Consider the following 40445-nt stretch of genomic DNA (forward strand, 5'->3'; position numbering starts at 1 on the left):
AGCCGGCCGAACCGGCGGTCTTTAACGCGACATCGTGTTAAAACCAACCCGACACGCCTACTGTCACAAGGCCAAACCCCGGTCATAAACACCACGTTTGGTTCCTATAGCCCGTGCGCTACGATGGGCACCGAGTGCGCCCGGACCGATCGCGGGCGGGAAACGAGGTAATGGCATGGCACGGCGGTGGACCCCGCAACGATTCGTGATGTTGCGTCGTATCCGTGTGGCCGTGTGCGTCGTGACGGTGCTCGCGGCGTGTGTGGCGACGTTCGCGTTCTCCGCGCGCAAGTCGGTGGCGCTGACGGTGAACGGCAAGACGACGACCGTCCAGACCTACGCGATGAGCGTCGACCGTCTGCTCGAGGAGCAGGGCGTCAGCGTCAAGACGCATGATCTCGTGCAGTCCTCGTCCGGCAGCACGCTCGCCAACCATGCGGTCGTCACCGTGCGCAGCGCCTATCAGACCACCGTGAACGTGGACGGCGAGGAGATTCCGTTCTGGACGGTGGCGGACAGCGCCGACCAGCTCATCGGATTCTTCAAGGCGAACGAGAAGCAGGCCTCGAAGATCACCGTCGACATCGACAACATCTACAACCAGCTGACCGGCGGACTCGTCATCAACAAGGAGGGCCCGGTCACGGTCATCGCGGACGGCAAGTCGTCCGAAGCGCCGAACGGCAAGCTTCCGGCGGCCTCCATCCTCGATTCCAAGGGCATCAACGTGGGCAAGGAGGATCGCGTCAGCGTCGAAGAGGACGGCGGCGAGACGATCCTGCGCGTCAGGCGCGTGACCCACGGCCAGGAGACGCGCACCAAGTCGGTGCCGTACTCCACGCAGACGATCATCGATTCCTCGCTCGAATCCGGCCAGACGGAAATCCGCCAGCAGGGCCAGAACGGCGAGATCCAGCAGGTCTTCGACGTGACCTATGTGGACGGCGTCGCGGAGAGCGAGACGCTCGCCAGCGAGACGACGACGAAGGCCGCGGTCGACCAGATCATCGCGGTCGGTCCGGAGAAGGTCGAGGAGCCAAAGGAGGACACCGGCAGCGGCAAGGCCGATTCCGGTTCGAACCAGTCCACGAAGCCGAACACGTCGAACAAGAACGACGACAAGGACCAGTCCGACAAGAACGATTCCTCCGACAAGAAGAACGAGTCGAACTCCGGCAGCAACTCGAACAACTCGGGCAACTCGAACTCGGGCAACTCCAACAATTCCGGCTCGAACTCCGGTAACTCGGGCAACAGCGGAAACTCCGGAAACAACAACTCCGGCGGCAACAACTCGGGGAATTCCGGCAACTCCGGGAACAACTCGGGCAACAGCGGAAACTCCGGAAACTCCGGAAATTCCGGCAACAGCGGCAACTCCGGCGGCTCCAGCTCCGGTTCGGGCCGCCTGTGGCACCCGAGCGTCGCCCAGGCGCAGACCTACGCGGCCGCGGCCGCCGCCCAGCGCGGCTGGACCGGCGCCGAATGGGACGCGATCGTCTGGCTGTGGAACAAGGAGTCCGGCTGGCGTTGGAACGCCGCCAACCCGTATTCCTCCGCCTACGGCATCCCGCAGGCGCTGCCCGGCTCGAAGATGGGCACCGGCTGGCAGGACGACGGCGCCGTGCAGATCGACTGGGGTCTGAGCTACATCGCCCAGCGCTACGGCACGCCCACCAACTGCAAGCGCATCTGGGAGCAGCAGGGCTGGTACTGATATCGTGAATCCCATTTCGGAAGGTGTATTGAACGACGTGACGACTGAACCCACCGCAACCGCCGAGGAGACGGCCACGGGCCATCTGCTCGGCGCCGCCGACATCCGCCGCATCGCCGCCGAGGCGGGCGTGAGCCCCACCAAGAAGTTCGGCCAGAACTTCGTCATCGATCCGGGCACCGTGCGCCGCATCGTGCGTGAGGCGCACGTCGGCCCGGAAAGCCACGTGCTCGAGGTCGGCCCCGGTCTCGGCTCGCTCACCTTGGCGATCCTCGAGACCGGCGCGCGCATGACCGCCGTCGAGATCGACCCGCCGCTGGCCGAGCGTCTGCCGGACACGATCGCCGAGTTCATGCCGGAAGCCGTGGACCGGTTCGCCGTCGTCAACCGCGACGCGCTCACCGTCGATCCCGCGAACCTGCCGGACTTCGCCGGCGACGAGCCGTTCACGCTCGTCGCGAACCTGCCGTACAACGTCGCGACGCCGATCATCCTCACGCTGCTGGAACGGTTCGCGAACCTCGAATCGTTCCTCGTGATGGTGCAGAAGGAGGTCGCCGACCGTCTCGCCGCCACGCCCGGCAGCAAGATCTACGGCACGCCGAGCGTGAAGCTCGCCTGGTACGGCGAGGCTTCGCGCGTCGGCACGATCGGCCGCAACGTGTTCTGGCCGGCGCCGAACGTCGACTCCGCGTTGGTCGCGTTCACGCGCACGCGGCACGACGGCGTCGCCGGCGACGAGGTCGCGGCGCACGCCGAGTCCCTGCGCAAGGAGACGTTCCGTCTCATCGACGCGGCCTTCGGCCAGCGTCGCAAGACCCTGCACGCCGCGTTGAAGAAGACGGTTCCCGCCGGCACGTTCGAGGCGGCCGGCATCGATCCGACACGTCGCGGCGAGACCCTCACCATCGACGAGTTCACCGCGTTGGCCGAGGCGGTCATGCGGCTTTCCGGCGATGGCGACGACGCGCATGCCGACGGCGACGCGGCGGAGGCGTCGCGATGAGCACGCCCGTCACGGTGAGCGTCGACTGTCCGGCGAAGACGAATCTCACGCTCGAGGTCGGTCCCTCCCACGCCGAGTGGGGCGGACGCCACGAGCTCGACACGATCTACTGCGCGGTCAGTCTGACCGACACGGTCACTGCCACGGCGAAACCGGCCGGCGCCGGATTCTCGCTCGACCTGGGCGGCGAGCATCTCGGCGACCTCGCGTCATCGTCGGCGGACATGCGCCGCAATCACGCCGTGCTCGCCCTGTTCGCGATGGCCGAGGCGGCGGGCCGCGAACCGGACGTCGCGCTGACGATCGAGAAACGCATTCCGGTCGGCGCGGGTCTCGCCGGCGGATCGGCGGACGCCGCGGCGACGATCCTCGCGCTGAACGCGCTGTGGGAGCTCGACTGGCCGCTCGACCGGCTGCGCGAGGTCGCGGCGACGCTCGGCGCGGACATGCCGTTCTGCGTGGCCGGCGGCTATGCGCGCGGCACCGGATACGGCGAGATCATCGAGACGATTCCCGACGATTCCGATGCGGCGCGCGGACTGCGCGAACAGGGGTATACGGGATCGCTGCTCGTCGGCGCCTACCAGGCGCAGCTGAGCACGCCCGAAGTGTACGGCGAATTCGACGTGGTAGGTGCCGGCGAAGGCGACCGGAACCACCTGCAGAAGGCGGCGGTCAGCCTGCATCCGCGCTCCGGCGCCGCGATCCGCGAGGCGTTGGCGGCGGGCGCGAGCCACGCGTTCGTCTCCGGATCGGGGCCGTCCGTCGTGGCGTTCACGCCCACGCCGTCCATCCGCCGTGACGTGATCGCCGCATGGGAACGGTCGAAGGCGGTGGACCGCATCATCGCGGCCGAAGCGCCCGCCGTCCCGTCGGTCAGCGTCACGGTTGCACGCTAAGGTAAATAGGCACTGCGTAAGTCAGGCAGCGAAGGAAAGGGAACCGAATGGCCGAAGAGTATGACGAGCGCGAGGCACGCAAGGCGTATGTGCTACGCCGTCAGAAGATCGTGTTCTCCATCACCGGCGCGATTCTCGTGGTCGTGCTCATCGTCGCGACGCTGTTCTTCACCGGCGTGATCCAGGTCGATCAGCAGGCCAAGAAGGCCACGAAGCCGAACTACGGCGTGGCCGTGCCGTGCGCCGCGAAGAACGAGGACGGCACCGCGATGAAGTGGGCGGACAACAATTCGGTGATCCTGCGCGTGCGCAACGGCACCGAGTTCACCGGCCTGGGCGCGGCCGTCGGCGAGGCGCTCAAGGACCGCCAGTTCGACGTGCGCACCATCGACTCGTACACGAGCGCCAAGGTGACCCGCACGACCATCTACTTCGGCGTGAACGCGATCAACCCGGCGTACACGGTCAAGGAGTACATCCCGGACGCGGTGCTCGTGATGGATGACCGTCAGGATCGTCTCGTCGACGTGGTGATCGGCGCCACGTTCAACAACCTGAACTCCGAGAAGGAAGTCAAGAAGCACGGCGACACAATCAAGGACTTCGACGGCTGCAAGACCGTCGAGGCCATGCAGCAGGCCGGCCTGAGAAAAGCCGACAAGCACACCGAGATCAACTGATCGATTATCTGCCTCCCTCTGATGAGGGAGGTGGCCGCCGCAGGCGGTCGGAGGGAGAGACTCGAGCGGCCGTAGGCCGCGGGGAAAACGCATCGGCCAAAGGCCGATTCCATGTTTCCCGCGGCCTACGGCCGCTCTTCTTTCTCTCCCCCACCCGGCTCCGCCGGGAGCCCCCTCGTCAGAGGGGGCCGAGTCTACTCACTCGCCCATCTCTTCAGCTCTTCGACGGCGGTGTCGTGGTCTACGGGGCCGTTATCGAGGCGGTATTCGAGCATGTGGCGGTAGGCTTGGCCGACCATCGGGCCGGGCTCGAGACCGAGGATCGACATGATCTCGTTGCCGTCCAGATCCGGGCGGATCGCGTCGAAGTCCTCCTTCTCCTTGAGCTCCTTGACGCGGGCCTCCATCTCGTCCATCGCCTCGGCGAAGATGCGCGCCTTGCGGCGGTTCTGCGTGGTCGCGTCGGCACGGGTCAGACGGTTGAGCCGCTCGTACAGATGGCCGGCGTCCTTCACGTAGCGGCGCACCGCGGAGTCCGTCCACGGCTCGTCCACGTAGCCGTGGAAGCGCAGGTGCAGGTTGACGAGCTCGCTCACGTCGTCGACGATGTGGTGGTCGAAGCGCAGCGCCTTGAGGCGCTTGCGCGTCAGCTTCGCGCCGACGGCGTCGTGATGGTGGAAGCTCACCTTGCCGCCCGGTTCGAACCGGCGCGTCTTCGGCTTGCCGACGTCGTGCATGATCGCGGCGAGACGCAGCGTCAGGTCGGGGCGCGGCACCGGGCCGTCCTCGCCGGTTTCGAGCGCGACGGCGCGGTCGAGCACGATCATCGTGTGCTCGAACACGTCCTTGTGGCGGTGATGCTCGTCGATCTGCAGTTCGAGCGCGGGGATCTCCGGCAGGACGATGTCCGCCAACCCGGATTCGACGAGCGCCTCGATGCCGGCGCGCGGGCGGTCGGAGAGCAGCAGCTTGGTGAGCTCGTCGCGCACGCGTTCGGCGGACACGATCGAGATGCGTTCGGTCATCGCGCTGATTGCCTCGGCGGTCTCCGGTTCGATGGAGAAGCCGAGCTGGGCGACGAAGCGCACGGCGCGCATCATGCGCAACGGATCGTCGTCGAACGACTGGCGCGGGTCGACCGGCGTGCGCAGGACGCCCTTCGCGAGGTCGTTCGCGCCGCCGAACGGGTCGACGAATTCGAGGTCGGGCACGCGCAGCGCCATCGCGTTGACGGTGAAGTCGCGGCGGGACAGGTCGCCTTCCAACGTGTCGCCGTACTGGACCTCCGGCTTGCGCGAATCCGGATCGTAGGTGTCGGAACGGTAGGTGGTGACCTCCACCTTGACCTCGGTGCCGTCGTCGCGTCGGCGCATCGCGCCCAGCGTGCCGAACTTGCGGCCCATGTCCCAGAAGCCGTCGTGGCCGAAGCGGCGCAGGATCGGCTCGAACTGCTCGGGGCGCGCCGACGTGCAGAAGTCGAGGTCGTGGCTGCGGCGATGCAGCAGCAGGTCGCGCACGGGCCCGCCCACCAACGCCAGCTCGTAGCCTTCGGCGGCGAACATGCGACCCAATTCAATGGCTTCAGGCCAAACTTCGAAATCCACGCCAATCCTTTCGGACACGGTTCATACGCCGCGCATCGGTCACGGTGCATCGTCTTGGTATCTGTCGCTACCAGCATACCGTTACTCGACATGCACAGGGACTTGAGTAAGGTGGAAGGCATGATTACGCCCGCGGACCTTGCGCGCATGCTGGAGCATGCCGACGATGCCGCGGTCAACCATACCCAAAACGGCCATGACGACGACGTGCTCATGTACACGTCACAATCCCGTCCGAAGCCCGTTCCCGCGCCCGTCACGCCATCACCGAAACCCGCTTCCGCGACCGCGCGGACCGAACCGGCAGCCGTGCCGGAACCGCCGATGGTGAGCGACATCATCGACACCGCCGGCACGCTCGACACGGCGCAGACGGTCGCGTCGGTGGTCGCGCGGGAGGCGGCGAAGGCGACGCCGATGTCGACGCCAACTCCGGCGACCGTGTTCGCGCGCGTGCGCGTCACCGGTTCCGACACGACGCCCAGCGGCCAGCGCATCACGACGCGCGTCGAGACGTCGGTCACGGCGTCGGTCACGGTCGAGCCGGCGGGCGGCGTCACGGTGACCACCGTGGACGCCGCGACGCCGGACGCGGCCGCGACGAACCCGCGCATCCCGACACCGGCGATGATGCCGCGCAAACGCACGTCCGACGGCCCGACGACGTTCGCCTCGCTCGACGCGCAGGAGCTGCCCGTCGTGCGCGAGTATTCGGCCGGCGGACTCGTGTTCGACGAGCGCGGTCGGGTGGCGATCATCGCCCGCCACTCGCGCAGCGGCCACCTCGAATGGTGCCTGCCGAAGGGCCATATCGAGAAGGGCGAGACGCCGCAGCAGACGGCCGTGCGCGAGGTGCACGAGGAGACGGGCATCCTCGGTGAGGTGGTCGAGTCGATCGCGACGATCGACTACTGGTTCACCGGCACGACGCAGCGCGTGCACAAGCTCGTCCATCATTTCGCGTTGAAGCAGATCGGCGGCGACCTCACCGTGGAAGGCGACCCCGATCATGAGGCGGAGGACGCGATCTGGGTGGATTTCAAGGACTTGGACGATGTGCTCAGCTACCCTAATGAGCGCAAGATTGCATGGCTCTACTCCCGGAAACTGAACAGGCAGGCAAACGAGTGATTCCATACGCCCCCCTACGACGCATCCAGGCATGGCGCATTCTGACGGGTCTGCTGATCGCCGTGGCGGTCGTGGCAGGTGCCGTGGCGGTCGTGGCAGGTGCCGTGCTGCCGCCGGCCACCGCCTTCGCCGCCGACGGCGACAACGGCACCGCCACGCAATCCGCACAGTCGACGAGCACCGGCACGGACAGCACCGGCACGACCGATGACGACTCCGACGCGACCGCCACGCAGACGCTCGCGCTGACCGAGATGACCGCGGTCGTCACCGACACGTCCGGTTTCCATCTCAAGGCGACCGTCACGAACACCGGTGACTCCGCGTGGGCGGCTGGCGAGGTCACGCTCGAGACGAATCCGATGTTCACGTTCACCTCCCGCACCGACATGCAGGAGTGGGCGCAGTCCGACAGTCCGATCCCCGCGCCGGCGAGCCTCGGCTCGGCGTCCGTGCCCGCGCTGCAGCCGAAGCAGAGCGCGACGGTCACGATCGATCAGGACGCCGGCGCGGACGCCCTCACGCAGATGCTCAACTGGGGTCCGAAGCCGCTGCTCGTCACGTACAGCCACGACGACGCGAACGTCGAGGTCCACACGTTCCTGACGCGTTCGGCCGCCGGACTCGACAACGCGAACACGCCGGCGATGAACATCACGATGGCGATGCCGCTGACCAGCGACCATTGGACCGCCGACGCGGACACGCTCACGAAGCTCGTCACCGACGCTGACGCCGACACCGACGGCTCCACGAACTCCTCCGCCACCTCCACCGGCGCGGCCGTGCTGGACGGCGACCACACGCACTTCGACCATGCGCTCGAACAGGCCATCTCGAAGCACTCCTCGCTGCAGACCATCGCCGACCCCACGTATCTGGACGCGCTGGCGATGCCGCCGCAGACGAAGGCGATCATGCAGCCCGCGAGCTTCGACATCACCGCCTACGCGGCGCAGGAGAACGCCGCGGCACGCTACACGAGCGCCGGCATCACCGACGATGCGTGGAACGCGGACGCCGCCCTCGCCGACTACCGTGCGGCGCTCGGCGACCAGAAGGCCACGTCGCAGACGATCGCCTGGCAGGGCCAGGGCCAGTGGACGCTCGACGCGCTCACCGCCGCCCGCCGCCAGGGCTACACGACCGTCATCTCCACGCATGACTTCGAATCGTCCGAAACGGACACCGTGCACACGGGCACCGCGATCGTGCCGACCGACGCCGGCGACGTGACCGTGCTCGTCGAACAGCGCGAACTGAGCAACCTCGCCAAAGGCAAGGCCACGAACGCGAAGGCCACGGCCGAGTCGACGATGGCGGGCCGTCTCGCCCGCTTCGTCGCGCAGAGCGCGTTCTACCAGATGGAGCAGCCGTACAACGAACGCAACCTGCTCGTCTGCTTCTCCGCCGACACGGACGCCTCCACCGTGGACGCGTTCATGAGCGCCGTCGAATCGGCGTCCTGGCTCAAAACCACCGACTTCGACGCTCTGGAGCACGCCGATCCCTACGTGACCGGCGACGACGCGCGCGCGGCCGTGCCCGCAGAATCGGGCATGTCCGCGGCGGACTCCTCGGACGTGACGAACGTGATCGCCTCGCTGTCCGCAGGACGCGGCGACATCACGCGCTTCCGCGACAGCATCCTCGACGGCGGCGACGCGACGGACGACGCACAGGCGCTGGCGCGGCAGGACGCGAAACGCACGGCCTCACGCGCGGCCGCCGGCGGCACGGCGGCCAACGCGTGGGTCGAGCGGCTGCTCGCCGCGCACGCGGAACTCGCGCTGCACGCCCTCTCCATCGACGGCGGCTCGGCAGGCGTCGACACGACCACATCGATGACGGCCGTGGGCGGCGCGCAACAGCTCGCCAACGACGTGCTCGGTGGCGTGAGCCTCACGCCGTCCGAGACGGTGACGATGGTCTCGGAAACCGCGACGATGCCGGTGACCGTCAGCAACGCCACCCCCTACCCGGTCACGATCCGCGTCTTCTCGATCACCGATTCGCCGGAAATCGTCACGTCGCGCCGCAACACGGTGACGATCCCGGCGCGCGGCGAGGCGCAGGTGACGTTCACGCTGCGCGCCGCGACCTCCGGTTCGGCCACCGCGCACGTCTCGCTGCAGGACCGCAACGGCGGCACGTTCGGCGGTTCGCAGGACACGGCGATCAACTGCGTGCTCAAGATCAGCGACAAGACCGGCTTCATCATCATCGGCCTCGCCGTGGCGCTCGGCGCGCTCGGCCTGTGGCGACAGTTCAACCGTAAGAAGGACCCCGACGAATGAGTTCCAACGTCGGCCGCAACTCCCTGATCATGGCATCGGGGACGATGGCCTCACGCATCACCGGCCAGATCCGCACGATCCTGCTCGCCGCGTGCCTCGGCACGACCGGCATCGCCGCGAACGCCTACCAGACGGGCGCGATGATCCCGCAGGTGCTGTTCACCGTGATCTCGGGCGGCATCTTCAACGCGGTGCTCGTGCCGCAGATCGTGCGCACGCTCAAGGAGCATGACGCGCAGGACCGCCTCAACAAGCTCATCACCCTGGCGATCGCGATGCTCGCCGGCATGACCCTGCTGATGATGCTCGCCACCCCGCTGCTCACGATGCTGTACCTCGACAACAGCTGGGGCCCGGCGGAGCGCGCGCTCGTCAACGCGTTCACGCTGTGGTGCATGCCGCAGATCTTCTTCTACGGCCTGTACACGGTGCTCGGCCAGATTCTCGCCGCAAAGGACAACTTCGTCACCTACGCGTGGAGCTCGGTCGGCGCGAACGTGATCAGCTGCGCCGGCTTCACGATGTTCCTGTTCCTGTTCGGCCCCGCCTCACGCGCGCCGCTCGAGTTCTGGACCACCGGCAAGGTGATGCTCACGGCCGGCACGTGGACGCTGGGCGTCGCGTTCCAGGCGGTGATCCTGTTCGTCCCGCTGATGCGCCTCGGCCTGCACTACCGTCCGCAGTGGGGCGTGAGCGGCATCGGCCTCAAGGCGATGGGCCCGGTGGCCGCGTGGAGCGTCGGCGTGATGGGCGTGCAGGAGCTCGCGAACATCGTCAACGCGCGCATCACCAACGGCGCCCCGTTCGCCGGCAACGACCTGTACGGCATCGCCGGCAACGGCTCCTACCAGAACGCGTTCACGCTGTACATCCTGCCGTATTCGCTGATCGCCGTGTCGGTCGGCACCGCGATCTTCCCGAAGATCTCGCGCGCGGTCGCCGCGCACAACCTCGACGAGGCGCGCGAGGACCTGAGCGGGGCCCTGCGCAACGTCGGCGTGATGATGATGTACTTCACGATGGCGATCGTCGTGATGCCGGTGCCGATCACGATCGCGTTGCTGCCCAGCGTCAACGTGCCCGAGGCGAAGCTGATCGCCGGGCCGATGGTCGCGCTGGCGCTCGGCCTGCCGCTCACGAGCGCCTACCTGCTCATCCAGCGCACGTTCTTCGCGTTCGAGGACGGCCGTCACCCGTTCCTGTTCCAGCTGCAGGTGAGCGTCATCCAGGTCGTGTTCGAGATCGCCGTGATGCTGCTCGCGCCCGCCCGCTACTGGACGGCCGGCGTGGGCCTCGCGATGACGGTCGGCTACCTGCTGAGCTTCCCCTCGCTGGTCATGATGCTGCGACGCCGCTTCGCCGGCAGTCTGGACGGCCGCCGCATCGCGGTCACGTATCTGAAGGCGCTGCTGGCGGCGGTCGTCGCCGGTCTGGTCGCGTGGCTGCTCACCGATCCGGCCATGGCGCTGCTGGGCGCGTCGATGCGCGACGACCGTCTCAACTGGTTCCAGGCGTTCGGCTTCTGCGCGCTGACGACGGTGGTCACGGCGGTCGTGTACGCGGTGATGCTCGTCGTGCTACGTTGCGAGGAGTTCACCGCGATCGTGCGGTCGGCGTCCGCGCGCGTGCTGCGCCGCCGGTGATGGTCCGGCGACGGTTCGGCGACGGCGACATGATGCGATGATGCCGTGACGACGCCTTCCTTTTCGACCATCCCCATGATTAGAATGACAGCAGCGCCATCGACTCGTATGGTGGCGTCGAAGCGCTTACGCATTACGGAGTCGAAGAAACTATGAAGCCTCAGCTGGGAGACACGCTTTTCAACCGCTATACCCTGGTCACGCTGCTTCGTGACGAGCCCGGTGTGCAGGCTTGGAGGGCCAACGACCGCGTGCTCGCCCACGATTGCCAGCTGTTCGTGCTCACGGATCCGGGCACGCTGGAGGACGTGTCGTCGCTGGCCACGCAGCTCGGCCGCAAGAGCGGCATCACGCCGGTGCTGCAGTTCCGCCGTTCGGGCGACGCCGCCGTGCTCGTCACGCGCGTGGAAAGCGGCCTGTCCCTCACCGAATATCTGAACGGACCGGCCCGCGGCACGATCAGCTTCGAGGCGATGCGTTCGATCATCGCCGAAACCGCGACCATCGCGACCGCGCTGGAGCAGCCGCGTCTGTCCACCGACACGATCCGCATCTCCGTGCAGGGCATCGAGATCGCCGATGCGCCGCTGGCCGGCCTGCTCGTCGAACCGACGAAGGCCCCCAAGACGATCCAGGGCGAACAGCTCGCCATCCGTCAGCTGGCGTCCGTGCTGTACGCGATGCTGACGCGCCGCCCGACCTCGCTGAACACGACGTACGATCTTGCGTCGATCGGCGACATCCCCGGCGAATTCCACGTGATTCTGTCCCGCGGCCTGGAGCTCACCAAGGAGGACGGCCGCCGCAGCGAGCCGATGCTCACGCTGAGCGAGCTGACCGCGCTGCTGGGCGAGTGCAAGCCGCTCACCGACCTGACCGATCAGGACATCGCGCTGCCGTCCGACGCCGGTGCCGGCTCGATCGCCACCGTGCATGTGCGCGACATGCGCAACGAGCATCTGACCAGCCTGCCGCATCACGTGGTCACGACCGAGAAGCTGCCGGACCTCACCATCCACCGCCCGCTCACCGAGGCGGAGGCCGCGCGTCACGCCGAACAGGTGGTGGCCGAGCAGAACAAGCAGACGTTCGCCGAAATGCAGGCCGCGTTCGACAACTATTCGCCGCGCGTGCTCGGCGACCAGCCGGGCCGTCTGCCCACCGACGCGAAGGGCAAGCCGATGCGCATGCCGGCGCTGCCCGAACGTCCGGCTTCCGACGACTCCGGTTATCAGAACTATCAGGGGTATCAGGGTTATCAGGGTTATCAGGGTTATCAGGGCGACGACCTGTTCCACGAGTTCTCGTTCCAGACGCAGGCGCTGCCGACGATGCCGTCCGGCGCGAATCCCGGCGAGGAAACCACGCGTATCCCCGTGTTCGTCGATCCGAACATGGCCACCGAGGCGATCGACGTGTCGTCGGTGCGTCACGAGATGAAGGCGAAGTCCGCTGCTCCGGCCGCCGGTACCGCTGGCGCGGGCGCGGCGTCCGGTGCGGCGAGTGCGGGAGCCCCGGTTGCGGGCGCTGGTGCGGCCGGTACGGCCGTCGCCGGCGGCCTGGGCGCTGGCGCGCCTGCCGCGGCGGGGACGTCCGGTGCGTCCGGTGCGTCCGGTGCGTCCGGTGCGTCCGGTGCGAACGGAACGATCGGAACACAGGCCGGGAACGGCGTTGCCGGCGCGAACGCCGGTGCCGTTCCGCCGAGCATTCCCGTTCCCGACGCCGACGCGACGATCGTCGACATGGCGCCGATCGGACATGATGGTGCGGCCGGAACGCCGGTGGCGTTCGCGCCTGCGCCGCACGCGCGTGGCGTCGCCATGCCGGACGCGTCGATGCAGCAGCCGCCGAGCTTCACCCCGAAGGAGTCTCCGGTGCAGGCCGATGCCGCCCAGGGCGACGGCGATAATCTCGCGAAGCAGCGTCTGTTCGGCAAGATGACCACGACGGTGGTGGTGGTCATCGTCGCCAGCGTGCTCATCGTCGCGGCACTCGTGTTCGCGGTGCTGACGTTCATGCACAGCAACACCAACCCGGCGGACAGCGGCGTCGACAAGAACAACCAGTGGCCGAGCCAGAAGAACCTGGAGAACGTGCCGTTCGGCGACACGTCCAACAACGAGACGTCCAACGACTCCAACGGCGCCTCCACCAACGGCTCCGCCGAATCCGACATCGAATACATCAACGTCACCGCCGCCTACTACCGCTGAGTGACCCCGTTTTCGGCCCCCTCTGACGAGGGGGCTGTCAGCCGAAGGCTGACTGGGGGAGAGACCGCGCCCGCAGGCCGCGAAAAACTAAATCGGCCTATGGCCGATACTATTTCTCCGCGGCCTGACGCCCGCTCTTCTTCTCTCCCTCCGTCATCGCTTCGCGATGACACCTCCCTCCTCAGAGGGAGGCTTTCTTTATCGGCCCCTCTTGGCCGACTGAGGGAGAGAACCCCCTTGGCTAGGCTGTCAGTATGACTGTGCATAACGTGATCATCATCGGTTCGGGGCCGGCCGGTTACACGGCGGCCATCTATCTGGGTCGCGCCGGCTTGCGCCCGGTGCTCGTCACCGGCGCCCTCGCCCCCGGCGGCCAGCTCGTCAACACCACCGAAGTGGAGAATTTCCCCGGGTTCCCGGACGGTATTCTCGGCCCCGATCTGATGGACGCGATGCGCGCCCAGGCGGAGCGTTTCGGCACCGAGTTCATTCATGAGGACGTCACCTCGATCGCGCTCGATGATGCGACCGGCGGCGAGAACGCCGCCACGGACGGCATCAAGCGCGTCACGTTGGATTCCGGCGACGTGCTGGAATCCCGCGCGGTGATCGTCGCAACCGGATCGTCCTACCGCAAACTGGGCGTGCCCGGCGAGGAGGAGTATTCCGGTCACGGCGTCTCCTATTGCGCCACCTGCGACGGGTTCTTCTTCAGGAACAAGCCGATCGTCGTGGTCGGCGGCGGTGATTCCGCGTTCGAGGAGGCGCTGTATCTGACGCGATTCGGCTCGTCGGTCACGCTGATCCATCGTCGCGACGAGTTCCGCGCCTCCGCGATCATGGTGGAACGCGCCCGCGCAAACGATAAACTCACCCTCCTCACCAACACCGTCGTCACCGCCATCCACGGCGGCACCACGGGAACCGATAGTGCTGGTGCCGCCGGCGCGGGCGCCGCGGCCGTGGACGTCACCGGTGCGAACGCCGCACCCTCCGCGACGTCCTCCCTCCCGACCTCGCTCTCCCTCAAGCCGATCAACGGCATCACCCTGAACGCCGGCAAAACAGGAGGCCTCGGTCTCGCCGGTGGCGCGGACAAGACCGCCGACGCGAACGGCGCTAGCGCGGCAGGTTTCCCGCTCAAGCTGGGCAACGCGCTGGGCGGCGTGACGCTGCCCGCGGCCGCACCGGCGGCCGGCAGCGTCACGTCCGTCGACATCCGCGATACGGTGACCGGCGAGACCGGCACGCTGGACACGGCGGCGGTGTTCGTCGCGATCGGCCACTCCCCCGCGACCGCGTTCACCGGCGATGTGGTGAAGAAGGATGACGACGGCTACATTCTCGTGGACGGCGCGAGCACGCGCACGTACACGCCCGGCATCTTCGCCGCCGGCGACTGCGTCGACCGCACCTACCGCCAGGCCATCAGCGCCGCCGGCATGGGCTGCCGAGCCGCCCTCGACGCCCAAGACTACCTCGCCGACTGAGGCAAGAACCGAACCACTTGGCCCCCTCTGACGAGGGGGCTCCCGGCGAAGCCGGGTGGGGGAGAGACCGCGGCCGTCAGGCCGCGAAAACGGAATCGGCCTACGGCCGATACAATTTCCCCGCGGCCTCACGGCCGCTCCCCTTCTCTCCCTCCGTCATCGCTTCGCGATGACACCTCCCTCATCAGAGGGAGGCATATCGGATTACGCGTGACGGATAATCCTCTTCTACTCGCCGAGGATGACTACGCTGGAATCGTGTGAAGGAATATAATCGCGGCAATGTGGCCAATGCGCGTTCCCTGCGTCGCAATATGACGCCGTGGGAGCGGAAGCTGTGGTACGAATTTCTACGAGGTCAGCCTGTCCGGTGGCAACGTCAGAAGCCTATCGCTGATTTCATCGTCGATTTCTATTGCGCCAAAGCCCAGTTGGCCATCGAATTGGATGGAGGTGGACACTACGCGCAATCCCAACGTAATCAGGATAATCAACGCACGGCATTGCTGAACCAACAGGGAATACAGGTCGTCAGATTCAGCAATCACGATGTGGACACACGATTCTACGAAGTATGCACGGTAATCGACCGCACGACAAAGGAGCGTCTTGCCGCATTAGGAAGATGCTAACCCGATTGCCTCCCTCTGACGGGACATCGCCGTAAAGCAAACGCCGGAGGCGTTTGTAGGCGATGTGCGAGCCGACAGGCGAGCCGATATGAGGCCAGCCGCAGGCTGTCCGTTGTTACGGACGAGGTGGCCGCCGCAGGCGGCCGGAGGGAGAGAAGAAGAGCGGCCGTCAGGCCGCGGAGAAATAGTATCGACCGAAGGCCGATTCAGTTCTTTGCGGCCTACGGCCGCGGGTCTCTCCCCCACCCGGCTCCGCCGGGAGCCCCCTCGTCAGAGGGGGCCAAGAATGCTGTCATGCGTCGTAGGCGCATGTCCGGGGATTAGCGCCAGTCGTCCTTTTTGTTGTCTTTGGGCATGAGGAGGCCTAGGATGCGGTCCATGTCTTCGGGGGACGAGAAGACGATCTCGATGCGGCCGTGCTTCGGGGTGCCCTTGATCGAGACCTTGGTGTCGAAGCGGTCCTCCAGATTGCTCTTGATCGGCGAACCGGCCCACGGATCGTTCTTGCGCGCCTTCGGCTTCTTCGGTTCCTTGTCGTCGAGGTTCGCCATCGCGACGATCTCCTCGGTGCTGCGCACGGACAGGCCTTCCGCGATGATGCGGACGGCGAGCTTGTCCATCGCCTCGGGGTCGTTGAGTCCGAGCAGGGCACGCGCATGGCCGGCGGTGAGGATGCCGGCGGCGACCTTCTTCTGCACACCGGCGGGAAGGTTGAGCAGTCGGAGCGTGTTGGCGATCTGCGGACGCGACTTGGAGACCGACTTGGAGAGCTGCGCCTGCGTCAGACCGAACTCGTCGATCATCTGCTGGTAGGCGGCAGCCTCTTCGAGCGGGTTCAGGGCGACGCGATGCAGGTTCTCCAGCAGGGCGTCGCGCAGCATGTCGTCGTCGGCGGTCGTCTTGACGATGGCGGGGATCGTCTCCAGTCCGGCGAGCTGCGAGGCACGCCAACGGCGTTCGCCCATGATGAGCTCGTACGGGCTGTCCATGCGGCCGTCGAACTGATTGGCGGGCTCATGGCCTTCCTGCGCCTTGCGGGCCGCCTCGATCTGGGCGGCGGGACGCTTCCGCACGACGATCGGCTGGAGGACGCCGACTTCCTTGATGGAGGCGGACAGTTCGTTGAGATCGTCCTCATCGAAGACAGTACGCGGCTGGTGGGTGTTCGGGCCGATGTCGGACAGCTTGAGCTCGGCCAGATAGCCGCCCTCAACCGGCTTCAGCTCCGGCTTCTCGTCGCTTTCCTTCTTCGCGGTTTCACGTGAAACATGCTGTTCGGTCGCCTTCTCCAACGGGGACTGGCGGGAGGTGATCGACGACTGGATCGGCTTCTCCACGACGGCGCCGGTGACGGTGTCGTTGAAGAACATGTCGCTCGGGTGGGCGATGTCGCTCAGCGCCGGCATTGCGGCGCGATGCTGCTTCTTCGGCTTGGAGGAGGACTTCGGCTCGCTCTTCTTCTTGGTTTCACGTGAAACAGAGACGGGCTTCACCTCCAGCTTCCTACGCTGGGGAATGTCGTGCTTGGGCTTCTCCTCCGGAGAGTCCTCCCCCGGCAGTTCAGGGAACAGCGCGCCGAGGCCTTTGCCGAGACGGGATTTCGATGACATATCAGGCCTCCTTCATCCTGGTCGCGATGGCTTCCAATACGTTTTCGGAACGGCGGGTGATCTCCAGCGCGGCCTCGCCGTAGGAGATGGCGCCCATGCCGTGCGGGTCGTAGACGATGACGCTCTTGCTGAAGCTCGGTGCCTCCGAGATCTTCACCGTGCGCGGGATCGTCGTGTCGAGCACGATGGACGGGTAGTGCTTCTTCACCTCGTTGTACACCTCACGGCTCAGCAGCGTGCGGCGGTCGAACATCGTGATGAGCATCGTGGATACGGTCAGGCTCGGGTTGAAGTGGTCCTGGACCAGGCCGATCGTGTTGATGAGCTGGCCGAGACCTTCGAGCGCGTAGTACTCCGCCTGAATCGGGATGAGCATCTCGTGCACGGCGCACATCGCGTTGATGACGAGCAGACCGAGGCTCGGCGGGCAGTCGATGAACACGTAGTCGTAGTGATGCTCGGATTCCCCGAGGAACTTGTCGACGGCCTCCTTGAGCAGGGAGTTGCGGTTCGGCAGGTCGGCGACCTCGAGCTCCGCGCCGGACAGATCGATGGAGGCAGGCACCACGTCGAGGTTGTCGAAGTCGGGGCACGGCTGCATGGCCTCGGCCAGCGTGAGACGGCCTTCGAGCACGTCGTACACGGACGGCTCCCCCGAGGCGTGGCTCACACCCAATGCGGTGGAGGCATTGCCCTGCGGATCCATGTCGATGACCAGGACGCGCATCCCGTGCTCGGCCAGCGCGGCCGCCAGGTTCACCGTCGACGTGGTCTTGCCGACACCGCCCTTCTGGTTCGCGATGGCGATCAGACGCGTCCGGGACGGCTTCGGGAACTTCTGCTGCTGCAGCTTGGCGTAACGATTGGACTCCAATGCGATCTCCGCACCGACCGGCGACTCCCCCTCGGCGAAGATGCGCCTGATGGTCTGTTCGGCGGACTCCATCGGATTCTGATTATCGGCCATGACCTCTCCTTGACAACACAACATGCTGGAATCCGACCCCATTCGGGATCGGATTCCAGCACTGCCCACTTATCCACAAAAATGTGGATAAGTGTGGATAACTCGATTCTCTGGCTGTGGACGGACTGTTTTCGTTGGTTTCAAATCCTCAATATATCAACGTTCTTCGGCACAGCCACCGTTCGGTTGACAATGTGGATAACTTTGTTCGACCTGTGGAAATGTGGAAAACCGCACCCCTATCGCTTATCGACCAGCACCACGTGCGTCGGCTCCAGACCGGGTCCGACCTGGGCCTCGACGACCCTCGGATTCACGCCGCGGCGCTTGCCGATCTCCTTGGCGGCCTTGTCGATCTCCGCCTGGGCGGAACGTCCCTTGAGCGCGACGAGCCTGCCGTGGGGCTTCAGCAGCGGCAGCGTCCACCCAGCGAGCTTGGTCATCGGGGCGACGGCGCGGCAGGTCACCACGGCGTACGGATGCAGGTCGCGGTCATGGCGCATGGCGTCGATGACCTCTTCGGAGCGGGCACGGAACACGCTCACGTTCTTGAGCCCCATCGCGTCACGGCATTCCTTGAGCCATTCCACGCGACGTTCCATCGGCTCGATCAACGTGAACTCATGGTCGGGCAGGCACGCTGCTGCCACCAGACCGGGGAATCCACCGCCACTGCCGACGTCGGCCACGGTCTTGAACCGCTCGCCTTCGGTCGCCTCGCGCACGAACGGCACAATCGCCGCCGAGTTGAGGATATGCCGCTCCCAGATGATGTCGACGTCGCGCGGGCCGATGAGCCCACGCGGCTCCCCTTCCTCGGCGAGTTTCACGTGAAACACGCGCAACGGCTCATAGGCGTCGCCAAGCACATCGCGCAGCACCGGCGAACCGTCCAGCTGGTCGGCCATACCACTCCCCTCTTCTCTCTACGGTTTCCTGCAGTCTCAATCGATCGTCACACGGACCGGACGGGACGTCACTCCTCGTCGGAGTCGTCCGCGTTGGCACGCAGGTAGATGGTGACGTAACGATGCGGCTCCTCGCCGTGGGAGCGGGACTTCAGTCCCTCCTCGCGCACGACGTCGTGAACGACCTTGCGTTCGAAGGAGTTCATCGGCTTGAGGTCGACCGGCTCGCCGGTCTCCTTGACCTCGTCGACGGCGTCGAGCGCGATGTCGTGCAGACGCTGGCGCTTGCGCTTGAGGAATCCGTCGACGTCGACGATGAGCCGGGAACGCTCGCCGGTCTTCTGCTGCACGGCGAGACGGGTGAGCTGCTGGAGCGCGTCGACCACTTCCCCGTTGCGGCCGATGAGATGCTTGATGTCGGTGTCGTCGTCGGCGACGATCTGCACCATCGGGCGGCCGTTGCGCACGCCCATCTCGATGTCGCCCTCGTAGTCGGCGATGTCGAGCAGTCCTTCCAGGTAGTCGGCGGCGATGTCGGCTTCGTCGTTGAGCTGATCCACCGTCTTGTCGTCATTCTGGGCCATGAGGTCCTCCTTCGATCATGGGTCTATGGGAATAGTCTAAACCAGCCATCCGCTCCAGCCACGTAGGCGAGCCGGGATAGCTCGGCCCGGTGCTTCACGGTTTCACGTGAAACACCGGGCCTTACTTACTCATCATTTCTTTTTGTTCTTGTTCTTGCGCTGAGGCTGCTGGCGCTGGTAGCCGCGCGATTCCTTCTGCTGAGCCTCGACCTTGGCCTTCTCCAGTGCCTCATCCTCGAGGGACAGCTGGCCGGCCTTGGCGCGGCGGGCGTTCTCCTTCTCGTGATCGCGGACTTCCTTGGCGTCGGCCGCGGGCGATCCGGGAGTCGGGAAGGCGTACATCTGCCAGAAGGTACGCAGCAGGTTGCACACGTTGTTCGTCAGCCAGTAGACCAACACGGCGAACGGCATCGTGATGCCGGAGAAGATGTACATGACCGGGAAGATCCACAGCATGGTCTTCTGCATCGTGGCCGCCTGGCCCTGCATGGTGGCCGGGTTCATGTTCTTGTTCATGTTGATCCACTGCATGAAGAACATGCAGCCGCACATGAGCGCCACGAACACCACGATGATCGCCTTGGCCGTCATATCGCCGTTGCCGAACGTGCTGGTGGTGTTCACCAGGCCGAGCACCTTGGATTCGGAGAACTGCTTCGCGGTCTCCACGTCGAAGGCGCCGAGCGCCGCACGCTTGCCGCGCGCGATGTACGGGATGGCGGACAGCACGTAGAACATGCACATGAAGACGGGGCCCTGGATGAGCATCGGCAGGCACGAACCGGCCGGGTTCGCGTCGTTGTCCTGATAGAGCTTCATCATCTCGCGGCTCAGGGCCTCTTTACTGGCCTGGTCCGTCTTGCCCTTGTACTTGTTCTGGATCTTCTGCATCTTCGGCTGCAGCGCCTGCATCTTGCGCATCGACAGCATCTGCTTGTAGAAAATCGGGAGGATGCACGCGTGCACGACGAGCACGAGCACGATGATGGACAGCACCCACGAGACGCCGACCGGGTTCATGCCGAGCATGACGAAGAAGTCATGGACGACCTTCATGATCTGCGTCATCAGCCACTCGACCGGGGTCAGGATCTTGTACAGCCAACCCCAGAAGCCGCTGTCCAGCAGGAATTGATTTTGGTTCATGGTAAGGGATTCCCCCATTCGTCAGTCGGCAACGGCGTCAATCGAGGTTCCTCGTGAGCCTTCGACCATCGGAAACGATAGAACAACGAGAAACGTCGGGGCACGTCGTCGATGCCGCCGCGACTCCACGGCCGACACCGCAGCAGGCGCAGCACGGCGAGCGTTCCCCCACGCAGGGCGCCGAACCGCGCCACCGCTTGGATGGCATAGTTCGAGCAGCTCGGATAGTACCGACAACACGGCACCGCACGATGCGCGGAGAACGTGCGCTGATACCAGCGCACCCCGCGGATCATCATGGCGGCCATGCCGTTCATCGCGTCACCGTTCCCGGATATCCCGATCGATCCGTTCGGCGATCTTCGCGAACGCCGAGGCCACCTGCCCGTCCAAGGACTCGAACGGAGCCGAAGCCGCGCTCGGCTTGGCGCGCATCACGATGTCGCACCCCTCGGGCAGCCGGTCCTCATACGCGCGCGCGAGCACGCGGAAACGACGTTTGACCGTATTGCGCGTGACGGCGTTCCCGACCGCTTTTGATACGGCGAGACCCATGCGCCGCGCTTCGGGCGCCACCAGGGTACGCGTATGCGAATCGTCGCGCACCAGATAGTGCACGACGATGTCGTTGCGCGAAACCTTGTGACGGCGTTTCAGCACGGCGACGAATTCGCTGTGGCTTTTCAGCCGTTCCACGACCGTCTTGAAAAGTCTAAGACGCCGACCGTCTGAATCAGGCGGCCAGGGTCTTGCGGCCCTTGGCGCGACGACGGTTGATCAGGGCGCGGCCGGAACGGGTGCGCATGCGCTGACGGAAGCCGTGCTTCATGTGACGACGGCGGTTGTTGGGCTGGAAGGTCCTCTTCATAGTTGTGCTCCTAAGTCTTTCGGCCACGCTGACGCGCGGCTCCCACGTGAGTCAAGCTATACCAAACTACCCTCACCCCTCCCCCAACGTCAACACAGGTGCATTTCATTCACAATTCACCGTTCCGACACGACACGCCGCGACACGCCGAAAGCGCCATATGACGCCGTTCCGAAGCCGCGAGTTATCCACAAATTACAGGAATGTTATTCACAATCCAATGATTGCAACACGCAAGCCTGTGGATAACTTCCAAGCTATGAGTAACAATGGTGTGCGCACTTTATTCGTTCGAGCAGTGGAAGGAGGACCGGCATGGCCGATGAACCCCGCGACCCGGTGACCGAGGCCAACCATATCTGGTCCGACACGCTGACGCTGCTCAAGCACAATTCCTCGCTTTCCCCGCGCGACAAGGGATGGCTGGAAGGCGTGTACCCGGAGGGCGTGTTCGGCACGACCATCGTGCTGTGCGTCGAGAACGCCGGAACCCGCCAGGCGCTGGAGAACGAACTGCGCCGCCCGCTGCTCGAGGCGATGAACATGGTCACCGGTCAGGACATGACGCCGGCGTTCAAGATCGCGCCGCGACGACCGTCCACACCGAAGACGGAGACCGTCGCGCCGTCGCGCCGCGCCTCCGCATCGAAGCGGGGAGGCGCGATGGACGCCGAGAACCCGCCGTCCATCGCCGATCTCGGCAAGGAGCCGTTCGGTTCGCGCGGTCCGGTGCCGAACGTGCCGACCTCGATGCCGGCCACGATTCCGACCCCGGTCGACATGGCGACCGCCGCCGGATACCCGATGAGCCGCAACAAGGTGGCCCGCGATCCGGAGACCCACCTCAACAAGAACGCGACGTTCGACACGTTCGTCCCCGGCGATTCCAACCGTTTCGCCCGCACCGTCGCCCTCGCCGTGGCCGAGGGATCGGGCCGCGACTTCAACCCGCTGTGTATCTACGGCGGTTCCGGTCTGGGCAAGACCCACCTGCTCAACGCGATCGGCAACTACGCGCTCGTCAAGGACCCGAGCCTCAAGGTGCGATACGTGAATTCCGAGGAGTTCACGAACGAGTTCATCGAGGCGCTGCAGAACACGACCCAGAACCAGGGCCAGATCGCCGAATTCAACCGGCGCTACCGCGAAGTCGACGTCCTGCTCATCGACGACATCCAGTTCCTGGGCGGCAAGGAAGCCACCCTGGAGCAGTTCTTCCATACGTTCAACGCGCTGCATCAGGCGAACAAGCGCATCGTCATCGCCTCCGACGTCGCGCCGAAGAACCTCAAGGGCTTCGAGGCGCGACTGATCTCGCGCTTCGATTCGGGTCTGACCGTCGACGTGAAGCCGCCGGACCTCGAGACCCGCATCGCGATCCTGCGCATGATGGCCTCGATGAACCACAGCAACATCCCCAACGATGTGCTCGACCTCATCGCCGAACGCTTCACCGAGAACATCCGCGAGCTGGAAGGCGCGCTGACGCGCGTCACCGCCGTCGCGTCCCTCAGCAACCAGCCGGTCACGCGCACGATGGCCGAGCAGACGCTGCAGGATTTCTTCACCACCGACGTGGAGGTGAAGCCCACCGACATCATCAGCCAGGTGGCGAAGTACTTCCATCTGTCGTTCGACGACATCGTCGGCAAGTCGCGCATGAAGAACATCGCGATCGCGCGGCAGGTGGCCATGTACCTCACGCGCGAGATGACCAGTCTGAGCCTCGTCGACATCGGCAAGGTGTTCGGCGGCAAGGACCACACGACGGTGATGCACGCCTGCGACCGCATCTCCAACGGCATGCAGGACCGTCAGGAGATCTACAACTACGTGATGGAACTGACCGTCAGACTGAAACAGGGAAACACCGACTTCAAGCAGAAGTAGGGGATACCCCCTCAGTCGCGCGAAGCGCGACAGCTCCCCTGCAAGGGGGAGCAAAGCACGAGGGCGCATGCGGTTGTGCGCCCCCTTTAGGGGGAGCTGGCCGCCGCAAGCGGACTGAGGGGGCCGAGGAAGCGGATCGGCCGAAGGCCGATGCCGTGTTCCGACGAAGGTCATCGTCGACCTTTGGCTAGCTCGATCGCGTGTGGCGAACGAATCCGCGCTCCATCGAAACGCGTCCGAAAAATGCATTGAAAACGTTCGCCAGAATCGATTCTCCCGGCCGAAATCACCCCGCGACACTCCGTGGAACAAGAAAAAGTGGGGTAAAGTTATCCACATACTTATTCACAAATGTGGGTAACCTCAGTGGAAAACCGGTGGATGACCGCCCGTTTTCATGTGGATAACCAGTGGATGAACCCGCATCGAATGTGGAAAACCGAAAAGAGACCCGAAGCCTGTGGATAACTCGCCGATTTATCCACAATATCTCGATGAGTTATCCACATTTTTCCACTGCCGCCGAAACGAGACGCCACAAGCCCTCAGCGAGGGTTTTCCACACTATCCACAAGCCTTATTACGACTACTACTTACGTGTTCTCTTGACTCACCATAGTGGGAACGTCACCTTCCGCGCGAGCGAAGCGAAGCGCGGGGCGCAATCGCCTAGAATGAATTCCAGCTCAGGAAAAAGCCGAAAATCGTTCGCCACAACGCATCGTGCGGGATTCGCGCAAGGAACCGTCCGGGAGAATCGCGTGTGACGAACGAAAACGACGAAAAACGAAACGAAAGCAGGCACCATGAAGGTCGAAATCAACTCCTCCGCGCTGGCGGACGCCGTCGCGTGGACCACCAGGGTCATCGACGCCCGCCCGTCGAACCCGATCCTCGCCGGCATCAAGCTCGAAGCGGTCGACGGAACGCTGCAGCTGTCGGCGTTCAACTACGAGATCTCCGCCCGTCACCACATCGAGGCCGGCGTCGACGAGGCCGGTTCGGTGCTCGTGCTCGGCAAGCTGCTCGCCGACATCACCAAGTCGCTGCCCGGCGAGAAGACCTACCTCGCCACCGACGGCTCGACGATGACGATCACCTCCGGCAAGTCGACCTTCACGCTGCAGCTCATGCCCGAGGCCGAATACCCGGATTTGCCCGGAATTCCGGGTAAACTCGGCCAGGTCGACGCCCCGACCTTCGTGCAGGCGGTCGCCCAGGCGTGCGTCGCGGTCTCCCGCGAGGAGAACCGCCCGGTCCTGACCGGCGTGCGCATGCAGTTCGACGGCGACAAGGTGATCATGACCTCGACCGACCGCTTCCGCTTGTCGCGTGCCAGCTTCACCTGGACTCCGAACGACATGGACGTGAACACGACGACGCTGGTGCGCGGTTCGCTGCTGCGCGACATCGCCCGTTCGCTCGACGAGCACCAGAACGTCGTCGTCGATTTCGACGTGGACTCCCCCTCGCTGCTCGGTTTCGAGAACGCCGGCCGCACCTCCACCTCGCAGCTCATCGACGGCGAGTTCCCGGCGGTCGACCGACTGTTCGCCGACGACTACCCGATTCAGGCGGTGGTCGATCGCCAGTCGCTGATCGCCGCGATCAAGCGAGTCGCGCTGGTCGCCGAGCGCAACGCCCCGATCCGCATGGTGTTCTCCGGCCAGGAGGTCACGCTGTCCGCCGGCGCGATCGACGAGGCGCAGGCCACCGAGGTGCTCGACATCGACATGGACGGCGACGATATCACCGTCGCGTTCAACCCGTCCTACCTGATCGAGGGTCTGAGCGCGATCACCGAACCGTTCATCCGCATGAAGATGACGACCGCGGTCAAGCCGGTCGAGTTCAACGGCCAGCAGGAGGCCGACTCCGACGAGTCGATGGACTACCGCTACCTGCTCGTTCCGATGCGCTTCAACAGCTGACCGGAAACGGCGGCGATTGCGGTACCGTTAGCGATATCGCAAATTCGCCTGCCGCATCGAATATCATCATCGATATCACGGCCGGGGCCCCACGCTTCGGCCTTCCCAATCCGAACAGATCCCCGCGAAACGCACAAAACCGAACATCCCGGTGCGTGCCCCACTTCGCCCCACTCCCCCGTCCCCGTCAATCATCCGCCAGCCACCCATCAATCACCCGCGATCACAGCCGAATCCCCGCCGATCACCCCACACCGAAAGGCCGCAATCCCATGTACGTCTCCCGCCTCGCGCTCGACCACTACCGCTCCTGGGGGCAGCTGGTGGTCGACTTCGCGCCCGGCGTCAACGTGCTCCACGGCGCGAACGGTCTGGGCAAGACGAACATCGTCGAGGCGGTCGAGGTGCTGTCCACCGGAACCAGTCACCGCACGTCGTCGTCGCTGCCGCTCGTCGAGCGCGGCGCGACGAAGGCCACGATCCGCGCGAACGTGACGGACGGCGACGGGCGCGCGGCGGACGGCGCGGCTGCGGCCGACGCCGGCACCGCCGCCGCGACGCCCGCGCGCACCGTCACCTACGAGGCGACGATCGCGGCGCGCGGCGCGAACCGCGCACGCGTCGACGCCGGTCCCTCCCGCTACCTGCGCGACATCGTCGGCGAGGTGCCGTCCGTCGCGTTCACGCCGGACGACCAGCGTCTCGTCGCCGGCGACCCGGCCACGCGCCGCAACTTCCTCGACCAGGCGGGCGCGCTGCTCGTCCCGCGGTACGCGGAACGCCAGCAGCGCTTCACGCGCATCGCCCGGCAGCGCGCGACGCTCCTCAAGCAACTCCAGAGCCGCGAGGGCGCGTTCGACGCGGCCCTGAGCGGCCTGGAGATCTGGACCGGCCAGTTCATCGACGCGGGACTCGAGCTCACGCGCGTGCGGGCGCGCATCGTCGACCGTCTCGCCGGCCCGTTCGCCGCGATCTACGCGCGGCTCGCGTCCGGGCGCGGCGAGGCGGGCCTCGCCTACGCGCCGTCGTTCGCCGAGGCGACGGCCGTCCCGGCCGGCCACGACGGCGACGCCGCGTTCGACCCGCGTCCCGCCATCGCCGCCCACTTCCAGCGCCTGTACGCGGGCGAGGTGGCGCGCGGCGTGAACCTCATCGGGCCGCAGCGCGACGACCTCGCCGTCACGCTCGACGGCGTCCCGGCGCGTGAGTTCGCGTCGAACGGCGAGATGTGGACGATGGCGTTGGCGCTCAAGATGGCGTTGTTCGAGGCGGTCGCCGAGGAGCGCGGCGTGAAGCCCGTCGTCATCCTCGATGATGTGTTCGCGCAGCTCGACGAGTCGCGGCGCGAGCAGATCCTCGATTTCGCGATGCACCAGGACCAGGTGCTCATCACCGTCGCCGCGGCCGGCGACATCCCCGCGATGCCGGAGAGCGCGGCCGGACGCACGGTGAACGTCATCGACGTGGACGAGCTGCGGCGCGCGGCGGAGGCCGGCGACGGCGCGGGTCTCGCGCCCGGTGCCGGCGACGCCGCGACAGGCGCGACGCCGGAAGCGGCGGCGACGCGATGAAGCCGCCGATCGCCGTGACGCTCAAACTCGACCCGCGCGAACTGCCGGCGCAGGTGTTCGAGCGCTACGCGGCGCGCGAATCGTCGCGCAAGGCGCGCGCCGCACGCGCCGAGGCCGCGTGGGAGAGCTTCGGCAAACCCGGACGCGACCCGGCCCGGCTCGGCGGCGTCGCGGCGCTGATCGCGCGCCAGGGTGACTGGATTCCGCATTTGAAGCTCTCCGAACTCAACAACCACTGGGACCGCGTCGTCGGACCCGCCATCGCGCAGCACTCGCACGTGATCGCCCTACGCGACGGGGTGCTCACGATCGGCACCGAATCGCAGGTGTGGGCAACGCAGCTCACCTACCTGATCCCGCAGCTGGAGCACACGATCCGGCGCAACCTGGAGGGACTGGACGTCGAACGGATCCGCGTCGTCGGCCCCGCGGCCGGATACACGCGCAAGTGGGCCAGGCGGCGGTAGGCGAATCCCGGCCCCCCCCTGGCGAGGGGCTCCCGCGAAGCGGGTGGGGAGAGACCGGACAGGAAGGGACTTCGTCGCCGATATGCCTCTAAACGCGTTTCTACGGGGCGCTATGGCGTTCGTCGGTGAAAACGAGTAGAATTACCCGCAGTATGGCCGAAACGCTCCATGGCCCCGTAACGGGCGATTTTGGGGCATAGGCCCGCGAAACAACCCTTCGCGTGAAGAACATGCAGGGAACATGTAGGAAGGAAGCCCTGTGGCGGATTCGTTGGACAATGCCGAGAGCAAGGAAGAACAGCTCAAGGCCGCGGACGAACACATCAACACCACCGAACTGCAGGAAGGCGAGCTCGACGAGTCGATGACCCCCGAGCACTACGACGCCTCCGATCTGAAGGTGCTCGAAGGCCTGGAGGCGGTGCGCATCCGCCCGGGCATGTACATCGGCTCGACGGGCCCGCGCGGCCTGCACCACCTCGTGTACGAGATCGTCGACAACTCCGTCGACGAGGCGCTCGCCGGCTACGCGAGCCACATCGAGGTGTCGATCCTGCCGGACAACGGCATCCGCGTCGTCGACGACGGCCGCGGCATCCCGGTCGACATCGTGCCCGGCGAGGGCATCTCCGGCGTCGAGACCGTCATGACCAAGCTGCACGCCGGCGGCAAGTTCGGCGGCGGCGGCTACGCGGTCTCCGGCGGCCTGCACGGCGTCGGCATCTCCGTCGTCAACGCGCTCTCCACGCGCGTCGACGTCGAGGTGCGCCGCCAGGGCTTCCACTGGACGCAGACGTACATCAACCAGCATCCGACCGACCGACTCGCCAAGGGCGAGCCGATGGCCGAAGGCGAGTCCACCGGCACGTCCGTCACGTTCTGGGCGGACCCGGCGATCTTCGAGACCACCGTCTACGACTTCGAGACGCTGCGCTCCCGCTTCCAGCAGATGGCGTTCCTCAACAAGGGCCTCAAGATCTCGCTGACCGACCTGCGCCAGGTCGACCAGGCGGGCGACGAGGTGGCCGGCGACGGCGACAACGTGGCCGAGGAGCTGCACCAGAGCGTCACCTACCAGTACGCGAACGGCATCAAGGACTACGTCGACTACCTCGTCAAGTCCCGCAAGGCGACGCCCGTCGAGGACGAGGTCATCAACTTCGACGCCGAGGACCTGAAGCTCGGCATCTCCGCCGAGATCGCGATGCAGTGGACCACCGCCTACTCCGAGGCCGTGCACACGTTCGCCAACACGATCTCCACCACCGAGGGCGGCACGCACGAGGAGGGCTTCCGCGCGGCGCTCACCTCGCTCGTCAACCGCTACGCGCGCGAGAAGAACATCCTCAAGGACAAGGACGAGAACCTGTCCGGCGACGACGTGCGCGAAGGCCTGACGGCCGTGGTGTCCGTCAAGCTCACCACCCCGCAGTTCGAAGGCCAGACGAAGACCAAGCTCGGCAACTCCGAGGCGAAGACCTTCGTGCAGCGCGTCATGACCGACAAGCTGGGCGACTGGTTCGACGCGCATCCGGGCGAGGCGAAGAACATCATCCAGAAGGCCATCGAGGCGTCCCGCGCGCGACTGGCCGCGAAGAAGGCGCGCGAGAACACGCGCCGCAAGTCGATCTTCGAGTCGGCCGGCATGCCGGACAAGCTCAAGGACTGCCAGTCCTCGAACCCGGAGGAATGCGAGCTGTTCATCGTGGAGGGCGACTCCGCAGGCGGCTCCGCGATCCAGGGACGCAACCCGATCACGCAGGCCATCCTGCCGCTGCGAGGCAAGATCCTCAACACCGAGCGCGCCAGCCTCGACCGCATGATGAAGTCCGACACCATCGAATCGCTGATCACCGCGGTCGGCGGCGGCTACGGCGAGGACTTCGACCTGTCGAAGGTGCGCTACCACAAGGTCATCATCATGGCCGATGCCGATGTGGACGGCGCGCACATCGCCACGCTGAACCTCACCCTGTTCTTCCGCTACATGCGCCCGATGATCACCGCCGGGTACGTGTACGTGGCCATGCCGCCGCTGTACCGCCTCAAGTGGACCAAGGGCCCGCACGACTTCGTGTACACCGACTCCGAGCGCGACCGCGTGCTCGCCGAAGGCAAGGCGAAGGGACGCCAGCTGCCGAAGGGCGAAGGCATCCAGCGCTACAAGGGTCTGGGCGAGATGAGCTACCAGGAGTTGTGGGAGACGACCATGGACCCGGAACACCGCGTGTTGAAGCAGGTGCAGATCGAGGACGCCGCCGCGGCCGACGAGACGTTCTCGATGCTCATGGGCGACGAGGTCGAACCCCGCCGCCTCTTCATCCAGCGCAACGCCCGCAACGCCGCCTGGATCGACGCGTAGCGCGGGGACCGCAGAACTTTGCGCCCCCTTTAGGGGGAGCAAATCGCAGGGCAGCTGACAGCTTCCTTCACGGGAGCGAATCGAAGACAAAGGAAACGTAAGTGGCAGATGAGAACAACAACGATGACGGCCTGAATGAGGGGCAGATCGACGGCCAGCCGACCGGCGACGGCTCGATGGAGCCGTTGAGCCCGCAGGAGGCCGACAACACCGACTACGGCCTGATGACCGGCGAACGCATCCAGCGCAAGGACCTCCAGGTCGAGATGCGCGAGTCGTACCTCGCGTACGCGATGAGCGTCATCGTGGACCGCGCCCTCCCGGACGTGCGCGACGGCCTCAAGCCCGTGCACCGTCGCGTGATCTACGCGATGTACGACGGCGGCTACCGCCCCGACCGCGGCTACAACAAGTGCTCCCGCGTCGTCGGCGACGTGATGGGCAAGTACCACCCGCACGGCGACTCCGCGATCTACGACACCCTCGTGCGCATGGCCCAGTCGTGGTCGATGCGCTACATGCTCGTCGACGGCCAGGGCAACTTCGGCTCCCCCGGCGACGACCCGGCCGCCGCCATGCGTTACACCGAGTGCCGCATGGCGCCGCTGTCGATGGAGATGGTGCGCGACATCGACAAGGAGACCGTCGACTTCGTGCCCAACTACGACGGCAAGACGCAGGAGCCGACCGTGCTGCCCGCGCGCTTCCCGAACCTGCTGTGCAACGGCTCGTCCGGCATCGCCGTCGGCATGGCGACGAACATCCCGCCGCACAACATGCGCGAGGTGGCGGACGGCGTGCACTGGGCGCTCGACCACCCGGACGCGAGCCGCGAGGAGCTGCTCGACGCGCTCATCGCCCGCATCAAGGGCCCCGACTTCCCGACCGGCGCGACGATCCTCGGCCACAAGGGCATCGAGCAGGCGTACCGCACCGGCCGCGGCCTGATCACGATGCGCGCCGTCGTGAACACCGAGGAGATCAAGGGCCGCATGTGCCTGGTCGTCACCGAACTGCCGTACCAGGTGAACCCGGACCGTCTCGTCGTGTCCATCCGCGAGGCCGTGCGCGACGGCAAGATCCAGGGCATCGCCGACATGCGCGACGAGACGTCCGGCCGCACCGGCCAGCGCCTCGTGCTCGTGCTCAAGCGCGACGCCGTGCCGAAGGTCGTGCTCAACAACCTGTACAAGCACTCCCAGCTGCAGCAGACGTTCGGCGCGAACATGCTCGCGCTCGTCGACGGCGTGCCGCGCACGCTCTCCCTCGACGCGTTCGTGCGCCACTGGGTCGCCCACCAGCTCGACGTGATCGCCCGCCGCACCGCGTACCTCAAGCGTGAGGCCGAGGAGCGCGACCACATCCTGCAGGGCTACCTCAAGGCCCTCGACATGATCGACGAGGTCGTGGCCCTGATCCGCCGCTCCCCCGACGCCGACGCCGCGCGCACCGGCCTGATGGAGCTGCTCGACGTGGACCAGGTGCAGGCCGACGCGATCCTCGCGATGCAGCTGCGCCGCCTCGCCGCCCTCGAACGGCAGAAGATCCTCGACGAGCACAACGAGCTCATGCGCAAGATCGCCGACTACGCGGACATCCTCGCCAAGCCGGAACGCCAGCGCAAGATCGTCGGCGACGAACTCGACGAGATCGTCGCCAAGTACGGCGACGACCGGCGCACGCGCATCCTGCCGTTCTCCGGCGACATGACCGAGGAGGACCTGATCCCCGAGGAGAACGTGGTCGTCACCGTCACGCACTCCGGCTTCGTCAAGCGCACCAAGGCCGACGAATACCGCGCGCAGCACCGCGGCGGCAAGGGCATCAAGGGCGCCAAGCTGCGCGAGGACGACGTGGTGGACCACTTCTTCCTCACGTCCACGCACAACTGGCTGCTGTTCTTCACGAACAAGGGCCGCGTGTACCGCCTCAAGGCGTATGAGCTGCCCGAGGGCTCGCGCGACTCGAAGGGCCAGCACGTGGCGAACCTGCTGCAGTTCGGCCCGGACGAGAGCATCCAGGCCGTGCTGTCCATCCCGAACTACGAGGTCGCCAAGTACCTGGTGCTCGCCACGCGTTCCGGCAAGGTGAAGAAGACCGCGCTGTCCGAATACGATTCGCCGCGTCAGGGCGGACTCATCGCCGTGCGCCTCATGGCCGACGAGAACGGCGACGCCGCGGACGAGCTGATCGGCGCCGCGCTGTGCAACGCCGAGGACGACATCATCCTCGTCTCCAAGCTCGGCATGAGCCTGAAGTTCCAGGCCGACGACGCCCAGCTGCGCCCGATGGGCCGCCAGACCGCCGGCGTGCAGGGCATGAAGTTCCGCGACGGCGACGAGCTGCTCGCGATGGACGTCGTGCCGTCCGAGACCGACAAGGACCTGCTCGTCGTCACGAACGAGGGCTTCGCCAAGCGTTCCGCGATCTCCGAGTACCGTCTCCAGGGCCGCAACGGCCTCGGCATCAAGGCCGTGCAGCTCGCCGAGGGACGCGGCTCTCTGGTCGGCGCGGTCGTCGTCTCCGAGGACGACCAGGTGCTCGCCATCATGAAGTCCGGCAAGGTGATCCGCTCCGCCGTGGCCGAGGTCAAGCGCACCGGCCGCAACACGCAGGGCGTCACGCTCGCCAAGCCCGACAAGGGCGACGAGATCATCTCCATCGCGCGCAACGAGGAGACGGACGACGAGGAGCAGCCCGCCGACGGACAGACGCCCGTCGGCGCGGACGCGACGGACGCCGCGGAAACGACCGCCGACTCCGCCGCCGGCGCCGCCGTCGAGGCGGCCGGCGCGGAGACTGTGAACAACGGGCCGGAGCAGGCGTAATCGTCTGCGAAGATTGCTAGTCTCTCTAGAGATTCAGCGAATCGTGAAGGAGCAACATGAGCGACAACCAAGAAGAGCTGCACGAGGAGCGCGTGCCGGAAGTGAAGCTGCCCGAGCGGCCCGAAGCCGAGCAGGAGCATGCGCCGCGCGTGGCCCGTTCCGTATCCAACAAGCCGCTGATCGATGAATCCCAGGCACGCGAGCACGCCGAATCCAAAGCGCAGCCGTCCGCCGGCGTCTCCGGCGGCATCAAGGTCCGTCCGGCCGTGCGCCGCGGCACCCCGCGCGCCCGCCGCATGAACCTGTCCCTCACGCGACTCAACGTGTGGAGCGTGGCGAAGGTGTCGTTCATGATGTCCATCGCCGGCGCGCTCATCCAGATCATCGCCGCGGCCCTCGTCTGGCTGTTGCTCAACGTGGTCGGCGTGTTCGACCAGATCACGCAGATCGTCGCCTCCACCGGCCTCAACGCGGACGGCTTCAACCTGGCGCAGGTGTTCTCCCTGCCCACCGTCCTGTCCGCCGTGACGATCTTCTCCATCGTCGAGATCGTGCTGGTCACGATCCTCACCGTGGTCGTCGCCGCGATCTACAACGTCGTCAGCTCCCTCGTCGGAGGCGTCCACGTGACGCTCGGCGACGACTGATCGCCGGCTGACGGATAGGCCGGTATCCGACCGGTTTCGCAACGCAAAGGGCCCGCTTCGGCGGGCCCTTCGTCGTATGTGGGCTGTGTGGGGAGGGCGTGTCTGTATTTTGCGCTGTATTTTGCGCCCCTTCAGGGGGAGCTGGCGCGCAAAGCGCGACTGGGGGTGCGTGTGTGCATGTGCGTGTGTGTACATGTGCGCGTGCGTGGTGTGTGTGGGGTTGTGTGCGTGGGCATGCGTAGGGCGTGTGGGGTGTGTGCGTAGGTCGTATTGGGGCATAAGGGGTGGCGGGGATGCCTGCTCCCCCATGCTTGGGGGAGCTGTCGGCGAAGCCGACTGAGGGGGGCCTGAAATTGCGGAAGGAAGTCCGCCGATCGCTCCTCCGCGGCATGGTGCAGCCTGTCCGTTCGTCCCTCGATGAGAACCGGGGGTGTTTCCATGTCGAGGGACAATCGTTCAGCCGAAATCCTGCCCCTCGGCGAGGAATCGGTCTGAACTTGCGTCGAGGGACAAGTTTTCTTGCCCCTCGACGCGATTCGCAGGTGATTTCGCGTCGAGGGGCGGCGCCCGGCGGCGTGGGCGGTATCGGTGGTGCGCGGAATCGTTGGAAAACAAGGGTTTTGGTGATTTGTGGCGATCGGGTTCGTTGGCGATTCTTGCCCCTCGGCGTGAATGACATGTGATTTCGCGTTGAGGGACAAGGAAATGCGTCTCTCGACGAAGATTCGGAACGATTCCTCACCGAGGGGCAAGATGCCTGTCCCTCGGCGTGAATCAGGACGAATCGGCTATCGAGGGGTGCCCTCCTCCGAGGATGCTTCTCAGCCCGGCGAAGCCGGACGGTTCCCCCTGAAGGAGAACAAGGTATGGGGAATGTGTGATTCGGCGAAATAGCAGGGTTGTAAGCGGTCACAATATTGGGTTATGATAAGGGCAACCATTGTTGGTTGCGTTATCATTCGCGCGGTATCAACGCGGACATGGGAAGGATATGTCCGGTGCCGGCACGATTCGATGACGAGGAAGGAACAAGGAGGATCTTTCATGATCATCAGGAAACTGTTCGGAGGGGGAATCGCGGCGGCCACACTGCTGTCGGCCGGCGTGCTCGCCCTGCCTCTGAGCGCCCAGGCGGATCAGACCGCACCTGCCGCTGTGTCTGCGGAGACCGTGGTCGCAGCGCAGGAGACGACCAAGCCGAATCCGCCGGCGACGGATGTGCCGGCCACCGACAAGGTGCCGACGTACACGAAGTTCGAGGCGATCGCCGATCCCGGCTCGAAGGACAAGAACTATTTCCAGCCGCTCTGGTACGCGAAGGACTCCGACGAGGCGACCACCGGCCACCACATCCAGGCGCACGGTGGACAGGTCGTGCCCGTCCAGGAGAACGGCCAGACCGTCTACTACTGGTACGGCGAGGACCGCTCCTCCGGCTACTACAACTCGCACGGCGTGCACGTCTACCGCTCCACCGACGGCATGAACTGGGTGGACAAGGGCGTCGCGATGCGCTCCATCTACTATGACGGCGAGCTCGCCGACGACAGCTACTTCACCGACCTGTACGGCCTGAAGAAGGCGGACGGCACGTTCGACGAGGCCAAGGCCAAGAAGATCGCGTTCTACCTCAACACCAACACCGACGAGGACGGCGACGGCGTCAAGGACACCGCCAACGCCATCTTCGAGCGTCCGAAGGTGCTGTACAACGCGAAGACCGGCAAGTACGTGATGTGGTGGCACGCCGACGGCTCCCCGACCGTCGCGTCGACCTCCAACTACGCGCGCTCGCTGGCCGCGGTGGCCGTCTCCGACTCCCCCACCGGCCCGTTCAAGCTGACCGGCGCGTTCCGTCTGCCGAACCGCGAGGACTACACGACCGGCCACAAGGCTGCCGTGCCCGGCGGCTCGCGCGACATGACCGTGTTCCAGGACGACGACGGCACCGCGTACCTCGTGTGCTCCTCCGAGGAGAACCGCACGCTGTACATCGCCAAGCTGAACGACGACTACACCAACGTGGTCAAGACCACGAAGGACACGTCGAAGGTCAAGGACATCGACCTGCAGTACTCCGAGAACGGCGAATACCCGTACACGCTGGCCGACGGCGGCGAAGGTGCCCCGGTCGCGGGACAGGACTTCGTGATCGTCAAGGACCGCGGCATGCTCGAGGCCCCCGCCATGTTCAAGGCCGACGGCAAGTACTACATCATCGCCTCCGGCGCCACCGGCTGGGCCCCGAACAAGCAGACCTACTACACGGCCGACTCGGTGTTCGGATCCTGGATCCGCGGCGTCAAGGCCGACGACCAGTACGAGAACACGAACTTCGCGAACCTGCCGGAAGGCGCGGACGGCCTGCTCTCCGTGGGCGACACCCGCGGCACGACGTTCGGCTCGCAGACCGCCTCCGTGTTCCAGATCCAGCCCGGCAAGTTCATCTACATCGGCGACCGCTGGGATTCCGGCAAGTCCGACTCCACGTACGTGTGGCTGCCGATCACCATCGACAAGACCACCGGCGCGCTGACCATGCAGAACCCGGCCACCCAGGATCCGGCCACGTACGGCGACGGCTGGGACGTGAGCTACTGGGAGCAGTCCGCCGACAACCCGCTGAACCTCGCCTCGATCACCGTCGACGGCAAGGCCATCGACGGGTTCAACGGCGGCACCACCTCCTACACGGTCGACACCGGCGTGTGGGGCAAGGTCCCGACCGTCAAGGCGGTCGCCGCGAACGCTGCCGACACGACGGTGAGCGTCGACGCGAACATCGCGCGCGCGATCATCACGGTCGCCTCCAAGACGGACCCGGCCAAGACCCGCGTGTACACGGTTCGCTACACCTCGACCACCGAAGGCGCGAAGGCCGTCTCCGACCCGTGGAAGACCACGAGCTGGGGCAACGCCGGCGCGTTCGCGCAGGGCGAGACCGACGGGCTGTTCCGCATCACCGACGCCTCCAACACCGGCGCGTGGACGAACAAGGACAACCTGACCACCATCTACCAGCCCGCCAAGCTGGGCGTCGGCGACTCCATCGAGACGACCATCGTCTCGTCCCAGGCCGGCAACAACGAGGACCCGCGCGCCGGCATCATCGTGCGCAACGATCTGAGCGCGTCCGGCCGCGGCACGGCCCGCGGCTACGCGCTGCTCGTCGCCAGCCTCAAGGGCAGCTACTTCCAGACCGATTCGGACAACAACGGCTACATCGACAAGGAATCCGCCAAGGCGACCGACGCCGTCACCTCGGTCGATACCCCGATCGCGCTCAAGCTCGTGCGCACCAGCGCGACCGAGATCGAGGGCTTCTACCGTCTCGCCGGCGCTTCCGCGTCCGAGTGGAAGAGCCTCGGCACGGCCACGCTCGGCTCCGACGCAGCCGACAAGCTCGACGTGGGCGTCTTCGCCACGTCGAACAACGGCCGCGGCGACTACACCGCCATCTTCGACGGCACCACGGTGACCGCCAAGGGCGAGCCCGAACCCGAGCCGACCGTGACCGGCATCACGGTGGACGCCGGCGAGGCCAAGACCGACTACGCGGTCGGCGACACCTTCTCCGCGTCCGGCCTCAAGGTCGCGAAGACCCTGTCCGACGGCAAGACGGCCGACGTCACGGAAGACGGCTACACGCTGACCGGCGCCGACCCGGACGGCAAGGCGGTCGACCTGACCAAGCCGTTCGCCGAGGCGCTCGCCGGCAGGAAGGTCACCGTGACCGTCGCCCTCAAGGACGACGCCACGAAGACCGCCTCCTTCGAGGTGTCCGTCAAGGCGAAGGCGGTGACGCCCGAGCAGGCCACCGTCACGTCCATCGCCGTGACCAGGAAGCCCGCGAAGACCGAGTACACGGTCGGCGACGCGTTCGACCCGGCCGGCCTCGAAGTGACCGCCACCCTGTCCGACAAGACCACGCGCGTGCTGACCGCCGACGAGTACCTGCTCACCGGTTTCAGCTCCGCCAAGGCCGCGGACGCGGTCACCGTCACCGCCACCTACACCGGCAAGGACGCGGGCAAGAACCTCAAGCCCGCCACCTTCACGGTCAAGGTCAAGGCGCAGCCGTCCGGCGAGGGCGGCAACGGCGGTAATGGTGGCAACGCGGGTGACTCCGGTAACGCTGGTTCCGGTTCCGTCAACGGCAATTCCGGTAACTCCGGCAATTCCGCGACATCCGGCAACGCCGCCAACGGCTCCGGTTCCGGCCTCTCCGCGACCGGCTCCGCCGTCGCGCTCGCGGCCGGCGTGACCGCGCTGCTCGCGCTCGCCGCCGTCGCGCTGTTCGCCCTCCGTCGTCGCGACTGACCGACGATGACGCGATGACCCCCTCAGTCGCGTGAAACGCGACAGCTCCCCCTGAAAGGGGGCGCAGGGAGACGGTCATGCGCAAAGCGCATGTCAATCCCTTGCGCCCCCTTCAGGGGGAGCTGGCCGGCCGCAGGCCGGACTGAGGGGGTTTCACTACGCGGACTGGCGGGTGATGATCGAGGTGGGGAGGAGCTTCACGTAGTAGGACGGGACGTCGTCGCCGTGCAGCATGCGCAGCAGCGTCTCGGCCATCTCGCGGCCGTGCAGCTGCGAATCCTGCCGCACCGTGGTGAGTTTCGGATTGGTGAGCAGGGCGAGCGGCGAATCGTCGAATCCGGTGACGGCGATGTCGTCGGGCACGCGGCGTCCGAGACGGGTGAGCTGGTTGATGACGCCGATGGCGATGCTGTCGTTGGCGCAGACGAATCCGTCGATGTCGTCCAGCATCGGCTGGAACGCGACGGCCGCCATCTCGCCGCTGGTGATCTCCCAATCGTCGGCGTAGTACACGCGGCGATCGTCGTAGGCGTCGCCCACCGCGTCGCGGAACCCGTCGAGACGGTTGCCGGCCGTGGGCGAATAGCCGGGGCCGCACACGTAGACGAGACGGTTGCGCCCGGATTCCAGCACGTAGCGCGTGATCGCGCGCTGGCCCTCCCTGTTCTCGAAGTCGATGGCCGGGTACGGCAGGTCGCCGCGGTCGCTCACCTCGGCGCGCACGACCGGCCGCCGGACGTTCAGGAAGGCGTTGGCGAGGCTGTCGTCCTCGCTCAGCGAGAACAGCAGGTAGCCGTCGGCGAAGTCGCTGTTGACGAGCTGCGTGATGCGCTTCGTCGAGTCCGCGGAGTTCGCGATGAGGGTGACCATCTGGTAGCCGGCGTCGCCGAGCACCTGGTTGGCGCCGGCCATCGCCTCGGAGACGCTGGCCTGCACGAGCGTCTCGTTCGCCTCGACCTGGATGATGAGCGCGATGGTCTGCGTGCGCTGCTGGGCGAGCGAGCGGGCGGCGTTGTTCGGCGTGTAGTGCGCCTCCTTGATGGCGGCCGAGATGCGCGCGGCGGCGTCCTTGGAGACGTGCTCGTTGCCGTTGAGGTAGCGCGAGACCGTGCCGTAGGAGACGCCGGCGATCCGCGCCACGTCGCGGATGGTGGCCCGTTTGGGTGCTGCTGTCATGTAAGCCATCGTAGGTGATTCCTTTCCCGCGCCTTCGCTCCCGCGCGCTCTCGCTCCTCGTCGATGCGACACGCACGCACGTGTGACCGGTCACACTTCAGTGTATACTACGGAAGCGTAATCGGTCACACGAGAGTGTCGGCCGAAGCCTCAAGGAAGAGAAAGGCGATTGACATGAAGTTCTCGCTGAAGAAGACCGTGGCGGTGGTTGGCGCCGCGGCGATGCTGGTTTCCGTGGCCGCGTGCGGCGGCTCCGATCAGGGTTCCGCCGGCGACGCGAACGGCGACGTCACGCTGAACCTGTGGGCATGGGAGCCCACGCTCAAGCCGGTCATCAAGGCGTTCGAGAAGAAGTACCCGAACATCAAGATCGACTTCAACAACACCGGCAAGGCGGACACCACCGTCACCTCGCTGAACAACGCGATTCAGGCCGGCAGCGGCATCCCGGACATCGTCCAGCTCGAATACATGACCATCCCGCAGTTCGTGATCGGCGAGCAGAGCCAGCTGGCCAACATCAAGGACAAGACCTCCGGCTACGACAAGTTCTACACGCCGGGCACCTGGAACTCGGTGAGCCTCAACGACGGCGTCTACGCGCTGCCGATGGACTCCGGTCCGCAGGCCATGTTCTACAACAAGGCCACGTTCGACAAGGCCGGCATCACCGAGGCCCCGAAGACGTGGGACGAGTACTACCAGGACGCCAAGAAGATCCGCGCCCTCGGCGACAACTACTACATCACCGCCGACGCGGGCGACATCAAGGTCATGACCGCGTTCCTGTGGCAGGCCGGCGCCAAGCCGTACGAGTCCAAGGGCGAGAACGTCACCATCAACTTCACGTCCGATCCGCAGGTGAAGACCGTCGCCGACTTCTGGCAGAAGATGATCGACGAGGACCTCATCAACACGAAGGTCGCCACCTGGGCCGACGAGTGGAACCGCGGCATCGGCGACGGCACCATCGCCTCCATCTTCGAGGGCGCGTGGATGCCCGCCAACCTGGTCTCCAACTCCGCGGCCGCCAAGGGCAACATGCGCGTCGCCCTGCAGCCGAACTGGGACGCCTCCAAGCCGTCCAACGGCGAGAACGGCGGCTCCGCGCTGGCCGTGACCGCCGCCTCCAAGAACCAGGACGCCGCGTACAAGTTCATCGAGTTCGCCAACCACAGCAAGGAAGGCATCAAGATTCGCACCGACGGCGGCGCCTTCCCGGCCGACAAGGCCACGCTCAAGGACGCCGACTTCCTCAAGGGCTCCGATGAGGTGCGCGCCTACTTCGGCGACCAGGACTACAACCAGGTGCTCGCCGAGGCCGCCGACCAGGTGACCGAATCCTTCCAGTTCCTCCCCTACGCCGGCCAGGCCAACACCATCTACGGCGACTACGTGGGCAAGGCCTACACCGACAAGTCCACGACCCTGCCGAAGGGCCTCGCCGCCTTCCAGAAGGCGCTGGTCAAGTACGGCACCGATCAGGGCTTCACCGTCAAGGAGGGCTGATTCCCCGGAACTGATTCCCCGGAAATCGGTCCGCTGAGACCGATGATCCAAGACTTCTCCTGAATCCTCCTTCACATCAAGGCCGGGCTCCCGTTCGCGGGAGTCCGGCCTTTTCCTTGTGTGATGATCTGCGCGGGGTATCTCTCCCCCAGTCCGCTTCGCGGACAGCCCCCTCGTCAGAGGGGGCCAAGACGGCGGATACCCCCTCAGTCGCGCTTTGCGCGACAGCTCCCCCTGAAGGGGGGGTGTTCCTATGTTTTTGTCAATTCTGTAGGGGGTTGATGTGTCGGGTTTTGGTTGGTTGTCGTGGGCGTGCTTCGCCTTGCCGGTGGCGACCGGTGTGTTCGTC

Annotated in this window: 29 protein-coding genes; 19 read left to right on the plus strand and 10 right to left on the minus strand. The window is 65.9% G+C overall.

The features are described 5' to 3' along the window. Positions 1-175: 175 nt before the first annotated feature. Genes AC1AYX_RS09590 through AC1AYX_RS09605 form a run of 4 tightly spaced genes read left to right on the plus strand, consistent with a single transcriptional unit; the run spans position 176 to position 4302 of the window. Entirely contained in the window at positions 176-1717 is a 1542-nt protein-coding gene (locus AC1AYX_RS09590) for an aggregation-promoting factor C-terminal-like domain-containing protein (protein WP_476503263.1), read from the plus strand. A 37-nt stretch (positions 1718-1754) separates the two neighbouring features. Further along, positions 1755-2723, plus strand: a complete 969-nt coding sequence (rsmA, locus tag AC1AYX_RS09595) for a 16S rRNA (adenine(1518)-N(6)/adenine(1519)-N(6))-dimethyltransferase RsmA (RefSeq protein ID WP_476503264.1) — start codon at positions 1755-1757, stop codon at positions 2721-2723. Next, positions 2720-3622, plus strand: a complete 903-nt coding sequence (locus tag AC1AYX_RS09600) for a 4-(cytidine 5'-diphospho)-2-C-methyl-D-erythritol kinase (protein ID WP_476503265.1) — start codon at positions 2720-2722, stop codon at positions 3620-3622. Before rsmA ends, AC1AYX_RS09600 begins: the two co-directional genes overlap by 4 nt. 47 nt (positions 3623-3669) lie before the next feature. Next, positions 3670-4302, plus strand: coding sequence for a LytR C-terminal domain-containing protein (locus AC1AYX_RS09605; protein WP_476503266.1), 633 nt, complete (start codon positions 3670-3672; stop codon positions 4300-4302). A gap of 194 nt (positions 4303-4496) precedes the next feature. Here AC1AYX_RS09605 and AC1AYX_RS09610 read toward each other — a convergent pair whose 3' ends face one another. Beyond that, on the minus strand, positions 4497-5906 hold the full coding sequence (locus AC1AYX_RS09610; protein WP_476503267.1) for a CCA tRNA nucleotidyltransferase: 1410 nt from the start codon (positions 5904-5906) through the stop codon (positions 4497-4499). Between the two features lie 120 nt (positions 5907-6026). Here AC1AYX_RS09610 and AC1AYX_RS09615 point away from each other — a divergent pair, with 120 nt between their 5' ends. The 6 genes from AC1AYX_RS09615 to AC1AYX_RS09640 all read left to right on the plus strand — a co-directional run bounded on the left by AC1AYX_RS09615 (position 6027) and on the right by AC1AYX_RS09640 (position 15312). Continuing rightward, positions 6027-7037, plus strand: a complete 1011-nt coding sequence (locus AC1AYX_RS09615; RefSeq protein WP_476503268.1) for an NUDIX hydrolase — start codon at positions 6027-6029, stop codon at positions 7035-7037. 83 nt (positions 7038-7120) lie between these two features. Then, positions 7121-9334 carry a DUF6049 family protein gene (locus AC1AYX_RS09620; protein WP_476503269.1) on the plus strand — a complete coding sequence of 738 codons (2214 nt, stop codon included), beginning with the start codon at positions 7121-7123 and terminating at the stop codon, positions 9332-9334. Further along, a complete protein-coding gene (gene murJ, locus AC1AYX_RS09625) occupies positions 9331-10977 on the plus strand; it encodes a murein biosynthesis integral membrane protein MurJ (RefSeq protein WP_476503270.1) in 1647 nt (548 codons plus the stop codon). Before AC1AYX_RS09620 ends, murJ begins: the two co-directional genes overlap by 4 nt. Before the next feature lie 224 nt (positions 10978-11201). Beyond that, positions 11202-13190: a protein kinase family protein gene (locus AC1AYX_RS09630; RefSeq protein ID WP_476503271.1), complete on the plus strand. Its 1989-nt coding sequence runs from the start codon at positions 11202-11204 to the stop codon at positions 13188-13190. A gap of 254 nt (positions 13191-13444) precedes the next feature. Next, positions 13445-14680, plus strand: a complete 1236-nt coding sequence (locus AC1AYX_RS09635; protein ID WP_476503272.1) for an NAD(P)/FAD-dependent oxidoreductase — start codon at positions 13445-13447, stop codon at positions 14678-14680. 260 nt (positions 14681-14940) lie between these two features. Next, complete coding sequence (locus AC1AYX_RS09640; RefSeq protein WP_476503273.1) at positions 14941-15312, plus strand: endonuclease domain-containing protein; 372 nt, start codon at positions 14941-14943, stop codon at positions 15310-15312. A gap of 320 nt (positions 15313-15632) precedes the next feature. Here AC1AYX_RS09640 and AC1AYX_RS09645 read toward each other — a convergent pair whose 3' ends face one another. From AC1AYX_RS09645 to rpmH, 8 genes are all read right to left on the minus strand, one after another. After that, on the minus strand, positions 15633-16922 hold the full coding sequence (locus AC1AYX_RS09645; protein ID WP_476503274.1) for a ParB/RepB/Spo0J family partition protein: 1290 nt from the start codon (positions 16920-16922) through the stop codon (positions 15633-15635). A 1-nt stretch (position 16923) separates the two neighbouring features. After that, positions 16924-17868 (minus strand): ParA family protein, encoded by a 945-nt coding sequence (locus AC1AYX_RS09650; protein ID WP_476503288.1) that lies wholly within the window; start codon positions 17866-17868, stop codon positions 16924-16926. A gap of 260 nt (positions 17869-18128) precedes the next feature. Further along, positions 18129-18797, minus strand: coding sequence for a 16S rRNA (guanine(527)-N(7))-methyltransferase RsmG (gene rsmG / locus AC1AYX_RS09655; protein WP_476503275.1), 669 nt, complete (start codon positions 18795-18797; stop codon positions 18129-18131). 68 nt (positions 18798-18865) lie between these two features. Then, entirely contained in the window at positions 18866-19381 is a 516-nt protein-coding gene (locus AC1AYX_RS09660; protein WP_034525659.1) for a Jag family protein, read from the minus strand. Positions 19382-19513: 132 nt separating this feature from the next. Next, positions 19514-20527, minus strand: coding sequence for a membrane protein insertase YidC (gene yidC, locus AC1AYX_RS09665; RefSeq protein WP_476503276.1), 1014 nt, complete (start codon positions 20525-20527; stop codon positions 19514-19516). Next, positions 20524-20823 carry a membrane protein insertion efficiency factor YidD gene (gene yidD, locus AC1AYX_RS09670; protein WP_476503289.1) on the minus strand — a complete coding sequence of 100 codons (300 nt, stop codon included), beginning with the start codon at positions 20821-20823 and terminating at the stop codon, positions 20524-20526. Before yidD ends, yidC begins: the two co-directional genes overlap by 4 nt. A 25-nt stretch (positions 20824-20848) precedes the next feature. Beyond that, positions 20849-21223 carry a ribonuclease P protein component gene (rnpA, locus tag AC1AYX_RS09675; RefSeq protein ID WP_476503277.1) on the minus strand — a complete coding sequence of 125 codons (375 nt, stop codon included), beginning with the start codon at positions 21221-21223 and terminating at the stop codon, positions 20849-20851. 37 nt (positions 21224-21260) lie between these two features. Beyond that, positions 21261-21395 (minus strand): 50S ribosomal protein L34, encoded by a 135-nt coding sequence (gene rpmH, locus AC1AYX_RS09680; RefSeq protein ID WP_034525651.1) that lies wholly within the window; start codon positions 21393-21395, stop codon positions 21261-21263. Positions 21396-21710: 315 nt separating this feature from the next. Between rpmH and dnaA the strand changes: the two genes are divergently transcribed. From dnaA to AC1AYX_RS09720, 8 genes are all read left to right on the plus strand, one after another. Beyond that, positions 21711-23285 carry a chromosomal replication initiator protein DnaA gene (gene dnaA / locus AC1AYX_RS09685; protein WP_476503278.1) on the plus strand — a complete coding sequence of 525 codons (1575 nt, stop codon included), beginning with the start codon at positions 21711-21713 and terminating at the stop codon, positions 23283-23285. An 806-nt stretch (positions 23286-24091) separates the two neighbouring features. Continuing rightward, positions 24092-25216 (plus strand): DNA polymerase III subunit beta, encoded by a 1125-nt coding sequence (dnaN, locus tag AC1AYX_RS09690; protein WP_476503279.1) that lies wholly within the window; start codon positions 24092-24094, stop codon positions 25214-25216. Between the two features lie 272 nt (positions 25217-25488). Continuing rightward, complete coding sequence (gene recF / locus AC1AYX_RS09695; protein ID WP_476503280.1) at positions 25489-26787, plus strand: DNA replication/repair protein RecF; 1299 nt, start codon at positions 25489-25491, stop codon at positions 26785-26787. Further along, positions 26784-27254: a DciA family protein gene (locus tag AC1AYX_RS09700; protein WP_476503281.1), complete on the plus strand. Its 471-nt coding sequence runs from the start codon at positions 26784-26786 to the stop codon at positions 27252-27254. The genes recF and AC1AYX_RS09700 overlap by 4 nt, the downstream gene beginning before the upstream one ends. Before the next feature lie 259 nt (positions 27255-27513). Next, a complete protein-coding gene (gene gyrB / locus AC1AYX_RS09705) occupies positions 27514-29616 on the plus strand; it encodes a DNA topoisomerase (ATP-hydrolyzing) subunit B (protein ID WP_476503282.1) in 2103 nt (700 codons plus the stop codon). 101 nt (positions 29617-29717) lie between these two features. Continuing rightward, on the plus strand, positions 29718-32444 hold the full coding sequence (gene gyrA / locus AC1AYX_RS09710) for a DNA gyrase subunit A (RefSeq protein WP_476503283.1): 2727 nt from the start codon (positions 29718-29720) through the stop codon (positions 32442-32444). Positions 32445-32500: 56 nt separating this feature from the next. Then, positions 32501-33091 carry a DUF3566 domain-containing protein gene (locus AC1AYX_RS09715; RefSeq protein ID WP_476503284.1) on the plus strand — a complete coding sequence of 197 codons (591 nt, stop codon included), beginning with the start codon at positions 32501-32503 and terminating at the stop codon, positions 33089-33091. A 1044-nt stretch (positions 33092-34135) separates the two neighbouring features. Beyond that, positions 34136-37411 (plus strand): bacterial Ig-like domain-containing protein, encoded by a 3276-nt coding sequence (locus AC1AYX_RS09720; RefSeq protein ID WP_476503285.1) that lies wholly within the window; start codon positions 34136-34138, stop codon positions 37409-37411. A gap of 156 nt (positions 37412-37567) precedes the next feature. On the opposite strand, the gene AC1AYX_RS09725 is transcribed toward AC1AYX_RS09720, so the two are convergent. Then, positions 37568-38587, minus strand: a complete 1020-nt coding sequence (locus AC1AYX_RS09725; RefSeq protein WP_476503286.1) for a LacI family DNA-binding transcriptional regulator — start codon at positions 38585-38587, stop codon at positions 37568-37570. Between the two features lie 174 nt (positions 38588-38761). Between AC1AYX_RS09725 and AC1AYX_RS09730 the strand changes: the two genes are divergently transcribed. Next, entirely contained in the window at positions 38762-40096 is a 1335-nt protein-coding gene (locus AC1AYX_RS09730) for an ABC transporter substrate-binding protein (RefSeq protein WP_476503287.1), read from the plus strand. Positions 40097-40445: the final 349 nt, after the last annotated feature.

The organism is Bifidobacterium sp. LH_419 (assembly GCF_056356955.1).

Bases quoted from the DNA above. Each gene is read 5' to 3' on its own strand.
- yidC (WP_476503276.1), bottom strand. From the start codon at position 20,527: ATGAACCAAAATCAATTCCTGCTGGACAGCGGCTTCTGGGGTTGGCTG.
- yidD (WP_476503289.1), bottom strand. From the start codon at position 20,823: ATGATCCGCGGGGTGCGCTGGTATCAGCGCACGTTCTCCGCGCATCGT.
- AC1AYX_RS09660 (WP_034525659.1), bottom strand. From the start codon at position 19,381: ATGGCCCAGAATGACGACAAGACGGTGGATCAGCTCAACGACGAAGCC.
- AC1AYX_RS09700 (WP_476503281.1), top strand. From the start codon at position 26,784: ATGAAGCCGCCGATCGCCGTGACGCTCAAACTCGACCCGCGCGAACTG.
- AC1AYX_RS09650 (WP_476503288.1), bottom strand. From the start codon at position 17,868: ATGGAGTCCGCCGAACAGACCATCAGGCGCATCTTCGCCGAGGGGGAG.
- rsmG (WP_476503275.1), bottom strand. From the start codon at position 18,797: ATGGCCGACCAGCTGGACGGTTCGCCGGTGCTGCGCGATGTGCTTGGC.
- AC1AYX_RS09600 (WP_476503265.1), top strand. From the start codon at position 2,720: ATGAGCACGCCCGTCACGGTGAGCGTCGACTGTCCGGCGAAGACGAAT.
- AC1AYX_RS09725 (WP_476503286.1), bottom strand. From the start codon at position 38,587: ATGACAGCAGCACCCAAACGGGCCACCATCCGCGACGTGGCGCGGATC.
- AC1AYX_RS09645 (WP_476503274.1), bottom strand. From the start codon at position 16,922: ATGTCATCGAAATCCCGTCTCGGCAAAGGCCTCGGCGCGCTGTTCCCT.
- AC1AYX_RS09615 (WP_476503268.1), top strand. From the start codon at position 6,027: ATGATTACGCCCGCGGACCTTGCGCGCATGCTGGAGCATGCCGACGAT.
- murJ (WP_476503270.1), top strand. From the start codon at position 9,331: ATGAGTTCCAACGTCGGCCGCAACTCCCTGATCATGGCATCGGGGACG.
- dnaA (WP_476503278.1), top strand. From the start codon at position 21,711: ATGGCCGATGAACCCCGCGACCCGGTGACCGAGGCCAACCATATCTGG.
- AC1AYX_RS09605 (WP_476503266.1), top strand. From the start codon at position 3,670: ATGGCCGAAGAGTATGACGAGCGCGAGGCACGCAAGGCGTATGTGCTA.
- AC1AYX_RS09730 (WP_476503287.1), top strand. From the start codon at position 38,762: ATGAAGTTCTCGCTGAAGAAGACCGTGGCGGTGGTTGGCGCCGCGGCG.
- AC1AYX_RS09635 (WP_476503272.1), top strand. From the start codon at position 13,445: ATGACTGTGCATAACGTGATCATCATCGGTTCGGGGCCGGCCGGTTAC.
- AC1AYX_RS09720 (WP_476503285.1), top strand. From the start codon at position 34,136: ATGATCATCAGGAAACTGTTCGGAGGGGGAATCGCGGCGGCCACACTG.
- rpmH (WP_034525651.1), bottom strand. From the start codon at position 21,395: ATGAAGAGGACCTTCCAGCCCAACAACCGCCGTCGTCACATGAAGCAC.
- dnaN (WP_476503279.1), top strand. From the start codon at position 24,092: ATGAAGGTCGAAATCAACTCCTCCGCGCTGGCGGACGCCGTCGCGTGG.
- AC1AYX_RS09590 (WP_476503263.1), top strand. From the start codon at position 176: ATGGCACGGCGGTGGACCCCGCAACGATTCGTGATGTTGCGTCGTATC.
- AC1AYX_RS09715 (WP_476503284.1), top strand. From the start codon at position 32,501: ATGAGCGACAACCAAGAAGAGCTGCACGAGGAGCGCGTGCCGGAAGTG.
- recF (WP_476503280.1), top strand. From the start codon at position 25,489: ATGTACGTCTCCCGCCTCGCGCTCGACCACTACCGCTCCTGGGGGCAG.